Annotated in this window: 39 protein-coding genes; 19 read left to right on the top strand and 20 right to left on the bottom strand. The window is 45.6% G+C overall.

What is annotated here, in order from left to right; translation table 11 throughout:
• Positions 1-392: 392 nt before the first annotated feature.
• Complete coding sequence (locus Q1A86_RS19220) at positions 393-605, top strand: DUF1107 domain-containing protein (protein WP_220765421.1); 213 nt, start codon at positions 393-395, stop codon at positions 603-605.
• A gap of 274 nt (positions 606-879) precedes the next feature.
• Here the strand turns inward: Q1A86_RS19220 and Q1A86_RS19215 are convergent, their stop codons facing one another.
• On the bottom strand, positions 880-1083 hold the full coding sequence (locus Q1A86_RS19215) for a cell division protein ZapB (RefSeq protein WP_299810401.1): 204 nt from the start codon (positions 1081-1083) through the stop codon (positions 880-882).
• 180 nt (positions 1084-1263) lie between these two features.
• Between Q1A86_RS19215 and Q1A86_RS19210 the strand changes: the two genes are divergently transcribed.
• The gene (locus tag Q1A86_RS19210) at positions 1264-2745 is read left to right on the top strand and encodes a Na+/H+ antiporter NhaC family protein (RefSeq protein WP_299810397.1); all 1482 of its coding nucleotides are present in this window, start codon (positions 1264-1266) and stop codon (positions 2743-2745) included.
• A gap of 100 nt (positions 2746-2845) precedes the next feature.
• Here Q1A86_RS19210 and Q1A86_RS19205 read toward each other — a convergent pair whose 3' ends face one another.
• Positions 2846-3454, bottom strand: a complete 609-nt coding sequence (locus tag Q1A86_RS19205; protein ID WP_299810395.1) for an outer membrane beta-barrel protein — start codon at positions 3452-3454, stop codon at positions 2846-2848.
• A gap of 242 nt (positions 3455-3696) precedes the next feature.
• Between Q1A86_RS19205 and Q1A86_RS19200 the strand changes: the two genes are divergently transcribed.
• From Q1A86_RS19200 to Q1A86_RS19180, 5 genes are all read left to right on the top strand, one after another.
• Entirely contained in the window at positions 3697-5040 is a 1344-nt protein-coding gene (locus tag Q1A86_RS19200) for an alpha/beta hydrolase (protein ID WP_299810393.1), read from the top strand.
• 271 nt (positions 5041-5311) lie between these two features.
• Positions 5312-6205: a virulence protein gene (locus Q1A86_RS19195; RefSeq protein ID WP_299810391.1), complete on the top strand. Its 894-nt coding sequence runs from the start codon at positions 5312-5314 to the stop codon at positions 6203-6205.
• Positions 6206-6263: 58 nt separating this feature from the next.
• The gene (locus Q1A86_RS19190; protein WP_299810389.1) at positions 6264-7172 is read left to right on the top strand and encodes an alpha/beta hydrolase; all 909 of its coding nucleotides are present in this window, start codon (positions 6264-6266) and stop codon (positions 7170-7172) included.
• Positions 7172-8509: a DUF4056 domain-containing protein gene (locus tag Q1A86_RS19185; RefSeq protein ID WP_367277937.1), complete on the top strand. Its 1338-nt coding sequence runs from the start codon at positions 7172-7174 to the stop codon at positions 8507-8509. Before Q1A86_RS19190 ends, Q1A86_RS19185 begins: the two co-directional genes overlap by 1 nt.
• On the top strand, positions 8506-9744 hold the full coding sequence (locus Q1A86_RS19180; protein WP_299810387.1) for a BamA/TamA family outer membrane protein: 1239 nt from the start codon (positions 8506-8508) through the stop codon (positions 9742-9744). The genes Q1A86_RS19185 and Q1A86_RS19180 overlap by 4 nt, the downstream gene beginning before the upstream one ends.
• A 111-nt stretch (positions 9745-9855) precedes the next feature.
• Here the strand turns inward: Q1A86_RS19180 and Q1A86_RS19175 are convergent, their stop codons facing one another.
• From Q1A86_RS19175 to Q1A86_RS19155, 5 genes are all read right to left on the bottom strand, one after another.
• The gene (locus Q1A86_RS19175; RefSeq protein ID WP_299810385.1) at positions 9856-10599 is read right to left on the bottom strand and encodes a cupin domain-containing protein; all 744 of its coding nucleotides are present in this window, start codon (positions 10597-10599) and stop codon (positions 9856-9858) included.
• Between the two features lie 177 nt (positions 10600-10776).
• Entirely contained in the window at positions 10777-11850 is a 1074-nt protein-coding gene (locus Q1A86_RS19170) for a DcaP family trimeric outer membrane transporter (RefSeq protein WP_299810382.1), read from the bottom strand.
• 272 nt (positions 11851-12122) lie between these two features.
• Complete coding sequence (locus Q1A86_RS19165) at positions 12123-13265, bottom strand: hypothetical protein (RefSeq protein ID WP_299810411.1); 1143 nt, start codon at positions 13263-13265, stop codon at positions 12123-12125.
• A gap of 43 nt (positions 13266-13308) precedes the next feature.
• The gene (locus Q1A86_RS19160) at positions 13309-13677 is read right to left on the bottom strand and encodes a cytochrome c3 family protein (RefSeq protein WP_012279024.1); all 369 of its coding nucleotides are present in this window, start codon (positions 13675-13677) and stop codon (positions 13309-13311) included.
• Complete coding sequence (locus Q1A86_RS19155) at positions 13677-15200, bottom strand: flavocytochrome c (protein ID WP_299810373.1); 1524 nt, start codon at positions 15198-15200, stop codon at positions 13677-13679. The genes Q1A86_RS19160 and Q1A86_RS19155 overlap by 1 nt, the downstream gene beginning before the upstream one ends.
• 344 nt (positions 15201-15544) lie before the next feature.
• On the opposite strand from Q1A86_RS19155, the gene Q1A86_RS19150 reads away from it, so the two are divergent.
• Entirely contained in the window at positions 15545-16336 is a 792-nt protein-coding gene (locus tag Q1A86_RS19150) for a TetR/AcrR family transcriptional regulator (RefSeq protein ID WP_299810369.1), read from the top strand.
• A 63-nt stretch (positions 16337-16399) separates the two neighbouring features.
• On the opposite strand, the gene Q1A86_RS19145 is transcribed toward Q1A86_RS19150, so the two are convergent.
• Together Q1A86_RS19145 and Q1A86_RS19140 are read right to left on the bottom strand one after the other, a co-directional pair.
• Positions 16400-16753, bottom strand: a complete 354-nt coding sequence (locus Q1A86_RS19145; RefSeq protein ID WP_299810366.1) for a cytochrome c3 family protein — start codon at positions 16751-16753, stop codon at positions 16400-16402.
• Between the two features lie 10 nt (positions 16754-16763).
• Positions 16764-18266 (bottom strand): flavocytochrome c, encoded by a 1503-nt coding sequence (locus tag Q1A86_RS19140; RefSeq protein ID WP_299810363.1) that lies wholly within the window; start codon positions 18264-18266, stop codon positions 16764-16766.
• A 178-nt stretch (positions 18267-18444) separates the two neighbouring features.
• Between Q1A86_RS19140 and Q1A86_RS19135 the strand changes: the two genes are divergently transcribed.
• The gene (locus Q1A86_RS19135) at positions 18445-19257 is read left to right on the top strand and encodes a TetR/AcrR family transcriptional regulator (protein WP_299810360.1); all 813 of its coding nucleotides are present in this window, start codon (positions 18445-18447) and stop codon (positions 19255-19257) included.
• Between the two features lie 83 nt (positions 19258-19340).
• Positions 19341-20432 carry a branched-chain amino acid aminotransferase gene (locus Q1A86_RS19130; protein WP_299810357.1) on the top strand — a complete coding sequence of 364 codons (1092 nt, stop codon included), beginning with the start codon at positions 19341-19343 and terminating at the stop codon, positions 20430-20432.
• Between the two features lie 81 nt (positions 20433-20513).
• On the opposite strand, the gene Q1A86_RS19125 is transcribed toward Q1A86_RS19130, so the two are convergent.
• The 4 genes from Q1A86_RS19125 to Q1A86_RS19110 all read right to left on the bottom strand — a co-directional run bounded on the left by Q1A86_RS19125 (position 20514) and on the right by Q1A86_RS19110 (position 26104).
• On the bottom strand, positions 20514-21458 hold the full coding sequence (locus Q1A86_RS19125) for an acyltransferase (protein ID WP_299810354.1): 945 nt from the start codon (positions 21456-21458) through the stop codon (positions 20514-20516).
• Between the two features lie 8 nt (positions 21459-21466).
• Positions 21467-22372, bottom strand: coding sequence for an acyltransferase (locus Q1A86_RS19120; protein ID WP_299810351.1), 906 nt, complete (start codon positions 22370-22372; stop codon positions 21467-21469).
• A gap of 226 nt (positions 22373-22598) precedes the next feature.
• Positions 22599-24131 (bottom strand): EAL domain-containing protein, encoded by a 1533-nt coding sequence (locus tag Q1A86_RS19115; RefSeq protein WP_299810348.1) that lies wholly within the window; start codon positions 24129-24131, stop codon positions 22599-22601.
• 452 nt (positions 24132-24583) lie between these two features.
• Positions 24584-26104, bottom strand: coding sequence for a YifB family Mg chelatase-like AAA ATPase (locus tag Q1A86_RS19110; protein WP_299810345.1), 1521 nt, complete (start codon positions 26102-26104; stop codon positions 24584-24586).
• Between the two features lie 710 nt (positions 26105-26814).
• Between Q1A86_RS19110 and Q1A86_RS19105 the strand changes: the two genes are divergently transcribed.
• Positions 26815-27177, top strand: coding sequence for a hypothetical protein (locus Q1A86_RS19105; protein WP_299810342.1), 363 nt, complete (start codon positions 26815-26817; stop codon positions 27175-27177).
• A gap of 337 nt (positions 27178-27514) precedes the next feature.
• On the opposite strand, the gene Q1A86_RS19100 is transcribed toward Q1A86_RS19105, so the two are convergent.
• The 3 genes from Q1A86_RS19100 to Q1A86_RS19090 form a co-directional block, all read right to left on the bottom strand.
• Positions 27515-28336 carry a hypothetical protein gene (locus tag Q1A86_RS19100; protein ID WP_299810339.1) on the bottom strand — a complete coding sequence of 274 codons (822 nt, stop codon included), beginning with the start codon at positions 28334-28336 and terminating at the stop codon, positions 27515-27517.
• Positions 28337-29038: 702 nt separating this feature from the next.
• Complete coding sequence (locus Q1A86_RS19095; RefSeq protein ID WP_299810337.1) at positions 29039-30295, bottom strand: HAMP domain-containing sensor histidine kinase; 1257 nt, start codon at positions 30293-30295, stop codon at positions 29039-29041.
• Entirely contained in the window at positions 30267-30935 is a 669-nt protein-coding gene (locus Q1A86_RS19090) for a response regulator transcription factor (RefSeq protein ID WP_299810334.1), read from the bottom strand. The genes Q1A86_RS19095 and Q1A86_RS19090 overlap by 29 nt, the downstream gene beginning before the upstream one ends.
• A 93-nt stretch (positions 30936-31028) precedes the next feature.
• On the opposite strand from Q1A86_RS19090, the gene Q1A86_RS19085 reads away from it, so the two are divergent.
• Both Q1A86_RS19085 and Q1A86_RS19080 read left to right on the top strand, forming a co-directional pair.
• Positions 31029-32222 (top strand): DUF5666 domain-containing protein, encoded by a 1194-nt coding sequence (locus Q1A86_RS19085; protein ID WP_299810331.1) that lies wholly within the window; start codon positions 31029-31031, stop codon positions 32220-32222.
• Positions 32223-32517: 295 nt separating this feature from the next.
• Positions 32518-34071 carry a PAS domain-containing methyl-accepting chemotaxis protein gene (locus Q1A86_RS19080; protein WP_299810328.1) on the top strand — a complete coding sequence of 518 codons (1554 nt, stop codon included), beginning with the start codon at positions 32518-32520 and terminating at the stop codon, positions 34069-34071.
• 101 nt (positions 34072-34172) lie between these two features.
• Here Q1A86_RS19080 and hutH read toward each other — a convergent pair whose 3' ends face one another.
• Genes hutH through Q1A86_RS19065 form a run of 3 tightly spaced genes read right to left on the bottom strand, consistent with a single transcriptional unit; the run spans position 34173 to position 37705 of the window.
• Positions 34173-35825 (bottom strand): histidine ammonia-lyase, encoded by a 1653-nt coding sequence (gene hutH / locus Q1A86_RS19075; RefSeq protein WP_299810325.1) that lies wholly within the window; start codon positions 35823-35825, stop codon positions 34173-34175.
• Between the two features lie 27 nt (positions 35826-35852).
• A complete protein-coding gene (locus tag Q1A86_RS19070; RefSeq protein ID WP_299810322.1) occupies positions 35853-36203 on the bottom strand; it encodes a cytochrome c3 family protein in 351 nt (116 codons plus the stop codon).
• The gene (locus Q1A86_RS19065; RefSeq protein ID WP_299810319.1) at positions 36203-37705 is read right to left on the bottom strand and encodes a flavocytochrome c; all 1503 of its coding nucleotides are present in this window, start codon (positions 37703-37705) and stop codon (positions 36203-36205) included. Before Q1A86_RS19065 ends, Q1A86_RS19070 begins: the two co-directional genes overlap by 1 nt.
• 260 nt (positions 37706-37965) lie before the next feature.
• Here Q1A86_RS19065 and Q1A86_RS19060 point away from each other — a divergent pair, with 260 nt between their 5' ends.
• Together Q1A86_RS19060 and Q1A86_RS19055 are read left to right on the top strand one after the other, a co-directional pair.
• Entirely contained in the window at positions 37966-38814 is an 849-nt protein-coding gene (locus tag Q1A86_RS19060; protein ID WP_299810316.1) for a LysR family transcriptional regulator, read from the top strand.
• A 292-nt stretch (positions 38815-39106) separates the two neighbouring features.
• Entirely contained in the window at positions 39107-40039 is a 933-nt protein-coding gene (locus tag Q1A86_RS19055; protein ID WP_299810409.1) for a LysR family transcriptional regulator, read from the top strand.
• Between the two features lie 4 nt (positions 40040-40043).
• On the opposite strand, the gene ilvY is transcribed toward Q1A86_RS19055, so the two are convergent.
• Positions 40044-40916, bottom strand: a complete 873-nt coding sequence (ilvY, locus tag Q1A86_RS19050; protein WP_299810313.1) for an HTH-type transcriptional activator IlvY — start codon at positions 40914-40916, stop codon at positions 40044-40046.
• A gap of 181 nt (positions 40917-41097) precedes the next feature.
• Here ilvY and ilvC point away from each other — a divergent pair, with 181 nt between their 5' ends.
• From ilvC to Q1A86_RS19030, 4 genes are all read left to right on the top strand, one after another.
• Positions 41098-42579 (top strand): ketol-acid reductoisomerase, encoded by a 1482-nt coding sequence (ilvC, locus tag Q1A86_RS19045; protein ID WP_299810310.1) that lies wholly within the window; start codon positions 41098-41100, stop codon positions 42577-42579.
• A 596-nt stretch (positions 42580-43175) separates the two neighbouring features.
• Complete coding sequence (ilvG, locus tag Q1A86_RS19040; RefSeq protein WP_299810406.1) at positions 43176-44855, top strand: acetolactate synthase 2 catalytic subunit; 1680 nt, start codon at positions 43176-43178, stop codon at positions 44853-44855.
• A gap of 76 nt (positions 44856-44931) precedes the next feature.
• A complete protein-coding gene (ilvM, locus tag Q1A86_RS19035; protein WP_299810307.1) occupies positions 44932-45195 on the top strand; it encodes an acetolactate synthase 2 small subunit in 264 nt (87 codons plus the stop codon).
• 4 nt (positions 45196-45199) lie between these two features.
• Positions 45200-46129 (top strand): branched-chain amino acid transaminase, encoded by a 930-nt coding sequence (locus Q1A86_RS19030; protein WP_299810304.1) that lies wholly within the window; start codon positions 45200-45202, stop codon positions 46127-46129.
• The last annotated feature ends 523 nt before the right edge of the window (positions 46130-46652 follow it).

Raw genomic sequence — 46652 nt, 5'->3', positions numbered from 1 at the left:
GAAGTACTTATCCCAGAACACAGGGATTGCGTAAGAGGGGAGTTGTACATGGAAGTACTTATCCCAGAACGCAGGGACAGCGTAGGAGGGAAGTTGTACATGTTTATTAAGCCACAATAGTCTGGCTATTTTGGAAAATAGAGGGGTATGGGCTCTTTACTGAAGTTAGGCATAGAGGGAGATTTATTGTTTATGGCTAGCTGAAAATTATTGAAAATAAATCGCATTTTTACAATTTAGTTATGCATCTGATTGCCATAGAAATTCCCGAATTTCATGTCTCTTGATTTAAACTTTTACATTTATTTGCTCAAAAAAATGAAACTCTCATGGTACAAATCGTGTCCAATAACAAAATAAATAACAACAACCAAAGTTGTCGGGAGGGTCTTATGAGAGTTTTTCCTGTCTATGCACCAAAACTTATCGTAAAGCATGCGCGCATTTTTCTGACTGGGGTGATCTGGGTGAAAGATTTAGGTCGACTAGAATTTGATAAAGGAAGGTTTTTACTGCCAAGAAAAAGCCTGCCTAAAATTAAGCAGGCTATTTTAGAGCTCAATGAATTGATTGAGGCTCAGAATAACGAGATGCATACTGCATAGCGTTTGATACCAATCAGTATAAAGATTTGCCCGCTCAGCGAGAATTTAGCGATTCTGAGGCAAGGCAATGAGTGAAGAGCATAGTTATTCTACGGTTTAGCTCATTAACGCAGCATCAGGAGTGCTAAAACTCGCCATTCTGGAGCGTTTTTGGCTGCCTACTCCTGCGTTGAACAACTTCACAAGGGAACAACCATTATTTTAGTTATTCGCCTTGAATTAGTTTGCCAAAAGCGCTCTGAGTAGAGCAACTACTTATACTGATTGGTATTTATTAGTTCACTTCTTCGTTGAGTAGACCAACTAGGCCAGTTACTTTCTCATTCCAAGAGTTAAGTTCCTGCTGTAGTTGTTGGTTCTGCTCTGATAGGCCACTGTTAGTCTGCTTCTCTTCTTCAAGCTCCATTTTTAGTAGCTCGATAGTTTCTAGTGCAGCTTGGATTTTTGTTTCCAATTTCGATAATAGTTCTAGGCTCATGGCGAGTCCCTTTGATAGCGAGATGATAGCTCCGATTCTAGCAGTGACGTGGCATTGGTGAATAGTTAATTATGCTAAATGAAGAAAAAATAGCCGATAAAATTGTCAAAAATGTTTTTTTTTTGCACTTGTTGCTAAGTCGTTAGTATTCTTCTAATTATTTCCTAATGAATCGTGCCCATGAACGGTAATTTTCTCGTACTCATTCCGCTTCTGTTGACGCTGAGTTTAGCTCTGTTACTGCGCAGAACCTTAGTCGCCTTGGGCGTGGGGGTCGTCTCTGGTGCACTGATCTTAACGGAATTCAGCCTTACTCAGTCTGCCGTATATATGGTTGATAAAGCTTGGCTACAATTTTATCGTGATGGCCAATGGCAGGCATGGCACTTAAATGTACTAGCGGCCATGGTATTACTCGGGATGATGACCCAAGTATTAGCCCGAGGCGGGGCGGTAAAGCTATTTGCCGATTGGTTATATCATAGGGTTAAAAGTGGGCGTCAGGCGCGGATTGGAGTCGTGCTGCTCGGTTGGGTGGTATTTATTGATGGCATATTCAGCTGTTTAGCCGTGGGACATGTTTGTCAGCCCTTAAGTCAAAGATACAAGATGCCTCCTGAGCAAATTGCCTATCTAGTCGATTCAAATGCTTCACCTCTATGTGCCTTATTGCCATTTTCTAGCTGGGGGCCTTATGTGATGGCCATCTTGGCTGGGATCACTCTGTTACCCCTCACGCCGTTAGAATCCTTTATCGAAATGGCAAAGATAAACTTTTATGCGGTCACTGTGATACTGCTATCTTTGCTCGTTGCTTGGTTTGGTATTGGTTTTACTTCTGATCCCGTCCCGCTGCAAAGCAGTGAGCGAGTCGAACCGGGTAACCCTTGGCTACTTGGGCTGCCAATGGCTAGCTTGCTGTTAGCCTCCATAGGGTTAACCTTGTATTCAGGGGCGAGCAATGCGCAGGGCGCAAGTCTTAGCGACTGGATTTCTGCCGCCGATATAGGGGCTGCCATGCGCAATGCCTGCCTAATTGCAATCTCACTGGCTATTTTGATGTTAAAGGTCAGCGGTCGCAGTATCTCGTTATTATTGACTGATCTCCTATCCGGAGTGCGCTCAATGGGTTTCGCCATCTCTATCTTACTCTTCACCTGGATGATCGGGGCGGTGATTGCCGATCTCGGCGTGGCTAAGTTGCTCGCTGGTTGGGCTGAGCAATTTCTCTCTAAAGAGGTGTTAATTGCAGGTACCTTTTTATTGTGCGCAATGATGGCGTTTACCACAGGATCGAGCTGGGGAACGTTCGCAATTATGATCCCTATCGGGGCTGAGGTGGCATTAACCTTAGACCAAGCTTTGTTATTGCCAGCACTTAGTGCAGTGATGGCGGGCTCTGTATTTGGTGACCATTGTTCGCCCATCTCCGACACCAGCGTGATCAGTGCAACGAGTTCTGGCTGCGTGCCCCATGACCACGTTATCACTCAGCTGCCCTTTGCTATTATCGCTGGTTTGAGCTCGGTGTTAGGTTTTCAGCTTATTAATCTCGATGTCTCCATATCTTGGGCTTGGTTGGCGGTGATTGTAGTGGCGTTCACTCTGCTAGCTGGTTATCAAAAGTTGATCCAAAGAGAGCGTTTATACCAGTCAGTATAAAAATTTTTAGTGAATGTCTGCAGATAGCATAAAGCCGCCAACTAACTCAGTTAGTGGGCGGCTTTATTGTTTTAAGCGTTTTTTCTAGAGACCGCAGCGCTTAGAAGCGGTAGTCAACAGCCATATATAGTTGCTGGCTATCGTTGAGTGAAGCGGATTCTGTAGACCCCATACTTGCTGGAGACGGCACTGGTGTTGTTACGCTAGCGTCATAATCTTGCTTAAGGTAGCGGTAACCCACCTCTGCGCTTAACTGGTCATTAATCTTATACATTAGACCCGTTTGACCACCCCAAACAAAACGATTGTCAGAATCTACTGCGCTAGTATCAGGGCTGATGTGGTTAACACCTGCCGTTGCACCAATAAACCAATTTAACTTGTTGCTGTCACCCAGACCCACTAAGTAGTCGTAAGACATTAAGAAGCTTTGCTGACGGCTCAAATCATCCGAATTATAAGAGTAAGTACCATAGATACGGTTAGCATCATTTAAGTAAACACCGGCTCTCACTTCATAGATAACGTTATTTTCAGTCTCTTTAAAAGATTCTGCGTTAAATCCCGGGTCGATATTTTCTTCGCTCGAACCTTTATAAGTGTTTTGCTGTGCGCCAACACCGCCACCAATGAACCAGTCTGCAGCCATAGTGGGTGCCGAGATTGCCGTTGCCATTACTGATGCTAAGATAAGTGATTTAGTTTTCATGTTGTGCTCCCACACTAGGTAAAATTGTTTAGGTGTTGCGTTTCGTTGGAGACATCATAGGGGGGACTAGCTGAATAATAACTGAATGGTATTAACGATCGCTGATGTTGAGTATTTTGCTATATAGATACCGAACGCTATTTGCTAAGCTGTTGAAAATTATTGATTAGATAGTTTGTACTATATAAACAAGTTGGCGCTTTTTGGCATCTAATGGCAAGTTAAACCTTATCGAGGTCTCAATGGAATTGGTCTTTGTTCATGGATGGGGGGTCACCCATACCGACACTTATGCTCAGCTACCGCAGGCATTGGCTAAGTTGCTGGAGGATGAGATAAACCTGAGTATTCGCCATATTCACCTCGGCCGATATATCAGCTTCGATGACGAAGTTCGCCTAAATGATATTGCCAAAGCGTTTGATGACGCGAGAACGGAATTACTTAACGATAAGCCGTTTGCTGTGATCACTCACTCTACAGGGGCTCCGATTATGCGTCAGTGGCTACAGATGTTTTTTGCCAGTGACAGGCTTGATCAATGCCCTATGACACATTTGATTATGCTGGCACCAGCAAACCATGGTTCGGCCTTAGCACAGCTAGGAAAGTCGCGAGTCGGTCGCATTAAGAGCTTTTTTGCAGGGGTAGAACCGGGACAGGGGATCTTGGATTGGCTAGAGCTAGGCAGTGATGGTCAAAATGATTTGAATCTATATTGGCAGGAACACTTCAGCCTAGATGGTCCCTTGCCATTCGTGCTAACGGGTGAGGCAATCGATGGTGAGTTTTATGATTATCTAAATAGCTATACCGCCGAGACAGGCTCAGATGGAGTCGTGAGGGTAGCGTCGGCGAACCTCAACTTTTCACGCCTGTTGTTAGCGGAAACCGCACATACTTGTGATGGCTTCGATAATCGCCGTATTTCCAGCCTCAAGCTAAGTAAGCACTCCAAGCCTAGGCAGCAAACCGCCTTCGAGGTGATAAAAAATGCCAGCCACAGTGGCACTAACAAAGGCATTATGGGATCAGTAACAGTCCGCAATGCAAAAAATAAACCTGTGGTTCAGCGCATCGTTCAATGCTTGAGGGTGACTAACCCAAAGCAATATCGACAGCTCTCTGATGAGATGAGTCAGGCCAGCTTAATTAGGCGTAAACCTAGGGCTTGTATGCTGGTGGTTAGAGTGAGTGACGATACCGGGCTGCCTGTTGAGGATTTCGACATACTGTTACTCTCTGGCCCTCACTTCGTTCCCGGTGAGTTTAAGAAAGGCTTTATGCTGGACACGCAGTGCAACCAAAACAATAAGAACGTGGTCACCTTTTACTTAGATGCCAGTAAGTTAGCCAAGGTTAACGAGGGTAAGATCGGTCTTAGGGTCGATCCTAGGCCAAATAGTGGCATGTGTTATTACCACAGCGCAGAGTTTCACTCCGATGCCGAACAGGTTCATCAATTACTGCAAGCTGACCAGACCACCATGGTGGATATCATATTGAAGCGGCAAATTAGCTCAAGAGTCTTTAGCTTAGTGCCACCTGAGCAGGAAGGGGATTTTGCTCATTTAGTCGAAGAATAGTTTTCAAATTCGGTGATGATGCTAGTTAACCAATACTTCGCTGAAGAAATATATTATTTGAAGCTATGATTGCATTGATAATGACTAGGTGAGCCCTTAAAATTGGAGTTTTTACTCTAATCATTGTGGTAAATAGAGAATACTTCAGATTGAATTCAGCTTGCTGGGTAATAATTGACCTACATTATTTCCTGTCACAGCGCTCAACAGCATATTCTCTTTGATACGCTACAGTCAGTCTTTCTTTTTACGAACAAGGTTCACTCTCTACATGTTTAAAATGATTTATTTTTTAACAGCACTTTCAGTGCTGTTTTTTGTTTCTCCGGCGCAATCCCAATCACTGGAGCGAGAGCCGCTAAAGCCGCGCTACGACAGAACGTTTCCAATCTGGGCTCAAGAGGCAATAGACTTAGGTCATGAGCTACCTAAGCCTTATGGCTTTTCTGTTAATTACATGAACATGGATCAGCCTCTAGTAGTCGATTCTGTAAATTTTTCAGGTCTTGGTGCACTAGATGACATGCTGAGTATTAAAGGTAGTCAGGCCAAGCAAGAGTCAGAAACGTTAACCTTTAGAGGTGATATGTGGGTGCTACCATTCTTAAATCTCTACGGTGTCATCGGCCATACCAAAGGCAGCAGCGTTGCTAACGTACAGCTTGAGGCTGACTTAACCGAGGTCTTGCCGCCAATATATTGCAAATTTAATCCTTGTAGTGTCAGCAGTCCTGCATTCGATTTTGTATTGGACTTCAAAGGCACCACCTATGGTGTGGGTGGTACCTTAGTTGGCGGGATAGACAATTGGTTTGCGCTACTGGATGTGAATTACACCAATACCCGTTTAAATATTCTTGATGGTGAGATCAGCAGTATCGTGGTTTCTCCACGCGTAGGTTACCGCACGAGTTATAACAGTCATGACGTTCAGGTCTGGGTCGGTGCCATGTACCAAAACGTAGAGCAGACGTTCAGCGGTTACCTACGTGATATCGGCATTCCTCTTGGTGATGCTAAGTTCGAGGTTAATCAGCATCTTGAAGATAAATGGAACGGCTTGATTGGTAGCCAGGTAGGCCTGACCAAGAACCTTGATCTGCTGATGGAGTTTGGCGTTGGCACCCGTAGTAGCTTCATGATGAGTCTAGGCTATCGTTTCTAACAAACCGTTGTTAATCGCCTGTGTTAGGCGAGTCGTTAAATTTTATTGGAGCAAGAGTATGCGCACTATCTGTATGTTGCTGTTGACGTTATTGATTGGTGGCTGCTCAGCCGTTGATATTATTGATTCGCGTGAAAAGTCAGCCTTACAAGAGGTTGGTTTTGAACAACATCAGCTTGAACTGCAAGAGGGCGGAGAGCTGAATTATTGGCAGGCCGGTGAGGGCAAAACCCTATTATTAATTCATGGTTTTGGTGGGACCGCTGTAACGAGCTGGCAGCAGGTGATGCTCGACCTTAGCCAAGATTATCAGGTGATCGCACCCGATCTTGCTTGGTTTGGTGAGTCCGTCAGTCAAGGGCAACCTAGCCTAGCGACACAATCACAAGCGGTTATGCAGCTGATAGATTCCCTTGGCTTGGATAAGGTCAATGTGGTGGGGATTTCATACGGCGGCTTCGTTACCTTCGATCTGATGATCAACGAACCTAAGGTTGAGAAGGCGGTATTGTTGGCGAGTCCTGGCGTGCTGTTTTCAGATAGCGATTTACAACAGATGAATCAGCGTTTTGCTGTGGATGATCCGAGCGATATTTTTGTGCCGCAAACCCCTAAGCAGATGCGCCGATTGCTCGATGGTACCTTCGTTGATTTTCCTTGGTACCCTGGTTTTATTGATGCGAGTATTTTTGATAAATACTTTGCAGGCTTCTTAGATGAAAAGCGTCAGCTGATAGATGGTTTACCCGCCGATAGAGACCGCATTTCCGCTAGCATTTCGGTCGAGTCTTTACCGCCTAGTGTACTGATCTGGGGTGAGAAGGATAAAGTGTTTCCACTTAGTTCAGGTATTCAATTGGCCGACTACTTAAGTGCGCCGATTGTGGTGATCCCTGAGGGCGCCCATGGGATCAGTAACGATTACCCGGAGATTGTCAGTCAAACTATTAAGGCATTTGTACAATAATGATGAGTCGTAGCTTCCTTAAAAAAATAAGCCTAGTTGATAAGCAAGATTGGGTTCGAGGCTCGATGGCAGCCGTTACCATTTTCCTACTAAGTGCTTGTAGTAGTAACGATTGGCAGGTGCGTGCGCTGCCAAGCGATATCGCCATCGGTGCAGCTCTCGACAGCGAACCCGACATAAACCTTTTACACGCGATTGAGCTGCAAGAGCTGCCTTTGATCCATATTCCCAAGGCGGTGCGACCTTGCTGCGCCTTTGGTAATGCGCAGAAGGTGACGATTGGTCCGGTTCCTGTGCCTTTTTTCCGCTACGCCAACACGTTAGCTGTAGATAGCGTAGGTCCTCACGCCTATGAGGCGGGCACCTTTAGTTATCAAAAAGATGCGCCCAATGGCAGTCGCGGCACTGAAAATAACGGCCAAATGTATACCCTGCAGGGTGGCTTTATCGATTTAGCCCATGTGCGCGACACTGCCGATAATGCCATTGCGCTGTTTTACCATATCTACCCAAAGCTTGGACAGGTTCAAACCATTAAGCTCCCAGAGGAGATAGGTCCGAGAACCATTGAGCTCAGTGAGTTTGACCTATCAAGCTTAAGCGCAAGGCAGCGCTGGGAAACCGCCGCGGCGATCTCAGTCAGGTTGGCCTACTTTATGGCCGAAGCCCATGAAATTGCCCAGTGGCATGGCTATCGCAGTTGGGCGCCTTGGTCTGAAACTGTGTCGGCTTATTCACCAGAAGATCTCTACTCCAATATGCTTGGCGCTAAAATAGCCTTGGCACTAATTAACAACAACTTGGCGATGAATAAAGAGTTATATAACCAGCATATGACTCAATGGTTATCGGCAACCCTCAACTGGCTTGAACCTGTTTCTATTAAGCAGACTAATGCCTTATTTGACGTGATAGATGGTCATTGGTGGGACTCAGAGCAACCATTGCCGAGTAAGTTTATGTTGCTCAAACGCCATTACCTGTTAGGTGATAAGCAGTCACCTTATCTGGTGCCAAAAGCCTTAGCTCGTTCCCATGCAAAATGGCCTGAGGTGCAAGAGCTTTATGAGTCTCAACATCAGGCGCATGACCTCTCATTGAGCAATAGCGTCCATGGGATTGATATCGATGCTATTGCCAAGCAGAAGCTGATTGTTAGCGAAAAATTTACAGATAGCTTTAAGCATATTCCTGCGGAGTTGTGGCAAGACGGCTTTACTCAAGCCGACTTCTACAAAATTAGCCAGTACAATCTGATGCAAGATGAGTTAGAGCTGCGCCAGCATCAACAACTCGATGATGACACTGACACCGTGACAGCACTGGAGTCACAATGATAGCTAGAGTGAGCAGTACCGCTTTGAGCTCATGGTCTACTCGGTTTGCACTGTTCTTGGCTTGTAGTGCTACACCAGTGTTGGCGAAAGAGGTCGCAGAGCAAGATATTGATCTAGATAAGGCTGCAGAAGTCGCTCAGGTGGCAGATCAAGTGCAAGACGATAAGGCACCTCAAGGCTGGCTTGAGGACTTCTTACAAACCCTAGGCGCCGACGGTGAATTCGATCCCAATAAGCTGATCGATTTTAGTTACTTGCCGGGGCCTTTCTACAACCCTGAGATGGACTTAGGCGTGGGGATCTCGGCGGTTGGCTTATATCAATATGACCCAGATGATGAGGTGAGTCAGCTATCATCCTTAGTGATCAATGGCCTTGCCTCGACCAATGGCGCCTTGGGTGTGGCGGTGGCTAACAAGACCTTTATCAATCAAGACCAACAGCGTTTCTATCTGAATGCAGAAGTCTTCGATGCTCCCGATGTTTTCTATGGTGTGGGTTACGACAGCAACCATCAACAGGGTAACCGTGTCGAATTCAACCAGCGTATTCTCTCGATAAATCCTATGCTGTTACAGCGAATGAGTCCGACCAGCTTTGTGGGGATTGGTTTCGATTACAGCTATGCCGATGCCAGCAAGATTAACTTGTTAGACTCGGATGTGGATACTGAGATCCTCGATGAGAGCTCTCGCAGTGTCGGCTTAAACTTACTGCTCAATCATGACAGTCGAGACAATGTGCTCAACCCGCAGTCGGGGCGTATTTTAGAGATAGACGCGACTTTTTATCGCCAGTACCTCGGCAGTAAAACCGATTTCGATGTCTACAACGCCTTATATAGCGAATATTTGCAGACGGGACACGGCGAAGATATTTTAGCCTGGCAAGTGCGAGGTCGCTTTACCAGTGGTGATGTGCCATGGGATCAGCTGTCAAAAGCCGGCGGTGGCGATTTGCTTCGCGGCTATACATCGGGGCGCTATCGCGATAAGCAGATGCTAATGACGCAAATCGAGTATCGCTTAAATCTGCCTGGGCGTCATGGCATGGTGTTTTGGGGCGGCGCGGGTGTGATTGCCGACGATGTTAGCGACTTCGATGCTAATAAAATCTTGCCTAATGGCGGGGTTGGTTATCGTTTCGAGGTGAAACCTCGGGTGAACTTAAGGTTAGATATGGCTTGGGGTGATGGTGATACAGGCTTTTATTTTAACGTCAATGAAGCGTTCTAATATTCTTAACCATAGCTGCTATGGCTAAATGTACAGATAGCTAACAGCAAAAAAGGGCTCAGATGAGCCCTTTTTTAGTTAACGAATTTGCTAGCTTATTAAGCTTAGGGCTTACTTCTTGAAGATAGCTTCGTTAGTGCCGTATGGGCCTAAGTTTAGGTCACGCTTACGGATCTCATCAACACGGTCGAATGCTTCTTCTGCTACGCGTAGATTTTGAACATCTTTGCGCCAGTAGTACTTGAAGCCGTTAAAGTGTGCGTTGTTCGGGTACCAGTACATTACACCTAGGCCTTTGTCAGACATGATAGGTGTGTTGTGGATAGTTGCACCAGGAATGTAGAAGTACTGGCCTGTGCCTAGCTTCTTGAACTGGTTATTGGCAAGGGTTTGACCTTCACCGTTTACTACGTAGTAACACTCAGGCTGACCATGGAAATGAGGTGCGTGGTCTGATTTACCGCCGTCGGTGATCCCGATAACAACAGGGCTATCTGAAAGCTCTTTCCAGATGTAACCAACAGGTGATTTTGACTTATCACAATCTTGAATTTCGAGTACGTTTCCGTCGTCATCTAATGACTTACAGAATTGCTGATCTTTAGCAATGCTATCGTTTGCTTGAATAGTCGTGAAATCAATTTCACCCGCTTCCCATGCTGCGATGTACGCTTCAACTTCAGGGTTGCTACACTGCTCTGGCATCGTATCTTGTGGCGAGTACGGTGTGCTATCGTATGGAACTGGCGTCATCTGCTGGTAAGGTAGTTGGGCGTGATCGCACTGTGGACCTTGAGCAAATGCAGCTGTAGAAGTTAGTGCGGCGATACCGAACATCATTTTTAATTTCATCATTCTTATCCTATTTTTTAGCTGATGCAGCTAAAGCTGCGATATTGTGCTCGTTTTAACGGGCTTGAACTAACAATAAAGTGATAATTGCCACGTAAAGTTGAAATGGATCACGCAGCATTTTAAGCAGCAAACTTATTCGTGAACTCGGTCGCGAATAATCTTTTCTTAGCTGTATTATTAAATATGAAATTGCAGACTCAACTGGGCGTAATTAGAGGCGCCTTGGGGGACGTTAACGGCGTCGTAAGGGCTTATTCCATCATCAATTTGATAGCGGCCTACCTCAAAACCTAGGGCTAAAACCGGCGTCAGATTAGTGAACAGATTCACTCCTGCATGGAAGCGGTTAGTTTGCTCCTCTTCGGTGATAGTGTGGCCATAGAACAAACTCGAACGAGTGCGTTCGGTCCAGAAGTGTCGATAAGCAAACATGGCCGAAGTAGTGGTTTCTATCTCGCCATCGATCATGTCTCTGGCGGCGTCCGTACCAACGTAGCGGCCTAAATTACCGTAGTGAACTTGCAGGCGAATATCATTTTTACCGTAGGTTTTTAGCTTGGCAGCTAGTGAGACGCCTGCACCAAACTGAGCCGTGTCCTGTGGATCTAAATAGCGAAGGAGACTCGATATCGATACGTTACCCCAGTCGCCCTGTTGATCGAATCGAATCACGGCATCGGGCACATAATCATTACTGGTGTCGACCCACTTCTTATCAGAGTTTGTACTGCCTGCTTGAGTGCCGTAGGTGTAAGGGTTCTCTAGTGCAAATTGCCAATTATCAGTGCTGTAACGTACTAATGCTTGACGCACCATAGCCTGGCCGACCAAGGGGCCGCCTAAGTCAGCTGTTTCGGCAAAGGCGCTGGTGTTAACCATGGTTGACCATGTTTGTCCTGCAGTGAAATTTTGATAATTAATATATGCATGTCTTAAACGTGGGCTATAGGAATTAGAAAAAGCGGCATTACCTTGCGCCGAGCCCGAAAAATCAATCTCTGCAAAACCGGTTACTTCACCGTGAGTGATGCCAACATTAAAACGGCTTTCGGCGGCGCTAAATTGGCTACGTTTAGCAGAGTCGGTGACGTGCCCACCGCCAGTCCAGCTATCTTGAAAAGCGATGTTGCCATCCACATAGCGAGCGTTGGCTTTAATAAAACCGCCAAAATGATATTCGCTTGCCATTGATGGCAGCGAGTAAGCGCCAATAAAGCAAACATAAATAGAGATCCTAGTAATCGGTTTCATAGTTCTTTCTTGTAGGGGAAGGGGAAAAAAGCCCTAGTACATTGAATGCTAAGGGCGTGATCCATCGAGGTGACAGTAAGCAGGGATACTGTACCCGGTCCAATAGTTGGGCGAATCTAAGATGTAAATGGAGAGACAGAAGCGAAGTGAGAGCAGCTTAGCTTCTGTCGATAACGCTAATTAACCTTGTTAGCTTTGTTAATGATCTCTGCGTGTTCCAGTGCTTGAATCATTGGTAAGCGCTAACGTAACAGCTGAAAGTTCAACAGCTATTAGAAGTAGTAACCGAAGTTAATGTTAACGCGCTTATCCCAGCTGTCGCCCATTTCTGGTAGCCCAACGTGGTCGTTATTCGCGGTAGAGAAGGTCATGTTCTTACCCATAACAAAATCGACCATGGTGTAAGTTGGGCCCGCTGAAATCGCACAACCGGTCACGTTTTGCATGCTGTTGTCGTAGCTAGAGTCATCCACGTCGGGGGTCATCAAACCGAAATCGTTGTAGCACTTCACGCTACCCCAATCGGTCGCAAATGTTTTAGCGATGTTAGCGCTATAAGACTGGCCCTTAGAGGCAATTTCATACTGCCAGCTCACAACTGATACCGCGATCTTGTTAGCATCAACAGCGTCAGCAGCATCGTATTCATACTGCATCGCTTGTAGCTGCAGGTTCCAGCCTTTATAGCTGCTGTCTAAGTGCAGTGCTACCGCATAACGGTCACCGTTGTTACCGGTATTACTGTTATAGATCTGGCCGTACTGTACAGAGCCACCAAGGGTTGTTTGACCGCCTTCGTGCTCAGCGGTATATGTCTGGCGCAGGTTGAACTGGTTAGTCTCTTCGTTGTAATAAGTGATACCACTCGCCGCAATTGTGCCGCTGTAGATATCAGTCGAATAACGCTTGTTCTCAGAGGGACCGTACTCGGCGCTCTTATAGAAGGCTAAGTCAGTGTGCCAGCCGTTTTTCTCATAAACGGCCTTGATACCTGTGTCATGATCATCTTCAAAACCTAAGTAATAAGGAATGCCAAACCAGTAGCTGTTTGAGATGAAGTCGCGATTACCAAATGGTACCTTGTTGATACCCACTTGCAGTTGCCAATCTGGATCGACGTCGTAGTACGCGTAACCGTATTTGATGTAGTCAGTGCCAGAAGTGAAACGGTATTCAGCTGATAGACCCCAGTCACCGTGCTTGCCATCAAACTTGATCGCCGCCATATCAAAATAAAAGTCACCGCCTTTATCTTTGTTGACTTCATCATAGTCGCGGTAAGCGTAGTTAACACGTACGGCGCCGCCTAGCTTGATACCATCTTCAGTCTGTTCTGCTGCATAAGCCGAAGACCCCGAAAGCGCGATTGCTGTAGCCACCATCGACAACATAAACTTAGTGGTTTTTTTCATCATCATTCCCTATTTCTTTTTTAGATTTATAAATTAATCAGTCACATTACATCTCTTCAAACCAGGTGCGGTGGCACTCTGTACAAACTGGTGCTTTCTTCTCGTGCTCTGCATGACACGCTAGGCAGCTTGCGCCTTGGTTGTAATGCAGTGACTTGTGAGGATGCGCTTCTGGAATTGCTAACTTGCTTTCATCGACAGGGATGCTGTTGATGTCGCCATGACACTCAACGCAGGCCGCGTCAGTTGCGTTCTTCTTACCTGACCCTTGGTGGCAAGTTTGGCAGCCATCTTGGTAGATAAATTCGTGATTTACGCGACCTTCTGTTTTGCCTTTCATCTTGACGAGCTCGCCCGCCATGACGTTGCTAGACAGCGCTAGGCCGAGTAGTGCGCTTAGTAATAACTTGTTCATTAGACGGCTCCTTCAAGATCGGCTTTGATGGTTTCAGACACGATGATCCCCATGACTAGGCACTCTAGACAGGAGGTCGAGCTCAAACGCGCTTCACCGTGGATACCACCTGTGACTTCACCAATAGCGTATAGATTTTTGATCGGTGCCATAGAGCGGCCATCAATCACTCGAGCGCCTAAATCGGTCTTTAGGCCACCCATGCAGTAATGCACTTTTGGCCAAATACGTGACACAACGAATGGGCCTGTAAGCTCTTCTGCTGTATCCATCTTGCGGTTGAATAGTGGGTCTTTACGCTCGCCAACATGCTTGTTGTACTCTTTGATGCTGCGCTTAAGCTCTGCAGCTGGAATATCGAACTTAGCGGCGATCTCATCGAGTGAGTCAACTTTCCAAGCCATCTCGTCGCGCAGTGCACGAACAACACGGTCATCTATGGCGTAGTTGTTGTAGTTGAAGAACACGACTGGGTAGGCTGGGCTACCATCGGCGTTACGGTTTTTCATAATCGCTTCAGAGCAGGTCTTGCGGTCAGCACGCTCATCCATAAAACGCTTACCGTTTAGGACGCTAATCGCCACACCTTGGTGCCAGCCGATAGATAGCAATGCGTTTGACCAACCGAATCCACCTTCATCTGGAGAGCCCCAATGACCCGTCTGGATAAGATTCATGTGCACAGGCAGTGCACCATAAGCCATAGCGGTTAAGGTGACTTCACCGGTTGCGCCAAGCGCGTTGGTGCAATCAAGCGTGGGATCGAGTGATGGATCAACCGCTTCACGTAGCGCCATGTTACGAGCAAAACCACCGTTAGCGAGCACGACTGCTTTATTCGCTTTAATAAAAATCGTGGTGCCGGTTTTTAGATCGGGGAAGCGGTAGTTCTTACGAACCTTAACGCCGACGATCTTCTGACCGTCCATAATGAAGTCTTCGATATAGTGCTGTAGACGATGATCTACACCTTCTTTTACGCCCGCTTCATAGAGTTTGGTGGTGATGTCACCGCCAGTACCGTGTTGGGTACGGATAGCGCGTGCCTTGTTGTGACCACCCACTTGGATATTGAAGCCATCGCGGAATTTAACGCCGGTATCGATACAAAGATCGTAAGCATCTAAAGAGCGGTTAGCAATTTGACGTAGCGCTGGTTCATTTTGCATGCCACGGCCAGAGATGATTTGGTCTTTGACTAACTCTTCTGGTGAGTCGTCGTTGACCCCTTGAGCTAACTGGATAGGATTTTTAGGGATAGCTAACCAGCCACCGTTAATTGCTGAGTTACCACCAATCACTTGCATCTTTTCTAAAACAAGTACTGAGCCCAGACCTTGGCGCTTAGCGTTTACGGCTGCAGAAAGGCCTGCGAAGCCAGAGCCAACAACGATAACATCTACGCTTTCGTCCCAGTTAATGTCACCACAGGTTTTAGCTTGTACGGTACCGGGTAAGGTTGCCGCTAAACTACCAACGGCAGCACCAGCACTTAGTTTTAAAAAATTTCGTCTACCTTGCATTTTCTTGTAATCCTCAATCAGGGAATGAGGTAAAGATAAACGCAAGTTCCGCCGCTAAAGGTGAACTAAGTCACGCCATTTTTTCAGTGACAAATTTATTCGTGAGTCAGCTCTCGAATAAATTTTCTCTGTCAATATGGGACGCAATGAGCCGAGGTGAGATGTGAACGGATTCTGTATTGAGTTAAAAAATATTACCGCAATGTTTATATGACGTAATTCACAAAGCCTACTAATAAAGTGGGATTAGCGTGAAGTGAATCCCGATTAGCAAAGAGTTATCTATAATCGGTAATTGTTACAAGTGCATAATTAGCGGAATTCGATATACAGGTTTTTTATAGATGAAATGTCCCACTGAAGCATTACCTATGATGCGCTGCAATCAGATACTCGATGCGGCTGAACAGCTAATTGAGTCGCAAGGTATTGTCTCGTTTAAGTTCTCGCAACTCGCGAAAGAAGTGGGCTGTTCCACCGGTACCTTGTACAAGTTTTTTGAGCGTAAAGAAGACGTGTTAGTCTGCTTATTTTTACGCAGCGCGACCTCGAATCACCTGCCAATATTTATTAACAAATATCCAGACATAACCGCCCAAGAAAAAGTGCTACTACCCATTCTGTTTACATTTGAGACCATCAAGCGCAGTAAGAGCTTTTTTACTCTGCGTTCTGTTTCGGTCAATACCATGGTGTGGCAGCTTGCTAGCGACGAAAAAGTCGATCGCTTTAAGAAGCGCATCAATGCGTTTTGGGGCTGGTTTACCGACTCGCTTAATGAAGCGGTAGCAAAGGGTGAGCTTGATGCGACGCCACTACAAGTTAAAGAGTTAGTGCAGGGGATCACCTTCTTCTTAACCGGCTCGTTAACCCAATTTGAAAGCCAGTTGATCGCGCCGGAATACTTATCTAATCGTCGTGAGACCTGCTACCGCCATTTAGCTCGCTTAATGGGGCAGTATAAGTGGACCAAGCCGCTGAATCCTGAATTATTTGATTGCCTTGAAAATCGAAGCTCAACTTTCTTTGATAAGCACTATCGTGACCACATGAGCTGCAGCGCTTGTAGTGCCTTGATCGGTTCTACACTTGATAGCGACACGCCTTGTCTACGTAAAAAAGTCTGTGCAGCTTAGCCTGTCAAATATAACAACCCAAAGCTAAGCAGCTTTGGGTTGAGGTTGAGGAATCACTGAGAGTTACTTAGTAAACTTTGGGTAATCGAAGTTATGGCAATCCATGCAGATGGCTTGCTTCTTGGTATGCTCGCCATGGCATTCCATACATGGAGCCTCTAGGCCGTAATGCATGCTGTCATGTGGATTCTGCTTGGCTTCATGTCCTTCGCGCTTGGTTTGTTCTGCCAGTTCACCCATGTCATGGCATTGCAAGCAAGATTCATCTGAAGGGAAGGCTTTTAACCCTTGGTCATGGCAAGACTTACAGCCTTCTTCATAGAGCGCTTCGTGGTATTCACGCTTATCCCTTGCCTGAGCCGAAAGGGCGATAACGCAGCTAAATACCAGCACAAGTAAAGTCGTCATTGGTTTCATGTTAGTTTCCTTATGCTTTCATCATCGAACGAGCGGCGGTAACACCGAAGGCCATACAGTCTGGGGTAGAGCAGCCACCTAAGCGACTGACTCCGTGAACTCCACCGGATACTTCGCCAGCAGCATAAAGATTGGGAATAGGCTTACCATTCTTAGCGGCAATCACTTCGGCTTTGGTATTGATTTGAATACCGCCTTGGCAGTAATGTACTTTTGGCCATAAGCGCTGCACGATAAATGGAGCTGTGAGGTAGATGCCTGTGCTCATATCCATGCGTTTGCCAAACTGTGGGTCATCGCCAGCTTTGACGTATTTGTTCCAATCATCAATCTGCTTTCTAAGTGGGTTTAGAGGTAGGTCGAAGTGCTTAGCAATGGCTTCAACGCTATCGAATTCCCAGGCAACGTTATATTTGAGTACATTTTCTAAAGACGGATCTTTTTGCGCCTCATGTTTAGGGGCAATCAATAGTGCTGGGTTGGGGTTACCATCTTTATCGCGGCGCTGGATCTCTAAGTCTGCACGATGCTTACGGTCTGCGGTTTCATTCATGAAACGCATGCCGGTGTTACGGTCAATAGCGATTGAGTGGGGGAAGTTGTACAGTGAGAAACCTGCGCCGTAACCAAAGCCACCTTCATCTGGTGAAGCCCACGGGCCCGACTGAATAAAGCTTAGGTGGATTGGCATGGCGCCTTCGGCTAGCATGGCAATCAGTCCGTCGCCCGTTGCACCACGAGCATTGGTGTGACCCACTTCATCACCCAATGTTGGATCGAGTGCTTGTCGGAAAGCAACGTTAGCAGCGAAGCCGCCAGTGGCGATTAACACTCCTTTTTCCGCTCTAACATTAATCAGCTGACCCGAGTCTTCATGATCTGTGTGGTAGCCCTTACGTACTTTAATGCCGAGTACACTTCCATCTTCAGCGGTAATTAAGCCTTCAAACTTATGGCGAGTCTTGGTTTTTACTCCATAGCTACGGGCAGTCTTTAACATAGGGCGGATAAAGCCAGCCCCTGAACGTTCAACAACTTGATGGCTACGAGTCGCACTGGTGCCGCCAGTATTGATAATGTGATCGCGATAGACACAGCCACAATCTTTGGTTAATTGGTAAATATATGGGCCAAGTTCGGCACTGTGACGTAATAATTCCTCACTGGCATAACCGCGACCCGATGCTAATTGGTCTTTTACCATTAACTCTGCGCTGTCTTTGATGCCAAGTTTGCGTTGTAGGTCTGTATCGGCAAAGCAGGCTTGACCAGCATTGAGAGTAGAGTTACCACCGTAGACACCGAGTTTTTCAAAAACAACGATATCTTTGGCGCCAAGTTTTCCGGCTTCAACGGCGGCAGCTAGGCCAGCAAAACCAGAACCCACGATAACCACTTCATGGGATTCATCCCACTTTATATTTGCTGACTGGGCACTGACAGTGAGTGGAGCGAAAGCACCAACTGCAGCTGCACCGGCTCCGAACTTTAGAAATGAACGTCTTGTTTGCATGATTGAGTCTCCATTAATCCTAGCAACACAATATGCTGCGAGGAGGAGGTCAAATCTGCGTCAAATCACACTTTATATTCGGTGAGAAAGTTTTTTGTGGATGCCTTCAAGAAAATGTTTCTTTTCAGTATCTAAATCGATATTTCTTCGTAGTATCGAACCTAAATAGATAATGGAATTGAAGAATAATATGCGCTGTCCCGGTAATAATATGGATGCTATTCGCTGCAATCAGTTGTTAGATGTTGCTGAGGATTTAATTGATAATCAGGGGGTTGTGTCTTTTCGGTTTGCTCAAATAGCCAAGGGGGCGGGCTGTTCAACTAATACCTTATATAAATATTTTGAATCTAAAGAAGATGTGCTCGTCTGTTTATTTTTACGCAATACAATTTCGAGTCAAATACCATTATTTATCGAAGAAAACCCTAATTTAACCATTCACGAACATGCAGTGCTTGCCATTCTATTTACCTTTGAAGCGGTAAAACGTAGTCCCATCTTTAATATTTTACGGGTCGTTGCCATTAACAGTATGTTTTGGCAGCTGGCAAGCTCTGACAAAGTAGAAATTCTAAAAAATAGAGTGAACTTATTTTGGAGTCGGATAAAACGACCATTAGAACGCGCCGCGGTCTGTGGTGAGTTGACTGCAACTCAAGTAGAGATTGATGATTTAAGTCAGGCTCTGTATTTTTTTCTCGCTGGCGCTACCTCATCCTTTGAAAGCAAGCTTATGGATGAACAATATTTTATTGCTAATGATGATATCGGTTACCGTCATATCAGTCGTTTAATGAATCATTATCAATGGCGAGAGCCGATAACGCGTGAAATGATGCAGAGTTTATCAATTCGTATTAGTGCATTTCTGGATAAAGGGCATGGCAATATACGGAGTTGTGAAACATGTTTATGCGTTGGTAAACGTTCCGATTGCGTTACCGAGTGCGCTTCTAAGGTGGAATTAAATTCCGTAAATTTAAACTGAAGATCTTGAAGCTAGCCCCCGTTTTACTTGACTTTTTTATGACCACTGATAGGCTGCTCAGTCAGTAATCAAGGTGGTATACAATGCAAATAACTTATAATTTAAAACCTGCGTTAGAGCGCCGAACCGAGCAGTTTAAGCCGACAACAAATGTGGGCTTCGGTAACCTCAGAACTGACCACATGTTTTTAATGGATTATCGCGACGGGCAGTGGTGTGATCCGAGAGTCGTTCCCTATGGCCCATTTGAAGTCGCACCGGGTGCCATTGCTCTACATTATGGTCAGTCTGTATTTGAGGGCGCCAAAGCCTTTCAACATGACGACGGCGAGATCTACACTTTCCGTATCGACAAAAATGCCGAGCGGCTCAACCGTTCTGCAGACATTTTATGTATTCCAGCGCTGTCAGAGCAGATGCAGGTTGACGCCATTAATGCCTTGATTGATGTCGATCGTTTATGGTTCCCGATGCAAGAGGGCGCGTGTCTCTATATTCGTCCGTTTATCTTCGCTACCGAAGATCGTCTATCGGTTAGTCCGAGCGAGCAATACACCTTTTGCGTAATGTTAAGCCCAAGCGGTCCTTACTATAGCGACGGCTTCGATAAGGCGATCCGTCTATTGATCAGCGAGCGTTTTCACCGTGCAGTTTCTGGTGGTACTGGCGCATCGAAGGCAGCGGGTAATTATGCCGCATCATTAAAAGCGGGTAAGGCTGCGGCAGAGTATGGCGCGGCGCAGGTGCTTTATCTCGATGCTGCAAATAAGCAGATTGAAGAAGTGGGCGCGATGAACCACTTCCACGTGCGTAAAGATGGCACGATTATCATCCCTAAGTTTACTGACACCATTTTAAAGTCGATCACCTCACAGTCTATTCTCGATTTGGGCGAGTTATTGGGCTGCGAAGTGCGTCAAGAGACGGTGATGCTAGATCAGTTTATTGCCGATATTGAATCGGGTGAAATTATCGAAGCGGGTGGCTTTGGTACTGCGGCTGTGGTCTCGCCAGTGGGTTCGTATATCTTCGAAGATAATCGCGTGGTAACAGTAGGCGATGGTGGTGTAGGTGAGCACACTAAGCGCATCTATAAGGTATTGACTGATATTCAGAAGGGCCTTATTCAAGGGCCAGCAGGCTGGGTACAGCACGTTAAGCGTGTACAGGCTTAAGCTTATTTAGCTAACGAAATAAAAAAGGCTCCTGATGGAGCCTTTTTTATTTGCTGTTATTCAGAGTCATCGGCTTGGTTATTAAGAGTTATCACTTGTCTTATGCGCGATATGCTCACTAGATGGATTATGTTTGAGCATTAACTGATGGATCTCTTCGTCTTTCTTTTCCCAGATATCATTGAGCCAGCGCTGAAATTCAACCCGGTAAGCGGCCTCTGAGAAGTAGCGTTTGTTGTCGACTTTGGGTACCGGTAGTACTTTTACCCGCACGACAATCTTCTTCAAACGGCCATGCATGACCTCAACTAAGGCGTCTTTTTTAAACGCATCAGGATAAAGAACGGTAACGTCGAGTAGGTTGGTAAACTGCTCGCCCATGGCCGATAGAGCAAAGGCGATGCCGCCTGCTTTAGGACGAAGTAGATAACGATAAGGTGAGTCTTGGCGAGCGCGTTTTTCTTCGGTGAAGCGACTGCCTTCAACGTAGTTGATAATTGAGGTTGGCATGCCACGAAACTTTTCGCAGGCGCGTCGAGTCGTTTCTAAGTCTTTACCCTTAAGCTTAGGGTTTTTCTTTAGTTTCGCAGGACTGGTGCGGGTCATAAAGGGCATATCCAGTGACCAGCAGCCTAAGCCTAAGAAGGGCACATACATAAGCTCTTTTTTAAGGAAGAACTTAAGCATAGGGATGTGGTTACGCAATATGTAGGTTTGCGCCGCAATATCGAAACCACTAAGGTGATTACTAATTAATAGGTACCAGCTATTTTTATCTAGATTGTCTAACCCTTCAACATCCCATTCGATATCGGCTAATAGGTATAGGATCCCGCCATTACAGGTTGCCCAGGCCCACATGAAGCGGTTCATTACATGGGTTATGGCGTTACGAGCGGCAGTAAAAGGCAGTAGCAGTTTGATGATCCCACCTATGCTAATCAATGATGCCCATAGAACCGTATTGATGATTAATAGCAGGGTGCTTATGAAATATAAGACTGGTCCAGGTAAAAAGTTCAACATATTGACTATTATGCCTCTTCTCGGGTTTCTCTTGGTTGTGCCAACTGGGTGAGTACCTGATCTTTTTGCTGCCAGATCAGGTTTAATTGTTCTTGGAATTGGATCTTAAACTGACGATCTTTGATGTAATCACCACGCAGCTTGTCATCGATGTCACAGACCTCAATATGCACTCTAACTTCATCAACTTGGCCACTAATAAACTCCCAGTAGCTCGGGACTTTACCTGGGTAGTAGATAGAGACATTCACTAGCTTGTGGATATGATCACCCATAGCCGATAATGCAAATGCCATCCCGCCCGCTTTAGGCTTGAGTAGGTGATTGAAGGGCGAATTTTGTTTTCCGTGTTTACTGGCATGAAAGCGAGTGCCTTCAACAAAGTTCATCACACTAACGGGCTTACTTTTAAACTTGGCGCAGGCTTTACGGGTGATCTCAATATCTTTGCCTCTAAGCTTTGGGTTTCTCTTTAACTGAGCCGTGCTATAGCGACGCATAAAGGGGAAATCTAATGCCCACCAGGCCAGACCTAGTACAGGAACGAAGATCAGTTCCTGTTTTAAGAAAAACTTTAAGAAGGGGATCTTGCGATTCAAAACTCGCTGCAAGATTAGAATATCTACCCAGGATTGGTGATTCGCGATAACCATGTACCATTCTTTGGTAGATAGCTGGGCATCACCTTCAAGAGTTAACTTTATGGGATGGAGTAGATTTTCGATAGCGCCATTGACGCTGATCCAGGCACTGGCACAAAAGTCGAGAAAGTAGGTGCAGGCCTTGCGCGTCCAAGCTAAAGGAATGAGTTTGAAAATACTCATTACCAATATGGGAGTCACCCAAAACAGGGTGTTAATAAAATAACAGAAAAAGGCGAAACTTCCCCTAATGCGTGACGCTATCGCACCCATTCAGAACCTCAAGAAAAAAATTGGAGACCTATAGTACTCGTTGTCAGGTTTTGTCTCAATCTAGATGTTAAATTTTGCCCGTTAACTCATTACTAAATTAGGTTTTTGGGTAGAGTTTGTTAGTGATGTTTAGGCTGTTATGTGGCGATATCTGCATGAGATTAGCTGTTTTAATCAAAATAATAAGCCCCAGCATATTGCCAGGGCTTGATTAAGCGCTTGATGGTTAACTATCGAGTAAGTAAGCTCTCAGCTCCGTAGCTGGCAGGGCTTTAGAGTAGAGCCAGCCTTGGTGTAGATGCACACCCAGCAGCTTAAGGAGCTCGGCTTGCTCTTTGGTTTCCACTCCTTCTGCAATGAGCGAAATATTCATCTCTTTAGCGATAGCAACATATGAGCGGATAAGGAAAGGTTGGTTATGTTCATTCGATAGCAGTCTAATAAATGCCTTATTGATCTTTAGGCAATCAAATTCTAACTCTTGTATTAGCATGCCACCGCCATAGCCGATACCAACGTCATCTAGTTTAATTCGGCAGCCAAGCTGTTTACAGCCTGAAATAAAATCATGCATCGCTTGCCAGGACTCAATAGGCTGGCGTTCGGTGAGTTCGAAGCATAACTGGTCGACTGGATAGCCATTGTTGGCCAAGTGTTGCAGATAGGCTAGCACTTGTCCTTGTCCTTGCTCAATCTGTTTGGCACTAATGTTGATGCTGCATCTGGCTATTTGATTACTTCTCAATAAGGATTTCAATTCACTTAGAGCCGTTTTAATCATCCACTTAGTCAGTAACGGCATCATAGAGTCTTGCTCAAGTATTTTGATATAGCTGCTCGTTTTTATCTGTTTCCCGCTCCGTTCCTGCCACCTTAGCAGGGTTTCGACACCAAATATTTGACCATTGTCAGTATCGACAATCGGTTGATAGGTTAAATAAAAGGCTTCTTTTTTAAATGCAGACACAAAGCGGCGGTGCCAATAGAACTTCATTACTCTCCGACGCAATAGATAGCCAATACTGGCTACAAATACCGAAGGTAATAGCAGTAATAGAAATACCGTTAACCAAAGCTGATTTCTGGCACTCTCGTTGGCGATTAGGCTGTAGTTAAATTCTGACTCTTTGGCTTGATAGTCGATACTGGCAAATGGATTACCATCTGCATTCTGATCCATCCAGTCATGACCATTTACTTTAACTTTTATTCCACCACACATTTGGCACTCGGCAAGGATCATATTAATGGCATCTGCCGATTGCACTGGAACAAATACGAGTGCCGCACCGTCCGTCATGCTGGCATAAATAGTTCGTTGCTTGTTAAAGGTACGAGCGTCATCGCCTCTCACTAATCCATGGCCATCTATATCTCGGCTTAATAGTTTTCCGCCTGGTGGGAGTGGCCAACGGCCGATAGCCGAGCAGATGTTATCATCGTCATCGTTAAACTTTACCCAAGGTACAGGTTGGTCATTTTGTACAAATAGCTTCTTTTTAAGTAAGCCTATCGTCTCGTCAGAGCAATGAGTCTGGTGCTCTTGTTGTAGCATTGCCTGCACTTCTTTTATCTGCGCTTTAGCCGAACGATGTCTTTGTTGATACTTTTGATCGATCTGCTTGGCGACACTAGTTAGCTGATGCGTTAACCAGTAATGGCTGAGCCCGAGAGATGTCACTAATAAAGTAATCAAAACCAGACCAGTAATGACAGATTTTACTGCATGTTTGCTGTTGTATTTGAACTTAGTTGGCATGGTCATAATCAATAACTATTAGAAAATATTAAATAAAAGATGAAGCCCCTGGTTCACTGTTAGCTGATCGGGCTAAGAATGTCACCGTTCCAATCTTATAGAGCGCGCATGAAAAGTTATCTTGGTGGCGCGAATGCTATCAAAAAGCGGCTAGGTATGATTGAAGTGAAAAAATGTTTGCTACTTCAATGTCATCTGGTTAACGAAGCTCGCGGAATTTACTGGAATATGAGGTTTGATTCAACTTATTTGTTTAAAGGGTAACAGTTATTTAATTTCACCATATCTTATCTAATTTCACCGTGGAGACTAACTGTTGTCACCATATCCTTACCCGTTTAGCGGCAAGTTATTAACAAATATAATAAAGTCTATATTTCAAGCGGCGGCATAGCCGCCCTGAGCGGTAGCGACGAGGCTTTGATCCTGCAACTAAGCTTAGGATAGAAGCATTACTGCCTCGAGAGTGAGGCCAGCAGTCGATCCATGGCGCGGTAGCCGAGTGCTTGGGCGATATGAGCGCGGTTTACATTGTCTTCTTGTTGCAGATCAGCAATGGTACGAGCCACCCGCTGTAACCGATGATAACTACGTACCGACAAGCCGAGTCGATGTACGCTTTGCTCTAAAAAGACCAAATCATCGGCGCTAAATCTGGCATCTTGTTTAAGTTGTTTACCCGTGAGTTCACTGTTGAGTACACCGGAGCGAGCCAGTTGACATTCTCTGGCCTGATGCACTCGATTAGCTATGGTGTCGCTGGTTTCAGCATGGCTATTGTGGCTATTGAGTGCGCCTATCGGTAGCTTAGGCACATCTATGGTCAGATCGAAGCGGTCGAGGAAAGGCCCTGATAATTTGCTGAGGTAACGCTGGATCTGCTCGTTGCTGGCCCTAGCATTATCGGTATCGCCGCAAGGGCTGGGGTTCATGGCGGCGATGAGCTGAAAACGACTGGCAAAGGTAAGTTTTGCCGCCGCGCGGGAGATACTGACCTCGCCAGTTTCCATCGGCTCACGCAGACAGTCGAGCACTTTTCTTGGAAATTCAGCCACCTCATCGAGAAATAGTACGCCTCTGTGGGCAAGGGAGATCTCTCCGGGCTTAGGTTGGGCGCCACCGCCCACTAATGACACTGCCGAGCAGGTGTGATGTGGGCTCCTAAAAGGACGGCGATAGAAACTATCGGGTTTGATACTGTGTCCAGCAACGGAGTGGATAGCGGCGACCTCCAGCGCTTCATCATAATTTAACTTAGGTAATAGCTGCATCATGCGGCTAGCTAGCATAGTCTTGCCAGTACCGGGCGGCCCAAGCAGTAACAAGTTATGGTTGCCCGCAGCGGCAATTTCTAATGCCTGTTTGGCCTGATATTGGCCTATCACCTCGCTCAAACAGGATGTTTTAGGGCCACGCTCCTCTGTTAACCACTCGAGATTGAGGTCAATACTCGGCAGTTGTGATTGGCCGTGCAGGTAGGCGGCTAGAGACTGCAGGTGAGTGGCAAACAGGACTTTCTCGAAACCGACCAGTTCGGCATCTTCACGATTATCTATGGGCAGGACTAAGGTACTGTTTTGTTTGCTGGCTTCAACGATCACAGGCAGTAGGCCTTGGCAGAAACGTACGTGGCCTGACAGTGCCAGTTCGCCAACAAATTCGTGTTGCTCTATGGATGCTAACGGGATCTGTTTCGATGCGGCGAGTATGCCGATGGCGATAGGCAGATCATAGCGGCCACCATGTTTAGGCAAGTCTGCTGGCGCGAGGTTGACTGTAATGCGGCGCATCGGGAACTCAAACCCTGCATTTATCAGGGCGCTACGAACACGTTCTTTAGCCTCTTTGACTGACGCTTCTGGCAGTCCAACTAAATTAAAGGCGGGCAGTCCGTTGCTGAGGTGGACTTCGACTTGCACGGCTGGGGCGTGGACGCCGAGGCTGGCACGGGTGGCAACACAGGCGATAGGCATAAACAAATCCTTTTGTTTTATGAAGAGGTCGTTGTGGATAGGGAAATCCAATTTTCCCTTTGTTTGATTCTGGTTAAGTTTAGCAGTTATATGGGGTTTGTTATTTTTGTCTTAATAACTTGGGCTTGGAGTTAGTTAACATCATGGCGCTTGCCTCTGCTTTTTATCTCATAAGAGTCATCCCGATTTCATCAACAGATCACCTTGATATTTACTCCGCAAGACGCCGTAAACTCGTCCATGAGGGCTTAACCACAGCATCCATGCTGCGGATACTTGCTCGCTAAACACCAAGTTGATCTTCAATAGGTAGCGTCATTGACCATATATTTAATATGTCTGCTACAACCCTCAGTGCTCGACGAAGTTACATGCATTAGATACGGGTCTCATGCTTATGGATAAATAGCTAACGCTTCCGATGGGGCATCTGATGTGAATGGATTCACAAATGCCGTGATGGCATGGATGCCAAGGAGCGGCCTGCCCCGCGAAAGCTACGCCGACATCCCTGTCGGCATCACGGACTTTGGTTTACAAGGAGCCTCCAAAGCACTTCGGCAACTCCGATGGGGAGATGGTGCTCTCTGTATAGTTTGGTGAGCCTGATAACTGTGAGGTTACGGTTAACTGCATATCAAAGATATAGAACGTTTTACACTGTGTACTACACATGTGTATAGTTTGTTTTTACTTTGAGATTCTGAATTATGCTATTTCTAAATAATTGCCAAGATATTAATCATCCTGAAGAATATAGAGATGAAACTTGTTTTTATGACATCAGTGTCAGCAAACAGAACCATGTTATTGATGCTGTATCAAGTCAGCCTTTGGTTACTCGGTGTGTTGTAGCATCTTATGCAGACAAAGCTGAAGATATCATCAAATTTGAAACATGGATAAGAAAAAGCATACGAGAGCATACCATTGCAGGGTATGAAACTATGGCGTTTTATGGGGAATTTAAAGAGGTTATTAATTTACCAAGAACTGAAGCTAAGGCTGCATACCCCCAGTTTTTTAACACTGCCAATGATCACTTTAAGCAGGTTTCAATCATTCAAGGCTAACGTTGTGGCGCTTCGCCCCTTTCTGTTGTTAAGAGTCGAGCCTAGGGGGAAAGCGCTTGTCCCCCACTCTTTATTTCATAAGAAGAAACCCTCAGCGCCCCGACGAAGTTGTTGATCCTCAGTCATTTTCGAAAATCGATATCGCCTCAGAATCGCCACCCATGGCTCTGCTAAGGCTACCTCGTCATCCATGACTCGCTCACACGGCTAATATTTACAAGAGTCTTCAATGACCCTCGGCAACTCCGATGGGGAAATGGTGTTCTCTGTGAGCTGACTGAATCAGATAATTGATACGTTCTTATGATTTTTACCTTAATTCAATTAAAGGCAGGTGTTAGGCATCTTCTGCCCAAATGAAAAGTAGTTGAGATGCAAGCTTTTCAAGTGAGTCACTATAATTACATTTGTCGGTTATAGGTAAGCTAGTGAATGGTTCACAGCATTTCAGCTTTTCAACATCACTGAGCAATGCAGTTGCTTCACATTGCGCAGCTCTTTTTCCTTCAGGAATAGATGCACATTCGGCAATCAAGCTGACTAGACGCTTAATAGAACTGATGATGGTGTTAAAACCATCCATTTTTTCTGTTTCACCTAAAACACTCAAAATACCGTTTTTTTTAAACTTAGCGATTAAGGCATTCGCCCAAGACTTGGCAAATACCTCCCACTCTTTAATATATGTTTTTTCAGCATGACTATTTATGTAGCTCCCCCAAGTTAAGCCATTTAATGGCTGTTTAGGTTCGTACAAATTCATAGGTTCATTCATTGCTTTTAATAATGCGTTTTTTTCTATTTGTATTGCTCTATGCAGATCATTTAATTTGGCCTGTATTTCATAATGATTGGCTTGAACAGATAGAGCATTGCTGCTTTTCTCTGCTGCAATTCGAGCTTCTTTTAATTCTTTAACCTGAACATTAATGGACCAAATAAGTAAAAATATCGTTGCGAATCCAAGAAAAGGATTAAGGGTGCCTCCAATAAAATCACCAAATTGAGCAAGTGTCTCCTGCGTTCCCAGTGGGCCATGGAAGTTATAAAAGTAAAAGCTAAAAATACCTATCGCTATCGTGAAAATGAAGGTCAGCAACCCTTTTAACCATTTGGGTAAATTTCCATTTTCATTATCGTTTTGTTCTTTGCTATTCATTTTTTACTAACCTTAATAGTATTCTGCTCAAATTCTACCAGATATTGTGTAAAGACTTTTTGTATGTAGCGGAGGTTAATCCAACCTGTGTCAAGACATGTAAAAACAGATGAGAAGTAATTTTTAATGGCTATCATTTCTAAGCCAAACTATTCCGCTTTTCTAACTTGGTGTAGATACGGCTGAAGCCTTTGATGGCTTGGTGAGAGATAACGAAGTTATCAAGCTTTCGAACGAGAGGCATGGATGCCGAACTGGCCTTTAAACAAGGATGTTGTTTGCCATCGTAGAGCTTACAGGGATGTACTTGCAGCGTGTTTCAGCAGTGTCTGCACATACGCTGGCCGCAGGCCATTGGAACCAGTGATGTTGGAAGTTGCGTCATAACTTCAAATGACAATGAAGCCAAAGGTTCACCGCTTTTAATTTTTCCCACTCCAAACATACGCTGAAAGCCAAACGACTCCGCTTTTCTAACCTAGTGTAGATACGGCTGAAACCTTTGATGGCATGGATGCCATCGTAGAGCTTACAGGGATGTACTTGCAGCGTGTTTCAGCATTGTCTGCACATACGCTGGCCGCAGGCCATTGAAACCACTGGTGTTGGAAGTTAGTTTAGGGATTCAAGTGCCGAAAAACTTAAAGGTTCGCATGCTTTAGATTTAAAGTCTGCGAAAGTTTCACGCAAATGGAACCACACCTAAAGGGTTTCCCCGTTAGCCGAAAAAACCAAAGTTGTGCAAAACTCAACCCCGTTATCTTGAGGCAGATAACCCCACCCCATTCGTTCACAGATGCGCTCAACGATAACCAAGCCGACACCATAACCAGCATTGTAAGTCTCATTACCCTCATGACGATTGGTGATCGTCAGCGTATGCCCAGTGAGTACGATCTCGATATCGCCGATGCTGTAGCTGAAAGCATTCTTAATCACGTTGTTGAGCACGATAGCAATAAAACTTTGTGGTGCATGGATGATAGCGGCTTGCTGTACCGATAGATGATAACTGCTGTCTTGTCTGGCGAATAACTGCTCCATCTCAGCTAGCTGGTTACGTAGCGCCTCTTCGAGACTGACATCGGCAAAGTAGCGCTGACTAATCGATTCTTTACCCAATAACAGGAAAGTTTCGGTAAGCACCTGCATCTCGTCGCTGGCCCGTTGCAGACGCTTAACCGCGTTGACTGCCAGTGGATGCTGGTCGGGAATTTTTGCCAATAGCTCGGCTGAACCTTTCACCACAGTGATCGGGGTTCTTAGCTCGTGGGAGGCAAAGTGACTGAACTCCTTTTCACGTTGAAAGAAGCCGTTGATATCGTTGCGGCTATCTAGCAGTGTCTGCTCGATATTGCGGGTTTCAACAAAGCGAGTATCGACACCAAAGGGGGGATCATCTGGTGACATCTGGCTGATCTTGCGCTCAATAATCGTCAGCGGTTTTGATAGGGTTCGGATAAAGTAGAGACTATAGATAGTCATAAATAGGCCAATAAGCAGGCCTAAGATGAGGATGTAATCGTGCAGATGCTCTTCATAGTCATCGAGGTAGTCGTCGGCATCATCTTGGAACAGGATATACATTAATCCTTGCCCTGAAGGGTGAGTTTTAACAATAAAGTGTTTATCTTCTTTTCCGAGTAGATGTTCGTAGAAGCCTGGCATCTGATAGGCTTTGAGCCAATCAGGAATGGGCTTCTCGCTCCAATAGGTGGTGAATTCAGTATCGTTGGGTAGTGTCGCTTGTTTGCCGTGGATTTGGTAATCCCGGCTGTAGCGTGAGGCTTCGGTGTCTAGCCAGTGGTGTAGGCTGATGATCTCAATTTGGTTTTCGGCAATATAAATTACCGACCAAAATAAGCTGAACATGGCAAAGGTCATCAAACCGAAACTCCAGCGGATCTTTCGGTAGATGCTTGGGAATTGCTTATGCTTTGAGGCGGTAACCTTGTCCATGAATTGTCTCTAATCGTGATTGTTCGAAGCCTTTGTCCAGCGCGGTTCGCAGCCCGTATATATGGCTGCGTAGCGCATCACTCGGTGGTGATTCATCTCCCCAAACCGCATCGCTAACATCTTGGCGGCTGACAACACTCGGCGCACGTTTGATGAGCACCTTAAGTATTTTTAACTGAATGCGGCTCAGTTTAATCGACTGCTCGGCGCGGGTAACGATATTCGTTTGGGTATTAATGTTAATGTCGGCGAAGGATAAGGTGCCGATATCTTGCCTTGGGCCTCGGTTGCTTAAGGCGTGCAGGCGTAGACTCAGCTCCTCCATCGCAAAGGGCTTGAGTAGGTAGTCATCACCACCGGCCTTGAAAGCGGCAACTTTGTCGTCGAGACTATCTTTGGCGGTTAAGAATAGAATAGGCGTATTACAGTACAACTCTTCCCGCAGTTTTCGCACCGCGGTAATGCCATCAATCTTGGGCATCATGATATCCATAATAATCACGTCATAACTATTGTCGGTTACCAAGTTAATCGCGGCTTCGCCATGATAGGCACAGTCGATGACCATCCCCTCTAGTTCCAAATAGTCGGCGATTGTTTCGGCTAGGTTATGGCTGTCATCAACAATTAGCACTTTCATAAATTATTTTATCTTTCTTCACGATCACTTCACGGGCCAAGTTTTAACATACGGCTAAATTTGATAATCATCTTACAAAATAAGGGTATTTAGATGAAAAAAATAGCTTTAGTTTCAACACTTGCTCTGATTTTAGCTGCTTGTGGCGGTGGAAGCGACAGTTCTTCTGACAATGGCAATGGCGGCGATAATAATAACGGTGGCGGTACTGTTACGGCTCCGACTGCAGTTAAAGGCACGATTGATACTGTCGATGCAGCACAGAACAAAGTCGTTGTGAACGGCTACGGCTATGACGTTGCGGGTGTTTCGTACGGCGACGTAAAATTGAATATTAACGATTTGCAGCCAAACATGATGGTGCAAATCGGCAGCGCTCAAAAAGCAGCTGCAGTTCAAGTTCAACTTGAGCCAACTATCACTGGTAAAGTGACTGCAATCGATCCAGTTGCAGGTACATTTGATGTTAACGGTATGACCTTAACCTACAAGTTATCTAACGAAATCGAATTAGGTGACTGGGTGATGGTGTCTTCATTACCGACAGCTGATGCAGGCTACAAAGTATTGTCTGTGGTTAAGTTTGAAAATGATGACCTAGTTAATCACTACGAAGTCGAAGGTCGTCTATCTAGCTTAGATAATAACGCAATGAGCTTTAAGCTTGGTGCTGCATTAACTGTTGATTACTCAGCTGCAAGAGTAGAAGACAACGCAACACTAGCAAACGGCCAGTGGGTTGAAGTGGAAGGCACAATGAATGTGAATACACTTGAAGCTACGACTGTTGAAGTTGAAGATTATAGCGATCTTGCTAACGACACCGAAGTTGAAGGTATCGTGACTTGGGTTGATGCACAAAAAACTGCATTTGAACTTAACTATCAGGGCCGCTTTGTTGTCAATACTCAAACTAAGTTTGAAGATGGCGTGAAAGCTGACTTAAAGCAGGGCGCTTTAGTTGAGGTGACTTCTGTTAAGAATGGTACGACTCAAGTTGCTACCGAAGTTGAGTTCGATGATGACAACTCAACAGGTGATGACAACGACAACGTTGGCAATTGGAAAGAGTTTGAAACTGAAGGCGATGTGACTTCATTTGACGCAACAGCTAAGAGTTTCGTGATTAAAGGTGTGGCAAGTAGCATGACAGTTATCGTTGATGCTAACACTCAGTATGAAGACGGTATTCGTTTTGACACGTTAAACCAGCAACGCATCGAAGTTGAAGGCGTTGTGATTAACGGTCAAAATATCGCTCGCGAAATCGAAGCTGATAACGACTAATTGTAAATCTATATTTCGAACAGATAGATCCCAAATGCCTTTCTTATGAAAGGCATTTTTGTATCTAAAATAATGGTTTATTCAATAAGTTCTATGGCTTGCATATAGCGTGCGGAAGCGTTGTAGCACAAATGATAAGCTCATTTTTGTGAGTAACAGTAGCCGCATAATAGGGTAAAAGTATCGTCAGCTTAGGTCTGTGAAATTAAATACGATTAATATTTTGATGGTAAACGAATATTGGTACTACACTGAACTGTAAGTTTTTTTACGCCATTACATAAAGGATTATATTATGGATGAAGAGTACCAGTATCCTGCCAATTACAATTTAATTTCTATCACTTCTCCTTCTAGCCATATCAAATACGCCAGCCCTCATTTTACTGAAGTGGCAGGTTATCAACCTGGCGAGTTAAATGGCTTACCTCATAATGTTGTCCGCCACCCTGATATGCCAAAAGCTGCCTTTAAAGATCTATGGGGTCACTTACAAAGTGGTAACCATTGGATGGGAATGGTTAAGAACAGTCGTAAGGGAGGAGGCTATTATTGGGTCGATGCATTTGCCTCTCCGATAAAAAGCAATGGTGAAATCGTCGAGCTGCAATCGGTTCGCTTTAAACCAGAGCGAATTCATGTCAAACGTGCCGAGGCCGTTTATAAACAATTATCAAACGACAAAAAGCCACTGCGTTTAAGCCTAGGGCTAAGAACTCGACTGTGGCAGCGCAGTGCCTTTTGTTATGGCATCGCGGCGCTTATCTCTTATGCCATCGCCATGTTTAGCCAAAATACCGTACTGACATTGGCATCCTTTTTCATCATGGCGACGCTGATAAGCTATCTGTTAACTCGTCCCTTGGAGCGACTCGCAAAAGAGGCTCGTAAAGACTTTAATAACCCTCTGATGGAGCTTATCTATACGGGACAAATTAACGATCTGTCCGAGATTGAGCTGGCGATGAAGATGCGAAAACAACACGTAAAAGCATTGATTGGCCGCGTGAATATTTCAGTGATGGAGGCCTGTGATAAGACCTTAGATAACGCCAAGCTAGCGACCGAGAACAACCATAAAGTCACCGAACATCTCAATACGCAGAAAACAGAGATTGAAATGGTGGCGACCGCGGTAAATGAGATGCAGGCAGCTTCGACTGAGATTTCACAGAATGCCCAGGGTACGGCTGAAGCCACGATGCAGACTCAATCGACGATGTCGGATAATTTAGAGTGCATTAACCAAGTCAATAAGTCGATGCTGGAATTGGTCGATGAGTTAGCCTCAATATCTAGTACCGTGGTTTCCCTCGATAAGCAGACTCAGCAAATTAGTTCGGTGATCGATGTGATTAATAGTATTGCCGAGCAGACCAATCTCTTGGCGCTAAATGCTGCGATTGAAGCGGCGAGGGCTGGTGATTCGGGGCGGGGGTTTGCAGTCGTATCCGATGAGGTGCGTACCTTGGCCCAGCGAACTCAGGTTGCGACCACAGAGATCCAGACGGCGATTGAGCAGATCCAGAGTAATAGCCAAGTTGCGGTTAAATCGCTTGAGGTCGGTAATGATAAGTCGAGCAAAACGGTCAATATCATCAACACCTCTTTGAGCAAAATCAATGAACTTGAGGAGTTGATAGAAGGCATCGTTGAACGCAATCAGCAGATTGCGGTAGCTATCGAAGAGCAAGTGTATGTTTGTAATGAGGTTAACACCAATGTGCAGATGGTCAACTGTAAGGTATCTGAGTCTTATGAGCTGATTACCGTGACCAATACGCTCAACCAAGAGGTTGAGAGCAGTACCGACGATCTATCCAATACCATCAGAAACTTCAGTATGTAGTCTGATTAGTTTAAATAAAAAGGGTCTGGCCGAGTGCTAGACCCTTTTTTATATTGCAGGGGGGAGTCAGGCTTAGCTAAAGCTAACTAAGCCATGGGGCCTTACTTGGCCGCTGTATAGCTCTTAAGGAACTTGATACCGTTATTAATATCGGGTGTGTAAGTTCGGTCTAAATCAACAAATGGCACGACTTTACGGTACTGCTCGATTAAATCGCTAGTGCCTTGGCCCATCTGTTTATTCTGATCTCTCATACGAATTTCCATACCTTGGGTGGTATGCAATACCTCATAGGCATAGATCTCGTAACCAATATCAGCCATTTTTTCGACGCGAGAAGCAATTAAGTTAACGTTGCTGAACGTCTCCTCAATCCCTACCGATGTTGGTACGCCGTATAAGGTTGCGCTGTTGGTTAATGTCATTGCTTCAGCATATAGACCAGACATTGATTGAGCGATATTAGCAAAGCCATCGCCGCCGACATTCTCTTTCGCGATTAGGTAAGTCGGTAAATTAGTGCGATGGCCATCGTCTAACTGAGTGGTGCGCCATGCAGAAATGTGGATAACTTGCGCGAGTGCACGACCTAATGATTCCATCTGTACAGCAAGCTGTGTGTTGTCGAAGTTAGCGCCAGAGTTAACAAAAACGCTATCATCGCCGACACGTAATGCATTAACAGCTGGGCTATCGCTATACCAAAGGTCATCACGAGCTTCAGTATTCACGATTGGGTTATCTGTCGTGTGATTAATCGCAGTGTTCAGTAGTTCTTTTGCTTGGCGTAGTTCTTCTTTTGCCGTCGCTAAAATGTAACCAGATGAGCGGAATGACAGTGGGTCTTGCAGGTTACGCTTACCATCTAATTCCCATAAATATGAGCCTTTTAGGGCCCCTAGAATGGCTTCTGCAGCTTCATGCCCTTGTGGCCATCCTTTAGTGTCGACTGTGTGCCATAGGAATGGTGATACGTTACCGTTCAGTGCTTCTAGTGACGAGGCAATAATTACTGGTGAAATCTCTAGCAGGTGTTCGGCTTTTTTAACCGCTGCAATATTCTGTGCTTCGGCCACGTTACCGTTTGATAAGATAGAGATACCGTCTAAACCGAACGGTCTGTAAGGCTTCAGATCTAATTCTTCACGCACTTCTTTTGAGTTACGACGCTCACCTTTGTACATTACATCCCATTCACCCATTAGCGATAAACCAATATGGGTCGCTAAACTCAAATCGTTAGCGCCCGATGAGCCGCGACTTGGGATCAGTGGTGTAACGTCAGCATTGATGTAGTCCATAAATGCTTGCGCGCCTTCGGTACTCATCGCAGTGTAACCCGCTGCCATTTGGTTTAGGCGAATGATCATCGCCATCTTGGATTCGCGCTCAGAGACGAACGGCTCTACACCCGCGGCTTGAATGCGCATTTGGCGTTCGTTGAACTTAATTGATGCAGTAAAGTTGGGTTCATCTTCAACTGATGTGCCTGCAACGCGCTGATCTTTTAAGGCGCCGTAGTTAACGGTTAAGCCGTAAATTGAACGGCCATCAGCAGCGGCATGAATAGGCGCTTTGTAGCCTGCATTAATACGCTGCCAACCCGCTTTAGATATTTTGACATCTTCACCTGGTTGGGCGATTTCCCATAACTGATCTACCGTGAGAGAACGGCCATCTAGGGTATGTGTTGCCGCGTTAACGGATAAAGGTAGGCTTGCAGCAACGAGTAATGCAAATACACTTTTCTTCATTCTTCAATTCTCTAATTAGTAGTACATTTACTTAAGATTGTTAAATTCGACTTTGTGGCAGTCGGAACAAATATCTTTCGAAGGCTTGTGCTCTGAGTGGCAAACCATACATTCAAGCAAGTCTTCATAGTGATGCGAATTATGTGGATTCTTATCGAAACGGTTTGGCTCAGTCGGGATGTCATGCATGCCGCCATGACAATCAATACAAGCTTGATCGCTTGGACGCTCAAACGCGCCTTTAGTTGTATGGCAGGTGCGGCAGTTCATGTCATCGCCAAGTGCGTCGATATGGTGTTGTTTAATGCTAGGTTTTGCGGCGAAAGCGCTGCACGATAGCAAAGTTGCGATAGCCGCAACAGCAAAAGAAGTTCTCATTATACATTTGCCTTATAATTTGCTGCAGAGCGACCTGCAATCTGACCAAAAACTAAACCGTCAACTGACGAACAACCACCTAAGCGATCCATACCGTGGGTACCACCGGCCACTTCACCGGCAGCAAATAGCCCTTTGATTGGCTCACAGGTCGTTGCATCAATCACTTCTGCATCAGGAGTGATAGCTACGCCGCCCATGCAGTAATGCAGCTTTGGCGATAATCTCAGTGAGTAAAATGGCGGCTTTAGCTCGGTTCTTCTGTCCAATGGCTTATTAAATGGATCGGGCTTGCCTTCAACAATCTCGTTCCAATCAGCAATCGACTGAGTAAGAACTGCTTCATCGACACCATGACGTTTAGCCAGTTCAGCAACTGAGTTCGACTTGTTAACCGCGCCATCACGGTAAGCGCCCTTAAAGCCTTCCGCACGCTTTGTGGTCGCTTCGCTACAGAAAGTGAATGGGAAGTTAGGCTTTTCTGACGTACCTTTTTCTAATACGACCAACTGTGCTTCAGCGCGAGTGCGGCGGTCGGCAAGCTCGTTCATAAAGCGTTTGCCTGTCATCGGGTCGATGGCAATACCTTCACTGAATGAGTAGTCAGCAAAGAAAGACGCGGGTCCTGCACCTTTTTCATCTGGAGAAGCCCAAGGGCCAAGCTGATACATGTCGAGCATGATAGGTAGCGAGCCTACAGCAAGTAAGGATTTGATCATGCCAGCTGTTGCGCCCGGGTGTGCAGTCGCTTCTAGGTGAGCGTAAATCGGCATAGTGGTCTTAACGAACTTCTTATCTTGTCCCCAACCACCGGTCGCAACAACGACACCATGGCGTGACTTGTAGGTTTGCTCGCCTTTGAACTTTTCCGTTTCGAAATCAAATTTCTCTTGTACGGCAACGCCGGTGATCGCGTTATTCTTATCGCGCAGTAAAGAGGTCACTTGAGTGCGATTTTGGAACTGCACACCTTTATTCACTAGGTACTTATGCATAGGAACCACAATTCCGCCACCAGAGGCATTAGCTGGAATATGGGCTCTAGGCGCGCTGTGTCCACCAAGGCGGATAATTTTATCCATAAATTCGACGCCACAACCAATTAGCATGTCGTATACGGTGTGGGCTTGAGTCGCTAAGGTTTTGCATAGCTCAGGGTGGTTAAAGCCGCGGCCCGCTTTGATCATGTCTTTGATCATTAACTCTGGAGAGTCTTCAATACCGTGCTTTTTCTGCAGTGAAGTATTTGGCATACATGCAATACCGCCACAAATAGCCGAGTTTCCACCCCAAGTTTCCATTTTTTCAAGGATCAGTATGTTTTTTAATCCAGCTTTGTTAGCCGAATAAGCAGCAGCTAACCCCGCAAAACCACTGCCGACAATGATTAAGTCGTACTCTCGGTCCCAACTATTTTCTGATGAAACCGCTGTAGCCGAAAACGGTAAAGCCATTGCTGCGGTAACGCCCATGCTTTTAGTTAGAAAGTCTCTTCTTTTCATTATTATTCCACGAATTTTATAATAGTCATCATTCTGGCTAGATGATATGAATCGTGCCGTGCATAGATTGTGATTGTTATCTGATATATGTAGGTATAAAAAAAAGTAATACCAAAGATTGTGAGCGTGGTTATAGCTGGAAATGGCGTAAAATATGATAATTAATTAATGGTTTTTTAAATTATAAATATTAATAAAATAGCGTGCATTTGATTGCAATCACACAAATATAAGAATCTAGAACTAGATCCAGAATAATTATGATTAATAACACAACAGTTTATTGTTTCTATTACTCCGCCAAGTTTTCATCATTTTCTAAAGCGGCAAGCTTTTTAAAAATGACTCAACCTAGCGTGAGCTCGAGCATTATTGCTCTAGAAAAGAAAATTGGCGCGAAACTGTTTGAAAGAGAAAGTCGCGGGGTGAGGTTGACCGACCGTGGTCATGAAATCTACAAGAAAGCGGAAGACGTTATCATGTCGATGAATGAACTAGAGTCGGCACTTCTGCAGGTCAATCGAAAGTCCGTCATTAAAATAGCGACTCAGCCTAGACTCTATGAAAAGTACTTGTCAGCCAAGTTAACCAATGAGTTTATTGAAGAGTTTTTCGTTCAGATCAATACGGGCGAGTTGGCCACAATTAAAGGCTGGATGGATTCGGGGGAAGTTGATGTGGTTATCACAGAAGGCATATTTGATGATCACCCTATATTTGAGCATTTTACCGAACTAGACAATTTAAAGTTTTTTTGGGCTAAAAAAATTGGCATAGAGTTCGCTACACCGGTGCCTACATTCGTACATTCTGATATATGGAACCATTGGCACGATCTAAGTACTTGTATGTATAACAATCTTGATTATAAGAAGGTTATGGTTATCGATACCCCGGATTTTTCTTGTAAATTAATCGAGCGAGGTATGGGGATCGGTTTATTACCTGAGCAGATTATTCTCAATAATGAAAATATTGAGAAGTGTGAGGGGCCGACGGCTGGTGATATTAATGGGCCTATTGCTATCTATGTGAATCAAGAGCGCAAGTTAGAGTTACAGCAAATAGGATTAATCGAAAAGATTATTTCAACTAGTGACTCTCGTTAAAATGAATGTGTTTTTGCTCACAATTATTCTTATAGTCTGATTGAGATCGTTAATATATTGAGAAAATCAATTGCAGTAATATGGGGGATTTTCTTTTAATATATTAAATTGTCATGTAAGCCATAAATATACCTACACTGTTCTCATCAAAGGGGGCTGCCGTTTGTTAATCGCAGCTAAGCAGAGACAGGTCTAGGCTAGCGGTCTAGCCTTGTTAGAATGAATATCAATAGCGTATGTTTACAAACCCTTTATGATAAGACGCATAACTTGCGTCATTTGCAAAAGGCCTATTGTGAAACAGCTGGATTTCAATTTACTCAGAGTGTTAGAAGTGCTGCTTGAAGAGCAGAGTGTTACCGCGGCTGCGGCGAGATTGCATTTGAGTCAGTCTGCGGTGAGTAAACAGTTGAGTAAGTTACGTGAAACCTTCGATGACCAATTGTTTGAGCGCACGGCTTATGGCTTAAAAGCCACGCCTCGTGCCTTACAGTTAGCGCCAGAGCTGAGAGAGGTGCTGCAAAGGCTGGAGCAGTTCACCCGTCCAAGTACTTTTGAGCCTGCAGAAAGTCAGCGCTGCTTTAGGATGCATTTAGTTGAAACTGCTTACTCATTAACTTTTCCGCACTTTATGCCTAAGCTGCTAAAGCAAGCCCCGCAAGTGAGTATCAATAGCCAAACATGGTCACAAGACAGTATGGATAAGTTGCTGCGCTGCGAAATTGATATGGGGATTATTTGTCGTGAGTGGGATAAGCGATCCTTGCTGCACATGGATAACTTGCCTGAAGAATTAGCATATTCGGAAGTTATTCGAGATCACCCTGTTTGCCTGGTACGTGAAGGGCATCAATTGCTCAGTGAGTGCTGGAATTTAGATACCTTCCTTAAATATCGTCATTTACAAGTTGCTTTTGGCGGTCTTGAGCAGTGGCTGCTCGATGATGTATTGCGATTAGAGCATCTACATCGCGATATTGCAGTGAATATGACAGACTTTAATTGTGCGCTTGATTTGTGTGAAAACAGCGATTTAATTTTATGTGCTCCACAGAAATATGTCTTGCAGATGATGGCGGATTACCAATTAGTTTGTCTTGATGTGCCGATAAAGGTCGAGCCTGGAGCCTATGTGCTGGTTTGGCATAAACATTTCAATCTTGACCCAAGCCATAGCTGGTTGCGTAATATGTTGATTGACGGCGTCAAAGCCGCCAATCAATAGGTCATTATATTGCCTGTAAAAATGCCTCAATAACTGGCTCAACGGTACGCTTGTTCTTACAGCAGCAACCGAGTTCAAAGGGGGGGATGTCGATAGGTGATGTGAGTAGCTGAATACGGTCTCTTACTGGGCTGTTATTGATCACCACCTCTGGGGTAATGCTCACGCCGCAGCCTAATGCCACCATAGAGGTTATGGCTTCTTGGCCTGAGACCTGAGCATAAATATTGGGAATTAATCCCAATGACTTAAACCAGTTATCGATACGTTTTCGGCCGGGCCCATGCTCTGGCACGATAAAAGGTAGCCTATCCCATGGAATATAAGACTCAGTGAGCAACTCTTGCACCTGACACCTAAAAGTCGGCGCAATGATCGATAGTGGAACATCATCTATTTTGGCAAAGTGCAGGTTGTCGGGAAACGGATCGGGTAGGGCGGCGATGGCGATATCGGCGCGATTGTTACGTACTTCATTAACCGCGTTGGCAGCATCGCCCGTGGTGAGGGCGATTTCAACCAGTGGGTGCTCACGTCTAAAACGGTCAAGTAAACCAGGCAGATGACTGTAGGCGGCGGTTACCGAGCAATACAGGTTGAGTCTACCCCTAAGAAAGTCCTGCTTGGGATCGATTTTGGTTTTTAGCTTGCCCCATTGCTCAAGTGTGGACTCGGCAAAGTGGCGGTACTCGACTCCGGCACTGGTCAGGGTCACACTGCGGTTGTCACGCTGAAACAACTGCGCACCAACTTCCTCTTCCAGCCTTTGCATGGCGCGACTCAAGGTCGATGGGCTGACATGCATCGCCTGTGCGGTTCTCGCAAAGTGCAAACTGTCTGCTAGATGCAGATAAAGCTTTATGGTGCGGATATCCAAGCCGAACTCTCCATGTTTACTAAAACGCCATCAATTTAGCTAATGTTGCAAAAATTGCAATATGACATCCCGAATATATCATTTTAAGCAATGAAAAGCTTGCGCTATAGTGACTTACATCACAGCATGACTCAAGCAAGAGTCAGCCCAATAACAATCCAGAATCAAGGTGGTATATCAGATGGCTAACTATTTTAACTCTCTGAATTTGCGTCAACAATTGGAACAGCTGGCTCAATGCCGCTTCATGGATCGTAGTGAATTCAGCGAAGGCTGTAACTTCATTAAAGGCTGGAACATCGTTATTCTTGGTTGTGGTGCTCAAGGTCTGAACCAAGGCTTGAATATGCGTGACTCAGGTCTAAATATCTCTTTTGCATTACGTGAGCAGGCGATTGCGGAAAAACGTGATTCTTACCAGAAAGCGACAGGTAACGGTTTCCGCGTTGGCACTATCGAAGAGCTTATCCCTGATGCGGATTTAGTACTTAACCTAACACCAGACAAGCAACACACCAATGCTGTTAATACGGTTATGCCGTTAATGAAGCAAGGTGCAACGCTATCTTACTCCCACGGTTTCAACATCGTTGAAGAGGGCATGCAAGTTCGCCATGATATCACAGTAATCATGGTGGCACCTAAGTGCCCAGGTACTGAAGTTCGTGAAGAATACAAGCGCGGTTTTGGTGTTCCTACACTGATCGCCGTTCACCCTGAGAATGACCCTAAGGGTGAAGGTTTTGATATCGCCAAGGCTTACGCAAGTGCAACCGGTGGCGACCGCGCTGGTGTATTGCATTCTTCTTTCATCGCCGAAGTGAAGTCTGACCTTATGGGTGAGCAGACAATCCTTTGCGGCATGCTACAAACGGGTGCCATCCTAGGTTTTGAGAAGATGGTTGCCGACGGTATTGAGCCAGGTTATGCGGCGAAGCTTATTCAGCAGGGTTGGGAAACCACCACTGAAGCGCTAAAACATGGCGGCATCACTCATATGATGGACCGACTATCAAACCCAGCTAAGATCAAAGCATACGATATGGCTGACGAGTTGAAAGTTATCCTTAAGCCACTGTTTGAAAAGCACATGGACGACATCATAGGTGGGGAGTTCTCTAAAACCATGATGACAGATTGGGCTAACGACGACGCAAATCTACTTAAGTGGCGCAGTGAAACCAACGATACAGGTTTTGAAAATGCACCTGGCTGTGAAGAGCATATCGACGAGCAAGCTTACTTCGATAAAGGCATCTTCCTAGTGGCGATGATCAAGGCCGGTGTTGAACTTGCCTTCGATACTATGGTTGCTGCGGGCATCATCGAAGAGTCGGCTTACTATGAGTCACTACACGAGACGCCACTTATCGCTAACACCATTGCACGTAAGCGTTTGTACGAGATGAACGTGGTGATTTCAGACACGGCAGAGTACGGTTGTTACCTATTCAACCACGCGGCGCTACCACTACTGAAAGACTACGTGGCTAACATGTCTGCCGAGTATTTAGGTGGCGGTTTGCAAGATGCTAGCAACGGTGTCGATAACGTACGTTTAATCGAAGTGAATGCGGCGATTCGTGGCACTGCGGTTGAAGCCATTGGTGCAGAACTACGTGGCTACATGACAGAAATGAAGCGCATCGTAGAAGAGAAGTAATTTTATTTTTGCTTTGATTTCGGCCGAGCTTAGACCTGATTTTGTTTAGGCTCGGACTGAAGCATCGCAATAAGAGATAGTCACGTTTTTGATAAATGACTTTCGATAAACCACTTTGAATAAACCATTAAGGATTAACACCTTAATAGCAGTAGTGAAGTCAGGCAGAGCATCATTCATTTCACCAACACTGGCGGTCAGAACCGCACTGGCTAGATGATAAATTTTGATGTTATAAAGTTTTTATTGTGTTTTTTATAGGCTTTGTGGTACTTCTTAATGGTCGCGTTTTAGGCGACACCGAATTTAAGCAAAGAATCTGATTAGGAACCCAGTCGAATATGTTCAACCAAGCTGCCCAGCTCATTATTGTGATTATTACCGTCGTGATTATTAAATCACAGCGGGGGCTGCGCATATTGAATCGACACACCTAATCTAGGTTTAAGATTGCAAAAACCCCCGCTCCGAAAGGAACGGGGGTTTTTTCGTATAAGGGCTTAGATAAAGTGAAACTCTTATCTAAGCCTTTAGGAAATAAGTTAATTGTAGTGGAGCGCTGATATATGGAACGAGGGCAAATGGATCAGAGTCAAATGGAATCTGGACAGATGATAAGAGGCGCAGACGCAGTCATCAAAGCGATTGCCGCACACGGTGTTACCACAGTGTTTGGTTATCCAGGCGGTGCGATTATGCCGATCTATGATGCACTCTATGGCAGCCCGGTAGAGCATCTTCTCAGTCGTCACGAGCAAGGCGCCGCATTTGCTGCAGTCGGTTACGCTAGAGCCAGTGGTCAAACTGGCGTATGTTTTGCGACTTCCGGCCCCGGGGCCACAAATTTGGTGACCTCCCTTGCCGATGCGCTGCTCGACTCTGTTCCCGTTGTTGCCATCACCGGCCAAGTCTCTACTGCGGTTATCGGCACCGATGCCTTCCAAGAAATCGATGTTTTAGGCATGTCACTATCGTGCACTAAACACAGCTTTATGGTGACCCATGTCGATGAACTCGTGCCTACCCTCTATAAAGCATTTGAGATTGCCGCGTCAGGCCGCCCCGGACCAGTATTAGTCGATATCCCCAAAGATGTTCAGATCGCCATGCTGGAATACAAGACGCCACTTCAAGCGGTGACACCAGAGCGAGAGCATACTGCGGCGCAGATAAATGATGCCCGTGAGCTTCTTAGCCAATCTAAGCAGCCTATGCTGTATGTGGGCGGCGGCGTTGGTATGGCAAGTGCCGTCGAGCAGTTGCGTGACTTTATTAAGGTTAGCGGTATTCCCTCAGTAGCAACATTGAAGGGATTGGGCTCTATCACAATCGATACGTCAGGTTACTTAGGGATGTTAGGTATGCATGGCTCTAAAGCGGCCAACTTGACGGTGCAAGAGTGCGATCTGTTGATTGTTGTTGGGGCGCGATTTGACGACAGAGTGACGGGGCGCCTTGCTAGCTTTGCTGAAAACGCCAAGGTGATCCATCTGGATATCGACGCCGCCGAGTTAGGCAAGTTACGTCTACCTGAAGTGGCGATCGCAGGCGACCTACGTCAGATCTTGCCCGCCTTAAGCCAAAATTTCGGTGAGCAGTTTGCCCCGTGGCAAGCCAAGATCGAACAGATGAAGCAAGAGCACCAGTGGCGCTATGACCGCCCCGGTGAGCTTATCTATGCACCCGCGATGCTAAATCGCCTCGCTCACAAGTTACCCCAAGATAGCGTGGTGGCTTGTGACGTAGGCCAGCACCAGATGTGGGTGGCTCAGCACATGTTCTTTAACCGCCCCGAAGATCATCTATCGAGTGCCGGGCTTGGCACCATGGGTTTTGGTTTACCTGCAGCCATTGGCGCAAAAGTTGCGCGCCCCGATGCAAGCGTTGTGGTGGTGTCTGGCGATGGCTCTTTTATGATGAATGTACAGGAGCTGACCACCATTAAGCGTAAGCGCTTGCCAGTCAAAATCTTGCTTATCGATAATCAAAAGCTGGGCATGGTGAAGCAGTGGCAGCAGCTGTTTTTTGAAGAGCGCTATAGCGAGACTGACCTTTCTGATAACCCTGACTTCGTCAAGATGGCTTCGGCGTTCGAGATCCCCGGGCGCAATATCTATAAGGCCTGCGATGTCGAGGCGGGCTTAGATGAAATGCTGAATAGCCAAGGGCCCTTCTTACTGCATGTGTCGATAGATGATGCTCATAACGTGTGGCCACTAGTACCGCCGGGCGCATCGAATCAAGACATGATGGAAGAGATGGATAAGCAAACTTAATAACTTTGTTTTGAGTTTGAAAGACAGAATTAAAGCACTGAAGCATTAGCGATAACACCAGATGGAGAGCAAGGATATGAACAATTACTCATTAGCGTTAAACGTGCAGCAAAGACCTGAAGTGCTAGAGCGCGTGCTACGCGTTGTTCGCCATCGCGGGTTTAAGGTCGCTAACTTGAGCATGCAGCTTAACAGTAATAACAGCACTAGCATCGACATGCTGGTACAGAGCGAGCGTGAAATTGGCTTGCTAACTAATCAAATCATTAAGCTTATCGATGTAATTGATTGCCGGGTATTGGTAAACAGTTCAAGTGAACTAGCACAACAGGAAGGGTGAGAATATGGCCGCTAAAACAGCAGAGTTAATTTGGTTCAATGGTGAAATGATGCCTTGGGGTGATGCTAAGGTTCATGTCATGTCTCACGCGCTGCACTATGGTACGTCAGTATTTGAAGGGATCCGAGTGTACGATACACACCGTGGTCCAGCGGGATTTCGGTTAACTGAGCACGTTCAACGCCTATTCGATTCTGCCAAAATTTACCGTATGCCTATCCCGTATAGCTTCGATGATGTGATGCAGGCATGTCGAGAGGCAACATTAGGTAATAGCCTAAAGAGCGCCTATATCCGCCCCTTAGCCTTTTATGGTGATGTGGGAATGGGGATCACCCCGCCAAAAGATGCTCAATGTGACTTGCTAGTAGCCGCATTTCCTTGGGGAGCTTATCTCGGGGAAGACAGTATGGATGCTGGCGTTGATGTGGCGGTGACCTCTTGGAATCGCTTAGCGCCCAACACCATCCCAACTGGTGCTAAGGCGGGCGGGAACTACCTGTCTTCACTGCAGATCTCTACCGAAGCTAAGCGCAATGGGTTCGATGAAGGTATCGCGCTCGACACTAATGGTTTAGTGAGTGAGGCGGCCGGAGCAAATATTTTTGTCATTAAAAAGAACAAGATCTACACACCTCCAGCAACAGCCGCTATTCTGATGGGGCTAACTCGAGACACCATTATTACCCTTGCTCGAGATAAAGGCTATCAAGTGGTTGAAGAGCCTATGTCACGTGAGTTTCTCTATCTTGCCGATGAGATCTTTATGACAGGAACGGCAGCCGAAATCGTGCCGGTACGTAGCGTGGATCGTATCGAGGTAGGCACAGGTAAACGCGGTGACATCACTAAAGAAATTCAGCAGAGTTTCTTCGGCCTATTTAGCGGTGAAACCGAAGACAAATGGGGTTGGTTGGAAACGTTGGAAAGCTAAAGCAGGTCCTAGGTGCTAGGAAGGGCTAAGAAAGGTTCTAGGAAGGCACAAGCTAAGACGAACGCTGCGCTTACGGATAACGGAATGTTCGCAAACTCACTGACGGAAAGGTCGGAAAAGACTGGATTTTTGTAGGGCGGGCTTTAGCCCGTCAATCAAGATTTTAAATAGGATTTGTCGGCATAACTACTGACTTACGAAAAGCAGGAAAAGCAGGTGCTAGGTCCAAGGAAAAGCTAAGAAAGGTCCTAGGAAGGCACAAGCTAAGACGAACGCTGTGCTTACGAAAAGGCTGGAGAGCAGATAAAGCAGGTGCTAGGAAAAGCTAAGAAAGTTCCTAGGTAAATCACGAGCTAAGACGGAACAGATTAAGACTAAACATAAATACTGAGAACGATATCTCAGATTAAAAATTAGAAAATTGAAGGCTAAAGTGGCTAGTTTGATGCTAGAACCTAGAACCTAGAACCTAGAACCTAGAACCTAGAACCTAGAACCTAGAACCTAGAACCTAGAACCTAGA

Source organism: uncultured Shewanella sp., assembly GCF_947497935.1.
GTDB lineage: Bacteria > Pseudomonadota > Gammaproteobacteria > Enterobacterales > Shewanellaceae > Shewanella.
Note: the sequence above shows the minus strand (reverse complement) of the source record. Positions and strands in the feature narration are given on the sequence as shown.

What these genes read in the sequence shown, in the direction of transcription:
- Q1A86_RS19220 (WP_220765421.1), top strand. Translation starts at nt 393, where the DNA reads ATGAGAGTTTTTCCTGTCTATGCACCAAAACTTATCGTAAAGCATGCG.
- Q1A86_RS19215 (WP_299810401.1), bottom strand. Translation starts at nt 1,083, where the DNA reads ATGAGCCTAGAACTATTATCGAAATTGGAAACAAAAATCCAAGCTGCA.
- Q1A86_RS19210 (WP_299810397.1), top strand. Translation starts at nt 1,264, where the DNA reads ATGAACGGTAATTTTCTCGTACTCATTCCGCTTCTGTTGACGCTGAGT.
- Q1A86_RS19205 (WP_299810395.1), bottom strand. Translation starts at nt 3,454, where the DNA reads ATGAAAACTAAATCACTTATCTTAGCATCAGTAATGGCAACGGCAATC.
- Q1A86_RS19200 (WP_299810393.1), top strand. Translation starts at nt 3,697, where the DNA reads ATGGAATTGGTCTTTGTTCATGGATGGGGGGTCACCCATACCGACACT.
- Q1A86_RS19195 (WP_299810391.1), top strand. Translation starts at nt 5,312, where the DNA reads ATGTTTAAAATGATTTATTTTTTAACAGCACTTTCAGTGCTGTTTTTT.
- Q1A86_RS19190 (WP_299810389.1), top strand. Translation starts at nt 6,264, where the DNA reads ATGCGCACTATCTGTATGTTGCTGTTGACGTTATTGATTGGTGGCTGC.
- Q1A86_RS19185 (WP_367277937.1), top strand. Translation starts at nt 7,172, where the DNA reads ATGATGAGTCGTAGCTTCCTTAAAAAAATAAGCCTAGTTGATAAGCAA.
- Q1A86_RS19180 (WP_299810387.1), top strand. Translation starts at nt 8,506, where the DNA reads ATGATAGCTAGAGTGAGCAGTACCGCTTTGAGCTCATGGTCTACTCGG.
- Q1A86_RS19175 (WP_299810385.1), bottom strand. Translation starts at nt 10,599, where the DNA reads ATGATGAAATTAAAAATGATGTTCGGTATCGCCGCACTAACTTCTACA.
- Q1A86_RS19170 (WP_299810382.1), bottom strand. Translation starts at nt 11,850, where the DNA reads ATGAAACCGATTACTAGGATCTCTATTTATGTTTGCTTTATTGGCGCT.
- Q1A86_RS19165 (WP_299810411.1), bottom strand. Translation starts at nt 13,265, where the DNA reads ATGATGAAAAAAACCACTAAGTTTATGTTGTCGATGGTGGCTACAGCA.
- Q1A86_RS19160 (WP_012279024.1), bottom strand. Translation starts at nt 13,677, where the DNA reads ATGAACAAGTTATTACTAAGCGCACTACTCGGCCTAGCGCTGTCTAGC.
- Q1A86_RS19155 (WP_299810373.1), bottom strand. Translation starts at nt 15,200, where the DNA reads ATGCAAGGTAGACGAAATTTTTTAAAACTAAGTGCTGGTGCTGCCGTT.
- Q1A86_RS19150 (WP_299810369.1), top strand. Translation starts at nt 15,545, where the DNA reads ATGAAATGTCCCACTGAAGCATTACCTATGATGCGCTGCAATCAGATA.
- Q1A86_RS19145 (WP_299810366.1), bottom strand. Translation starts at nt 16,753, where the DNA reads ATGAAACCAATGACGACTTTACTTGTGCTGGTATTTAGCTGCGTTATC.
- Q1A86_RS19140 (WP_299810363.1), bottom strand. Translation starts at nt 18,266, where the DNA reads ATGCAAACAAGACGTTCATTTCTAAAGTTCGGAGCCGGTGCAGCTGCA.
- Q1A86_RS19130 (WP_299810357.1), top strand. Translation starts at nt 19,341, where the DNA reads ATGCAAATAACTTATAATTTAAAACCTGCGTTAGAGCGCCGAACCGAG.
- Q1A86_RS19125 (WP_299810354.1), bottom strand. Translation starts at nt 21,458, where the DNA reads ATGTTGAACTTTTTACCTGGACCAGTCTTATATTTCATAAGCACCCTG.
- Q1A86_RS19120 (WP_299810351.1), bottom strand. Translation starts at nt 22,372, where the DNA reads ATGGGTGCGATAGCGTCACGCATTAGGGGAAGTTTCGCCTTTTTCTGT.
- Q1A86_RS19115 (WP_299810348.1), bottom strand. Translation starts at nt 24,131, where the DNA reads ATGCCAACTAAGTTCAAATACAACAGCAAACATGCAGTAAAATCTGTC.
- Q1A86_RS19110 (WP_299810345.1), bottom strand. Translation starts at nt 26,104, where the DNA reads ATGCCTATCGCCTGTGTTGCCACCCGTGCCAGCCTCGGCGTCCACGCC.
- Q1A86_RS19105 (WP_299810342.1), top strand. Translation starts at nt 26,815, where the DNA reads ATGCTATTTCTAAATAATTGCCAAGATATTAATCATCCTGAAGAATAT.
- Q1A86_RS19100 (WP_299810339.1), bottom strand. Translation starts at nt 28,336, where the DNA reads ATGAATAGCAAAGAACAAAACGATAATGAAAATGGAAATTTACCCAAA.
- Q1A86_RS19095 (WP_299810337.1), bottom strand. Translation starts at nt 30,295, where the DNA reads ATGGACAAGGTTACCGCCTCAAAGCATAAGCAATTCCCAAGCATCTAC.
- Q1A86_RS19090 (WP_299810334.1), bottom strand. Translation starts at nt 30,935, where the DNA reads ATGAAAGTGCTAATTGTTGATGACAGCCATAACCTAGCCGAAACAATC.
- Q1A86_RS19085 (WP_299810331.1), top strand. Translation starts at nt 31,029, where the DNA reads ATGAAAAAAATAGCTTTAGTTTCAACACTTGCTCTGATTTTAGCTGCT.
- Q1A86_RS19080 (WP_299810328.1), top strand. Translation starts at nt 32,518, where the DNA reads ATGGATGAAGAGTACCAGTATCCTGCCAATTACAATTTAATTTCTATC.
- hutH (WP_299810325.1), bottom strand. Translation starts at nt 35,825, where the DNA reads ATGAAGAAAAGTGTATTTGCATTACTCGTTGCTGCAAGCCTACCTTTA.
- Q1A86_RS19070 (WP_299810322.1), bottom strand. Translation starts at nt 36,203, where the DNA reads ATGAGAACTTCTTTTGCTGTTGCGGCTATCGCAACTTTGCTATCGTGC.
- Q1A86_RS19065 (WP_299810319.1), bottom strand. Translation starts at nt 37,705, where the DNA reads ATGAAAAGAAGAGACTTTCTAACTAAAAGCATGGGCGTTACCGCAGCA.
- Q1A86_RS19060 (WP_299810316.1), top strand. Translation starts at nt 37,966, where the DNA reads ATGATTAATAACACAACAGTTTATTGTTTCTATTACTCCGCCAAGTTT.
- ilvC (WP_299810310.1), top strand. Translation starts at nt 41,098, where the DNA reads ATGGCTAACTATTTTAACTCTCTGAATTTGCGTCAACAATTGGAACAG.
- ilvG (WP_299810406.1), top strand. Translation starts at nt 43,176, where the DNA reads ATGGAATCTGGACAGATGATAAGAGGCGCAGACGCAGTCATCAAAGCG.
- ilvM (WP_299810307.1), top strand. Translation starts at nt 44,932, where the DNA reads ATGAACAATTACTCATTAGCGTTAAACGTGCAGCAAAGACCTGAAGTG.
- Q1A86_RS19030 (WP_299810304.1), top strand. Translation starts at nt 45,200, where the DNA reads ATGGCCGCTAAAACAGCAGAGTTAATTTGGTTCAATGGTGAAATGATG.